General features: G+C 49.9%; 64 protein-coding genes, 1 tRNA gene and 3 pseudogenes (1 of these 68 cut by a window edge). 24 read left to right on the top strand and 44 right to left on the bottom strand.

Features of this window, described 5'->3' with window-relative positions; genetic code table 11:
• The 7 genes and pseudogenes from FDX14_RS12055 to FDX14_RS12025 all read right to left on the bottom strand — a co-directional run.
• Positions 1 to 60, bottom strand: the 5' end (the start) of a protein-coding gene (locus tag FDX14_RS12055; RefSeq protein ID WP_121528905.1) for a DUF1441 family protein. Its footprint begins 432 nt before the window's first position; 60 of the gene's 492 nt are visible here — the first part of the coding sequence; the start codon lies at positions 58 to 60; its stop codon lies off the left edge, out of view.
• 336 nt (positions 61 to 396) lie between these two features.
• On the bottom strand, positions 397 to 570 hold the full coding sequence (locus FDX14_RS12050; protein ID WP_079224595.1) for a GnsA/GnsB family addiction module toxin: 174 nt from the start codon (positions 568 to 570) through the stop codon (positions 397 to 399).
• 204 nt (positions 571 to 774) lie between these two features.
• Positions 775 to 1,005 (bottom strand): hypothetical protein, encoded by a 231-nt coding sequence (locus tag FDX14_RS12045; RefSeq protein WP_000756041.1) that lies wholly within the window; start codon positions 1,003 to 1,005, stop codon positions 775 to 777.
• 73 nt (positions 1,006 to 1,078) lie between these two features.
• A complete protein-coding gene (gene ymcF / locus FDX14_RS12040) occupies positions 1,079 to 1,267 on the bottom strand; it encodes a cold shock small protein YmcF (protein ID WP_079226178.1) in 189 nt (62 codons plus the stop codon).
• A 10-nt stretch (positions 1,268 to 1,277) separates the two neighbouring features.
• Positions 1,278 to 1,490, bottom strand: a complete 213-nt coding sequence (cspG, locus tag FDX14_RS12035) for a cold shock protein CspG (protein ID WP_079224597.1) — start codon at positions 1,488 to 1,490, stop codon at positions 1,278 to 1,280.
• A gap of 390 nt (positions 1,491 to 1,880) precedes the next feature.
• A pseudogene (locus FDX14_RS12030) lies at positions 1,881 to 2,033 on the bottom strand (DUF2514 family protein); the annotation flags it as partial.
• A gap of 28 nt (positions 2,034 to 2,061) precedes the next feature.
• Complete coding sequence (locus FDX14_RS12025; RefSeq protein ID WP_032943055.1) at positions 2,062 to 2,259, bottom strand: hypothetical protein; 198 nt, start codon at positions 2,257 to 2,259, stop codon at positions 2,062 to 2,064.
• Between the two features lie 141 nt (positions 2,260 to 2,400).
• On the opposite strand from FDX14_RS12025, the gene FDX14_RS25340 reads away from it, so the two are divergent.
• Complete coding sequence (locus FDX14_RS25340) at positions 2,401 to 2,574, top strand: YnfU family zinc-binding protein (RefSeq protein ID WP_213083834.1); 174 nt, start codon at positions 2,401 to 2,403, stop codon at positions 2,572 to 2,574.
• 75 nt (positions 2,575 to 2,649) lie between these two features.
• Here the strand turns inward: FDX14_RS25340 and FDX14_RS12020 are convergent, their stop codons facing one another.
• The 4 genes from FDX14_RS12020 to FDX14_RS12005 are packed head-to-tail and all read right to left on the bottom strand — an operon-like array spanning position 2,650 to position 4,227.
• On the bottom strand, positions 2,650 to 2,880 hold the full coding sequence (locus FDX14_RS12020; RefSeq protein ID WP_121528904.1) for a hypothetical protein: 231 nt from the start codon (positions 2,878 to 2,880) through the stop codon (positions 2,650 to 2,652).
• On the bottom strand, positions 2,877 to 3,392 hold the full coding sequence (locus FDX14_RS12015) for a DUF2514 domain-containing protein (protein ID WP_161959056.1): 516 nt from the start codon (positions 3,390 to 3,392) through the stop codon (positions 2,877 to 2,879). The genes FDX14_RS12020 and FDX14_RS12015 overlap by 4 nt, the downstream gene beginning before the upstream one ends.
• On the bottom strand, positions 3,389 to 3,925 hold the full coding sequence (locus tag FDX14_RS12010; RefSeq protein ID WP_121528902.1) for a lysozyme: 537 nt from the start codon (positions 3,923 to 3,925) through the stop codon (positions 3,389 to 3,391). The genes FDX14_RS12015 and FDX14_RS12010 overlap by 4 nt, the downstream gene beginning before the upstream one ends.
• Positions 3,925 to 4,227 (bottom strand): hypothetical protein, encoded by a 303-nt coding sequence (locus tag FDX14_RS12005; RefSeq protein WP_137349606.1) that lies wholly within the window; start codon positions 4,225 to 4,227, stop codon positions 3,925 to 3,927. Before FDX14_RS12005 ends, FDX14_RS12010 begins: the two co-directional genes overlap by 1 nt.
• Positions 4,228 to 4,453: 226 nt before the next feature.
• On the opposite strand from FDX14_RS12005, the gene FDX14_RS12000 reads away from it, so the two are divergent.
• Both FDX14_RS12000 and FDX14_RS11995 read left to right on the top strand, forming a co-directional pair.
• On the top strand, positions 4,454 to 5,488 hold the full coding sequence (locus FDX14_RS12000; protein ID WP_121528900.1) for a nucleoid-associated protein: 1,035 nt from the start codon (positions 4,454 to 4,456) through the stop codon (positions 5,486 to 5,488).
• Positions 5,478 to 6,656 (top strand): hypothetical protein, encoded by a 1,179-nt coding sequence (locus FDX14_RS11995; protein ID WP_121528899.1) that lies wholly within the window; start codon positions 5,478 to 5,480, stop codon positions 6,654 to 6,656. The genes FDX14_RS12000 and FDX14_RS11995 overlap by 11 nt, the downstream gene beginning before the upstream one ends.
• Positions 6,657 to 6,680: 24 nt before the next feature.
• On the opposite strand, the gene FDX14_RS11990 is transcribed toward FDX14_RS11995, so the two are convergent.
• From FDX14_RS11990 to FDX14_RS11960, 7 genes are all read right to left on the bottom strand, one after another.
• Positions 6,681 to 7,028 (bottom strand): antiterminator Q family protein, encoded by a 348-nt coding sequence (locus FDX14_RS11990; RefSeq protein WP_121528898.1) that lies wholly within the window; start codon positions 7,026 to 7,028, stop codon positions 6,681 to 6,683.
• A gap of 11 nt (positions 7,029 to 7,039) precedes the next feature.
• The gene (locus tag FDX14_RS11985; protein WP_121528897.1) at positions 7,040 to 8,080 is read right to left on the bottom strand and encodes a DUF968 domain-containing protein; all 1,041 of its coding nucleotides are present in this window, start codon (positions 8,078 to 8,080) and stop codon (positions 7,040 to 7,042) included.
• The gene (locus FDX14_RS11980; protein ID WP_121528896.1) at positions 8,077 to 8,436 is read right to left on the bottom strand and encodes a RusA family crossover junction endodeoxyribonuclease; all 360 of its coding nucleotides are present in this window, start codon (positions 8,434 to 8,436) and stop codon (positions 8,077 to 8,079) included. Before FDX14_RS11980 ends, FDX14_RS11985 begins: the two co-directional genes overlap by 4 nt.
• A 2-nt stretch (positions 8,437 to 8,438) precedes the next feature.
• Entirely contained in the window at positions 8,439 to 8,639 is a 201-nt protein-coding gene (locus tag FDX14_RS11975; RefSeq protein WP_121528895.1) for a hypothetical protein, read from the bottom strand.
• 129 nt (positions 8,640 to 8,768) lie between these two features.
• The gene (locus FDX14_RS11970; protein ID WP_071681812.1) at positions 8,769 to 9,014 is read right to left on the bottom strand and encodes a hypothetical protein; all 246 of its coding nucleotides are present in this window, start codon (positions 9,012 to 9,014) and stop codon (positions 8,769 to 8,771) included.
• A gap of 45 nt (positions 9,015 to 9,059) precedes the next feature.
• Positions 9,060 to 9,293: a DinI family protein gene (locus FDX14_RS11965; protein WP_038641360.1), complete on the bottom strand. Its 234-nt coding sequence runs from the start codon at positions 9,291 to 9,293 to the stop codon at positions 9,060 to 9,062.
• Between the two features lie 286 nt (positions 9,294 to 9,579).
• Positions 9,580 to 10,671, bottom strand: coding sequence for a permease (locus tag FDX14_RS11960; RefSeq protein WP_044700597.1), 1,092 nt, complete (start codon positions 10,669 to 10,671; stop codon positions 9,580 to 9,582).
• 99 nt (positions 10,672 to 10,770) lie between these two features.
• Here FDX14_RS11960 and FDX14_RS11955 point away from each other — a divergent pair, with 99 nt between their 5' ends.
• Positions 10,771 to 11,067 carry an ArsR/SmtB family transcription factor gene (locus FDX14_RS11955; RefSeq protein WP_038641364.1) on the top strand — a complete coding sequence of 99 codons (297 nt, stop codon included), beginning with the start codon at positions 10,771 to 10,773 and terminating at the stop codon, positions 11,065 to 11,067.
• A 67-nt stretch (positions 11,068 to 11,134) separates the two neighbouring features.
• Here the strand turns inward: FDX14_RS11955 and arsC are convergent, their stop codons facing one another.
• The 9 genes from arsC to FDX14_RS11910 form a co-directional block, all read right to left on the bottom strand.
• Entirely contained in the window at positions 11,135 to 11,560 is a 426-nt protein-coding gene (gene arsC / locus FDX14_RS11950; protein ID WP_038641366.1) for a glutaredoxin-dependent arsenate reductase, read from the bottom strand.
• A 12-nt stretch (positions 11,561 to 11,572) separates the two neighbouring features.
• A complete protein-coding gene (arsB, locus tag FDX14_RS11945; RefSeq protein ID WP_038641369.1) occupies positions 11,573 to 12,862 on the bottom strand; it encodes an arsenite efflux transporter membrane subunit ArsB in 1,290 nt (429 codons plus the stop codon).
• Positions 12,863 to 12,908: 46 nt separating this feature from the next.
• Entirely contained in the window at positions 12,909 to 14,660 is a 1,752-nt protein-coding gene (arsA, locus tag FDX14_RS11940) for an arsenite efflux transporter ATPase subunit ArsA (RefSeq protein ID WP_038641371.1), read from the bottom strand.
• Positions 14,661 to 14,677: 17 nt separating this feature from the next.
• Complete coding sequence (gene arsD, locus FDX14_RS11935; RefSeq protein WP_038641374.1) at positions 14,678 to 15,040, bottom strand: arsenite efflux transporter metallochaperone ArsD; 363 nt, start codon at positions 15,038 to 15,040, stop codon at positions 14,678 to 14,680.
• 47 nt (positions 15,041 to 15,087) lie between these two features.
• A complete protein-coding gene (gene arsR / locus FDX14_RS11930; RefSeq protein ID WP_038641375.1) occupies positions 15,088 to 15,441 on the bottom strand; it encodes an As(III)-sensing metalloregulatory transcriptional repressor ArsR in 354 nt (117 codons plus the stop codon).
• Positions 15,442 to 15,564: 123 nt separating this feature from the next.
• Positions 15,565 to 16,110 (bottom strand): replication protein P, encoded by a 546-nt coding sequence (locus FDX14_RS11925; protein ID WP_127785720.1) that lies wholly within the window; start codon positions 16,108 to 16,110, stop codon positions 15,565 to 15,567.
• Entirely contained in the window at positions 16,022 to 16,933 is a 912-nt protein-coding gene (locus tag FDX14_RS25410; protein ID WP_038643236.1) for a DnaT-like ssDNA-binding domain-containing protein, read from the bottom strand. The genes FDX14_RS11925 and FDX14_RS25410 overlap by 89 nt, the downstream gene beginning before the upstream one ends.
• A 252-nt stretch (positions 16,934 to 17,185) precedes the next feature.
• Complete coding sequence (locus tag FDX14_RS11915) at positions 17,186 to 17,740, bottom strand: toxin YdaT family protein (RefSeq protein WP_038643237.1); 555 nt, start codon at positions 17,738 to 17,740, stop codon at positions 17,186 to 17,188.
• Positions 17,741 to 17,743: 3 nt separating this feature from the next.
• Positions 17,744 to 17,956, bottom strand: a complete 213-nt coding sequence (locus tag FDX14_RS11910) for a helix-turn-helix domain-containing protein (RefSeq protein ID WP_003832309.1) — start codon at positions 17,954 to 17,956, stop codon at positions 17,744 to 17,746.
• A 105-nt stretch (positions 17,957 to 18,061) separates the two neighbouring features.
• Here FDX14_RS11910 and FDX14_RS11905 point away from each other — a divergent pair, with 105 nt between their 5' ends.
• Positions 18,062 to 18,442, top strand: a complete 381-nt coding sequence (locus tag FDX14_RS11905; RefSeq protein ID WP_003832307.1) for a helix-turn-helix domain-containing protein — start codon at positions 18,062 to 18,064, stop codon at positions 18,440 to 18,442.
• Positions 18,443 to 18,817: 375 nt separating this feature from the next.
• Here the strand turns inward: FDX14_RS11905 and FDX14_RS11900 are convergent, their stop codons facing one another.
• Complete coding sequence (locus tag FDX14_RS11900) at positions 18,818 to 19,132, bottom strand: hypothetical protein (RefSeq protein WP_071681809.1); 315 nt, start codon at positions 19,130 to 19,132, stop codon at positions 18,818 to 18,820.
• A gap of 84 nt (positions 19,133 to 19,216) precedes the next feature.
• On the opposite strand from FDX14_RS11900, the pseudogene FDX14_RS25405 reads away from it, so the two are divergent.
• From FDX14_RS25405 to roxA, 8 genes and pseudogenes are all read left to right on the top strand, one after another.
• A pseudogene (locus FDX14_RS25405) lies at positions 19,217 to 19,360 on the top strand (hypothetical protein); the annotation flags it as partial.
• Positions 19,361 to 19,405: 45 nt separating this feature from the next.
• A complete protein-coding gene (locus FDX14_RS11895) occupies positions 19,406 to 19,744 on the top strand; it encodes an RrF2 family transcriptional regulator (RefSeq protein WP_225624057.1) in 339 nt (112 codons plus the stop codon).
• Positions 19,745 to 19,885: 141 nt separating this feature from the next.
• Positions 19,886 to 22,357: a 3'-5' exonuclease gene (locus FDX14_RS11890; RefSeq protein ID WP_137349605.1), complete on the top strand. Its 2,472-nt coding sequence runs from the start codon at positions 19,886 to 19,888 to the stop codon at positions 22,355 to 22,357.
• Positions 22,358 to 22,423: 66 nt separating this feature from the next.
• On the top strand, positions 22,424 to 22,639 hold the full coding sequence (gene xisR, locus FDX14_RS11885) for an excisionase family protein (protein ID WP_003832298.1): 216 nt from the start codon (positions 22,424 to 22,426) through the stop codon (positions 22,637 to 22,639).
• Positions 22,639 to 23,925, top strand: a complete 1,287-nt coding sequence (locus FDX14_RS11880; protein WP_048235615.1) for a site-specific integrase — start codon at positions 22,639 to 22,641, stop codon at positions 23,923 to 23,925. Before xisR ends, FDX14_RS11880 begins: the two co-directional genes overlap by 1 nt.
• A 73-nt stretch (positions 23,926 to 23,998) precedes the next feature.
• Positions 23,999 to 24,670: a two-component system response regulator PhoP gene (gene phoP, locus FDX14_RS11875; RefSeq protein WP_042309337.1), complete on the top strand. Its 672-nt coding sequence runs from the start codon at positions 23,999 to 24,001 to the stop codon at positions 24,668 to 24,670.
• Positions 24,670 to 26,133: a two-component system sensor histidine kinase PhoQ gene (gene phoQ, locus FDX14_RS11870; RefSeq protein ID WP_042309080.1), complete on the top strand. Its 1,464-nt coding sequence runs from the start codon at positions 24,670 to 24,672 to the stop codon at positions 26,131 to 26,133. Before phoP ends, phoQ begins: the two co-directional genes overlap by 1 nt.
• A gap of 92 nt (positions 26,134 to 26,225) precedes the next feature.
• Positions 26,226 to 27,347 carry a [50S ribosomal protein L16]-arginine 3-hydroxylase gene (gene roxA / locus FDX14_RS11865; protein ID WP_038639870.1) on the top strand — a complete coding sequence of 374 codons (1,122 nt, stop codon included), beginning with the start codon at positions 26,226 to 26,228 and terminating at the stop codon, positions 27,345 to 27,347.
• Positions 27,348 to 27,451: 104 nt separating this feature from the next.
• Here roxA and pepT read toward each other — a convergent pair whose 3' ends face one another.
• Positions 27,452 to 28,678 carry a peptidase T gene (gene pepT, locus FDX14_RS11860; protein ID WP_137349604.1) on the bottom strand — a complete coding sequence of 409 codons (1,227 nt, stop codon included), beginning with the start codon at positions 28,676 to 28,678 and terminating at the stop codon, positions 27,452 to 27,454.
• A gap of 250 nt (positions 28,679 to 28,928) precedes the next feature.
• Between pepT and potA the strand changes: the two genes are divergently transcribed.
• The 4 genes from potA to potD are packed head-to-tail and all read left to right on the top strand — an operon-like array spanning position 28,929 to position 32,756.
• Entirely contained in the window at positions 28,929 to 30,065 is a 1,137-nt protein-coding gene (potA, locus tag FDX14_RS11855) for a spermidine/putrescine ABC transporter ATP-binding protein PotA (protein ID WP_038639864.1), read from the top strand.
• A complete protein-coding gene (gene potB, locus FDX14_RS11850) occupies positions 30,049 to 30,906 on the top strand; it encodes a spermidine/putrescine ABC transporter permease PotB (RefSeq protein WP_061381743.1) in 858 nt (285 codons plus the stop codon). Before potA ends, potB begins: the two co-directional genes overlap by 17 nt.
• Positions 30,903 to 31,682, top strand: coding sequence for a spermidine/putrescine ABC transporter permease PotC (gene potC / locus FDX14_RS11845; protein ID WP_006684943.1), 780 nt, complete (start codon positions 30,903 to 30,905; stop codon positions 31,680 to 31,682). The genes potB and potC overlap by 4 nt, the downstream gene beginning before the upstream one ends.
• Before the next feature lie 27 nt (positions 31,683 to 31,709).
• On the top strand, positions 31,710 to 32,756 hold the full coding sequence (gene potD, locus FDX14_RS11840; RefSeq protein ID WP_042309338.1) for a spermidine/putrescine ABC transporter substrate-binding protein PotD: 1,047 nt from the start codon (positions 31,710 to 31,712) through the stop codon (positions 32,754 to 32,756).
• A 102-nt stretch (positions 32,757 to 32,858) separates the two neighbouring features.
• Here the strand turns inward: potD and cobB are convergent, their stop codons facing one another.
• From cobB to lolC, 5 genes are read right to left on the bottom strand one after another with little or no spacing between them, the layout of a single operon-like run.
• A complete protein-coding gene (gene cobB, locus FDX14_RS11835; RefSeq protein WP_042309089.1) occupies positions 32,859 to 33,680 on the bottom strand; it encodes a Sir2 family NAD+-dependent deacetylase in 822 nt (273 codons plus the stop codon).
• A 15-nt stretch (positions 33,681 to 33,695) separates the two neighbouring features.
• On the bottom strand, positions 33,696 to 34,607 hold the full coding sequence (nagK, locus tag FDX14_RS11830) for an N-acetylglucosamine kinase (protein ID WP_137349603.1): 912 nt from the start codon (positions 34,605 to 34,607) through the stop codon (positions 33,696 to 33,698).
• An 18-nt stretch (positions 34,608 to 34,625) separates the two neighbouring features.
• Complete coding sequence (gene lolE, locus FDX14_RS11825; RefSeq protein WP_042309093.1) at positions 34,626 to 35,870, bottom strand: lipoprotein-releasing ABC transporter permease subunit LolE; 1,245 nt, start codon at positions 35,868 to 35,870, stop codon at positions 34,626 to 34,628.
• Positions 35,870 to 36,571 carry a lipoprotein-releasing ABC transporter ATP-binding protein LolD gene (gene lolD / locus FDX14_RS11820; protein WP_042309095.1) on the bottom strand — a complete coding sequence of 234 codons (702 nt, stop codon included), beginning with the start codon at positions 36,569 to 36,571 and terminating at the stop codon, positions 35,870 to 35,872. Before lolD ends, lolE begins: the two co-directional genes overlap by 1 nt.
• The gene (gene lolC, locus FDX14_RS11815) at positions 36,564 to 37,763 is read right to left on the bottom strand and encodes a lipoprotein-releasing ABC transporter permease subunit LolC (RefSeq protein ID WP_061381745.1); all 1,200 of its coding nucleotides are present in this window, start codon (positions 37,761 to 37,763) and stop codon (positions 36,564 to 36,566) included. The genes lolD and lolC overlap by 8 nt, the downstream gene beginning before the upstream one ends.
• 261 nt (positions 37,764 to 38,024) lie before the next feature.
• Between lolC and FDX14_RS11810 the strand changes: the two genes are divergently transcribed.
• From FDX14_RS11810 to ldtC, 3 genes and pseudogenes are all read left to right on the top strand, one after another.
• Positions 38,025 to 39,089, top strand: a complete 1,065-nt coding sequence (locus tag FDX14_RS11810) for an acyltransferase family protein (protein ID WP_137349602.1) — start codon at positions 38,025 to 38,027, stop codon at positions 39,087 to 39,089.
• Between the two features lie 118 nt (positions 39,090 to 39,207).
• Complete coding sequence (gene mfd, locus FDX14_RS11805; protein WP_137349601.1) at positions 39,208 to 42,654, top strand: transcription-repair coupling factor; 3,447 nt, start codon at positions 39,208 to 39,210, stop codon at positions 42,652 to 42,654.
• A gap of 148 nt (positions 42,655 to 42,802) precedes the next feature.
• Positions 42,803 to 43,755 (top strand): annotated as a pseudogene (gene ldtC / locus FDX14_RS11800) (L,D-transpeptidase LdtC).
• Positions 43,756 to 43,840: 85 nt separating this feature from the next.
• Here the strand turns inward: ldtC and bhsA are convergent.
• On the bottom strand, positions 43,841 to 44,098 hold the full coding sequence (gene bhsA, locus FDX14_RS11795) for a multiple stress resistance protein BhsA (protein ID WP_029139491.1): 258 nt from the start codon (positions 44,096 to 44,098) through the stop codon (positions 43,841 to 43,843).
• Positions 44,099 to 44,341: 243 nt separating this feature from the next.
• Between bhsA and comR the strand changes: the two genes are divergently transcribed.
• Positions 44,342 to 44,977: a TetR family copper-responsive transcriptional repressor ComR gene (comR, locus tag FDX14_RS11790; protein ID WP_061381747.1), complete on the top strand. Its 636-nt coding sequence runs from the start codon at positions 44,342 to 44,344 to the stop codon at positions 44,975 to 44,977.
• Between the two features lie 248 nt (positions 44,978 to 45,225).
• The gene (locus FDX14_RS11785) at positions 45,226 to 47,406 is read left to right on the top strand and encodes a TonB-dependent siderophore receptor (protein ID WP_137349600.1); all 2,181 of its coding nucleotides are present in this window, start codon (positions 45,226 to 45,228) and stop codon (positions 47,404 to 47,406) included.
• Between the two features lie 57 nt (positions 47,407 to 47,463).
• Here the strand turns inward: FDX14_RS11785 and FDX14_RS11780 are convergent, their stop codons facing one another.
• The 8 genes from FDX14_RS11780 to hinT form a co-directional block, all read right to left on the bottom strand.
• A complete protein-coding gene (locus FDX14_RS11780) occupies positions 47,464 to 48,003 on the bottom strand; it encodes a glycine zipper 2TM domain-containing protein (protein ID WP_003030814.1) in 540 nt (179 codons plus the stop codon).
• Positions 48,004 to 48,171: 168 nt separating this feature from the next.
• Complete coding sequence (gene ndh, locus FDX14_RS11775; protein ID WP_061381749.1) at positions 48,172 to 49,476, bottom strand: NADH-quinone dehydrogenase; 1,305 nt, start codon at positions 49,474 to 49,476, stop codon at positions 48,172 to 48,174.
• A 235-nt stretch (positions 49,477 to 49,711) separates the two neighbouring features.
• A complete protein-coding gene (gene ycfP / locus FDX14_RS11770) occupies positions 49,712 to 50,254 on the bottom strand; it encodes an alpha/beta hydrolase YcfP (protein ID WP_003030817.1) in 543 nt (180 codons plus the stop codon).
• Positions 50,255 to 50,275: 21 nt separating this feature from the next.
• Entirely contained in the window at positions 50,276 to 51,301 is a 1,026-nt protein-coding gene (gene nagZ, locus FDX14_RS11765) for a beta-N-acetylhexosaminidase (RefSeq protein ID WP_137349599.1), read from the bottom strand.
• Between the two features lie 10 nt (positions 51,302 to 51,311).
• Positions 51,312 to 52,136, bottom strand: coding sequence for a thiamine kinase (gene thiK, locus FDX14_RS11760; RefSeq protein ID WP_137349598.1), 825 nt, complete (start codon positions 52,134 to 52,136; stop codon positions 51,312 to 51,314).
• Positions 52,117 to 52,758: a penicillin-binding protein activator LpoB gene (lpoB, locus tag FDX14_RS11755; protein ID WP_042309113.1), complete on the bottom strand. Its 642-nt coding sequence runs from the start codon at positions 52,756 to 52,758 to the stop codon at positions 52,117 to 52,119. Before lpoB ends, thiK begins: the two co-directional genes overlap by 20 nt.
• A 13-nt stretch (positions 52,759 to 52,771) precedes the next feature.
• Positions 52,772 to 53,146 (bottom strand): YcfL family putative periplasmic lipoprotein, encoded by a 375-nt coding sequence (locus tag FDX14_RS11750; protein ID WP_042309115.1) that lies wholly within the window; start codon positions 53,144 to 53,146, stop codon positions 52,772 to 52,774.
• Between the two features lie 2 nt (positions 53,147 to 53,148).
• Positions 53,149 to 53,508 (bottom strand): purine nucleoside phosphoramidase, encoded by a 360-nt coding sequence (gene hinT / locus FDX14_RS11745; RefSeq protein ID WP_061381942.1) that lies wholly within the window; start codon positions 53,506 to 53,508, stop codon positions 53,149 to 53,151.
• A 280-nt stretch (positions 53,509 to 53,788) separates the two neighbouring features.
• On the opposite strand from hinT, the gene FDX14_RS25620 reads away from it, so the two are divergent.
• Entirely contained in the window at positions 53,789 to 53,920 is a 132-nt protein-coding gene (locus FDX14_RS25620) for a hypothetical protein (protein WP_256372627.1), read from the top strand.
• A 25-nt stretch (positions 53,921 to 53,945) separates the two neighbouring features.
• On the opposite strand, the gene FDX14_RS11740 is transcribed toward FDX14_RS25620, so the two are convergent.
• A tRNA-Asn gene (locus FDX14_RS11740) sits at positions 53,946 to 54,021 on the bottom strand.
• A 160-nt stretch (positions 54,022 to 54,181) separates the two neighbouring features.
• Here FDX14_RS11740 and FDX14_RS11735 point away from each other — a divergent pair.
• Complete coding sequence (locus tag FDX14_RS11735; RefSeq protein ID WP_286364580.1) at positions 54,182 to 55,669, top strand: EmmdR/YeeO family multidrug/toxin efflux MATE transporter; 1,488 nt, start codon at positions 54,182 to 54,184, stop codon at positions 55,667 to 55,669.
• Positions 55,670 to 55,771 lie beyond the last annotated feature (102 nt).

Raw genomic sequence — 55,771 nt, 5'->3', positions numbered from 1 at the left:
CCCCGTAATAGCGGCAAGCTGACTGATATTGCATTTGAGGTTCTTCAGTTCGCCGTCCATTTTTTACCTCTGGGGCTGTTTCTTTGCGCGCCCTCCCCCGTAAAAGCCAAAGATGATGAACAAAAAACACACAAACCATCATCTTTTAAAAATAAACAACATTAAAACAATGAGTTACAACATGATGATGATGCATGAAAAATCGAAAATGCGCCAAATCCCGCGCCGCTCCCGCCCCGTGGCAGGCCGCCCCGCCGGGAGGACCCGTTAAAAGGTAACCAGAAAATCTATGATTAGAAGTGAAAGCTTTGACAATGTTCAAAGTTTTTTGACAGAAATAAAAAAGCATTACCTTTTAAGATAATGCTTTTTCACTCAAATTGGGTCTTTTAACAATTAGATTAATGTAATTTTAATATCATAGCTTTCAAGTCCAGTCATTTTTTCACGAGCAGAAAACTGGATGTCGGAAACTTCTTTCCCTGTCTTTTTTTTGAGTTCAATAATTTTTTTTGTGATGAATTCAGAAATATCCGCTTCAGTTTTTCTTTTTAAATCTTCGACGTTCATTGTTTACCTCTCTTGATCTCTAACGTATCAACGCCAAGCATGTTACATTCCCCGTAGCGCACTTGTATAAGCGCTGATATGTTTAAAAGATAGAATGGAAAGACTAAATTATCAATGGCTTGCAGTATAATCTTCATGCAAAAGAGCTCGCGACCACACAAACCACTGTACTAAAATCTGGGTCGGTCACGAAACAACCAGCTCTCATTTCAAAAGCTTCGATGCTGCCTCGAGGATCTCTTCTGAACTGACATCACGATCAGAGGCTACATAAACTATTTTATGGTCTCCTGTCAGAGATGGAAATCCCGCTGACATCACGGGTAGGTGTGCTTTTTCCCCATTGGGAAACTCACGCATTATCGTAGTAATACCTTTCATTACGGTTACAACAACTGCAGGTTCTGCATTAAAAAAAACGATGACTTTTTTCATAATTTTACCGTGATGTCTCTTACAGAGATTGTCGGTTCAGCATACAAAAAAGGCTCCATAAGGAGCCTGAAATTTATTTTCTGAAATCTAACGAAGACTGACCAGAACGAATGTACAGTGCAATATTATCAAATGTAATCATTGTTGATTTGCAAAAAATACATTTTGCTCCGAAAGGATTTTTTTCAGTAACATCAAAGTTTGACGTTCGGTACTGAGATCCGTGGCAACACGGACATCTGAAGTGAATATTATTAGTAATAACAGTTACCTTATACAGCCACGACATTAACTGCCGTAGGGCCTTTAGGTCCCTGTTCAACACTAAATTCAACTTCCTGATTCTCATTCAGCGTCTTGAAATCATTACTCTGGATCGCAGAGAAGTGAACAAACACATCTTTACTACCATCTTTTGGAGTGATAAAACCAAAACCTTTATCAGGATTAAACCATTTAACTAAACCAGTCATTTTATTAGACATAAACATTACCTTTATTGAGTAAGCCCTTGGGCAGAATGGTCCGAAAAAAAATTATCAGAGAGAAAAGCTAACAAGGAAATCTCAACAGGAACAAGGAATAAAATTATTACAGCGACTGCTTCAGATAAATTCGTTACAAACCAGACATTCATTAACGCATGATTAACCAAACATAGCAAGGTTTAGTTTTGTAAGTAAATCTCAGCGGGTTTTGACCAAAAAAATTAATTTAAATAGCTTAAATCGAAAATTATGTCATGCTGCGTAAGACCTTTATCTATCACCCTAAGTTGTCAGGGATTTTGACTCAAGGAAGAGTCGTATTTCCTTCATGGTAAAAATTCACAAATTTATCCACGAAAACCGTCAACATCTTAATTTATAGAGCTATTATTTTTCTCTACGGTTCATTGTTAGTATTTTTACGGACTCATAAATCCGCTCACATGTCATTCCTGCCCGGTAGTTTTCATCAGCGCGTTCAGCATGGTATCGAGCTTCTTCTGCCAGGCTTCCTGGCATGTCTACGAGCATTGTGGTGTCATGGCGGATGGAAAGTTTTGTTGATTCGCTAGTTATCGAGCTGTAGAACGCTATGCTCTAGCGACTCGGAATAGGCAATCAGCCCGGTGTACTCAGGGATAACTTCGCCATCATCCGCTTCGAACTCAGGGATTGTTCCGGTAGTGATGGTGTATCGTGGCTGGCCATCTTCTTTTGCGAAGGCCGCCAGATCTTCAATCTGCTTAGCTGTAAGAACTACTGTCATGCTCATTCCTCAGTTGTTAAAAAGCCCCGCTATTGCGAGGCTTGATTGATTATGGCTAACGATTACATCGTAACGGTTATAAAAGAAGCTATTAGCCAACATGTGGTGTATGGTTGTTAACCGCCCACCAGGACAATCAACATGTCGATACTCAAAGATATCAAGATGCGTACTTTACGCCATGTGAAAAGTACTTGTCCTCATTGCTCCCGCCAGTCAAAGCACAGTCTGTCGAGAATAAAAAACAATATAACGTTAATTTGCCCCTTCTGTGGAAACATCTATCTTCCATCGGAAAGCAAACCAATAAAGTAACTGATTGACTACCAAATAAAACTCATAATCTCAGAATGTGGCAAAGCAGACATAACCTTTTATTGTTGTTCTCATTTAAGAGAATGTAACACCCAGAGTGGAGAGGGATTTTTTCTTCTCCACAATACGGCGATCAAGTTCAGCCACTGCATGCGGGCGTATGGCATCAAGAAAGGCGTTATCCTGATAGGTAGACTGGATTGTCACACCAAGTCCGGCACCACTTTCCAGTATGCTTTTCTGACTCTGTAGTTCTTTTATATCGTTATTGAGGTAATACGCTTCACTTAGGTTTTCTGCGTTCATCTTCTAACCCTGTTGTTGTTTGACTGCCTCACTGAGTCGTAAATGCGCTCACACGTCATTCCTGCCCGGTAGCGTTCGTCAGATCGCTCAGCATAATATCGAGCTTCCTCTGCAAGGCGTCCGAGCATGTCGGCGAGCACTGCGGCGTCGGCTCCGGCTGTTTTGCTTCTGACGGCAGTGGCAAGATCTGAGGTGTGCTTTGCGGCGTCCAGACGGGTGGCAAGCTTTGTTGCTTCGGTACGCAGCTGGCTAACAGTGGCAGACAGACCAGCAGCAGTGGCAGCAGATTTAGCGGCTTTCGCTTGTGCATCTTTAACAGCCTCATCACGGGCAATAATGCGCCCTTGTTCAATCATGCGTGCTGCGGTCTGTGCGTTCGCTGTTTGCGATGATTCCACGCTGTCACGCTCGGCCCACTTCTTTTCCCAACCGCGGCTGTTCCATACACTACCCGCGATGAATGCGACTGCCACCAGCAGCGAAATAGCAATGAACTGATAGCGCAGGCTCACTGGTCTATCCCCCAGCACGCCAGCGCGCTTTCCTGATCCCGTCGTTCTACCTGCCCATAGCAGCCATTTTTCTGGCCTTTGGTCAGACGACAGTCGCGGCCACCGTCTTTAATCCACCAGCGGATCGCTTCACAGGCGCCTTCACGGTCGCCAGCATTTATTCGCTTATAGAACGTAGATGGGAAACATTTTCCGGGGCCGATGTTATATGGGCAGAAAGATGCGATCCCGGCTTTCTGTGGTTCGGTCAGTGGTACCTTGATATTTCGCTCAACCCACGCCAGCGCCTTGTTGCGTTCTATGGCGTTCACCTGGGCGCATTTCTCAGCAGACAGCTTCATACCCTGAACTACTGGCTTACCATCAACCATCGTGGCGCCACGACAAATGGTCCAGAGCCCGCCGCCATCTTTGTATGCAGTGAGCCCGTTCCCCTCTTTCTCATTCAGGAACTGATCGAGGATGATTGGTGCGGATGCGCCAGCCAATACCAACCCAAGAACAGTTGCACTCAACTTTGCCCGGTTATCCATTACTCACCTTCCTTTTGTAATGCTTCGACAACTACGATTGCCGCAGTCGGACGTTCATGAATAGGTTTATCACCGACCCCTTTCAGATAGTCATTGACCATTTTTGTGCGCTTCTCGTCTTCTCTACGCCGGCGATGTGCATCCACCCGCCCATTGATGTAAGAGGTAAGCGAGATAAGCAGACCGGCTGCGCCAAAAAACATGAACACCAAATCCTGAGTGGTAAATCCAATGGCAGACGCCAGAGCTGCTACCCACGCGAAGAACTGCGTGAAGATGTTCCCTGAATCATTCATTTTCATCGTCTCTCACCTCGCCGTATGCGGGTGCAGTGTGGAGGAAATAAAAAAAGCCGCCCGAAGGCAGCCTTAAAAAGACAACTCCCACCAAATTGGCAGGATTTCAATGATTAAGCGGTGTGACGTAGTAACCACTCTTAACAGATTACGATAGTTTTTGCGTACGCATTAGCATTTTTTTGAAGTATTATCAGAGAAAACTGATGGTAACCCTCAAAAGGATATTGGTATGACGGCAGTAGCAGGCCAAGAGATTACAACTCATAAATTCATCGTTCACATTATGAACAAAGAACAACAAGGAGCAGCCACTCTGATTCCTTGCCCAGCTGAAAAACCAGTGCAGCAAGCATCACGAGATCTTGTAAACGCCCTAACTAAAAGGTATTCCGGGCGAGCGGGTAAAGGTTATGGAAAATTTGAAGACGATCGCGATAGCTATCCTATGGGAAATATCGTTGATGATTACTTTGTGAACACAACTCATTCCTTCTATGACACAAGTGTTCGCATGCTTAATCATCTGAAAGCTCGAGCTGATGATGAAGTAATGTCTACAGGTGGCTATGTTATAATTGCCCATAATGAGGTTAACGGTAATCATTATTTAATGGTTGCTATACTTACTTCTGCTTTTGGCTCAACTGTACAAGACTTTGATATTCAAGAAAGTGAGTATTTAGACATAGCAAAACTTCGCGTTGCCGGACGAATTGACCTAACAGGTAAACAAGATGGTAAAGAACGTTATATCAGTTTTCTAAAAGGACAAAATTCTGTAGCAGGGTACTTTAAAAAATTTCTTGGTTGCAATGACATTTTAATTGCGAAGCAAGAAACGACAAAATTACGAAAAGCTCTTTTAGAATTTGCAACAGAAAGAGATTTTGAACCTGAGGCACGAGAAGAATTTCTCAATCGTGCTCATGAACAATTAAAAACTCTCAATCGCTCTGGAGAAACTTTCGATACCCAAATATTCGCAAACGAACTATGGCCTGCTGACCCCGAACTTCTCGTTGCAAAACTTACAAATGAAGAACTTGAATTCTCAGACGGTTTTGTTCCAGACGGAACTGTAATCAGGGGACTAATTAGTTTTAAAGGTAAATCACGTCACTGGTCCTTAAAATTCGAACGTGCAGCCCTACATGATGGAAGCGTTCAGTATGATTCAGAGAACGATAAATTGATACTTACTGAGATTCCAGATACCCTTAGGGATGAAATCATATCAGAATTGGGTGAAGAGGATGAGCAGTAATAATCAGAGAACCTTCAAAGACTTAGTTAGCATATACAAAGCTGCTACCTTTGTAGGTAACACATCTGAAGCCTCTATTATGCTCGATAATGAAGACCTGTGTGAGATTCTGCATGATATCACACAGTATCCTAATGACTTTGGGGTAACCATCGAGTCTGGCAATCTAGTGGTCGGAGAGACCCTAACTTTACATGTAGCACCACCGAAACTTCGAATGGGGCAACTTCATTTCTCATTTAATGATTATCTTAAAAATTCTAAAAATAGGATAAAAGAAGCTAATAATTTTTTTATTGTCGATCTTAACTTTCACAATAAAGAACGCGAGCCATTGCCAATTATATCTAGATACCGCAATGTGTTACGCTTAATTACTTTATTTAAAGAATGCTCTGCATATCTCGACGAGACTAATGCTGAACTTGTTTTTGTAGACAGTAATGTTCTTAAAATACCGGTAAACTATACTGCTGAAGATCTAGTCGATTCAAATGACAGTCTCATACAAAGCTTAATCGCAAATTTTGCGGAAGATACTCATAAAGAGCAAAAGCTAACCATACTTGCTAGCAGCATAAAATCATTATGTGAATCAAAAAGTAAAGATTCTTCTTTCTCATCTATGTTAAGAGATTTGCAGCAACTATCTGAAAGCTTTCATAAAGGGTATAAAGTATTTGTATCTGGATTCTCATATGAAAAAATACTTGATCAACTTCGTGTGGCTAAAATTGAAGAGATGGGTAAAATACATAAAGTCTTCAGTGACATACAGAACCAGATACTTGGTATACCTGTCGCAACAATTATAGTCGCAACACAAATGAAACAGGCAAATGGTTGGGATAGTCAGGCTCTAATAAATACAGCTGTTGTTCTGGGTGCATTTTTCTTTACGCTGATGATTCTATTCGTCCTTTTCAACCAATGGCAAACACTTACAGCAATAAGTGACGAACTAAAGCATAAAAAAGAACAAGCAGAAAGCAATTACAAAGCAATTTACGATGATATCAAAAACACATTTGATAGTCTAACGACAAGATTGCGCGTCCAAAAAATAATTTTTGTTACCCTAGGGTTCATTGTAGCCTGCGGGTTATACTTAACTTTTAAATTTTATTTCTTCCTTACTCCATATGCAACTCAGTATCTATTCAATTGACGGCCACACAGGCCGTCTTTAATTTTATTCACTCACCATACAAATAACCGCGCCAATAAAACCTAACGCAGTTTGCATCTGTTTTCTAACCGTTCCATCTGAACATTTCCTTTTTTTAGCAATAGTACGCAGCGAGATACCTATAACGAAATGAGCAATAATTAACTCATACACATCAGGTTTATACTTGCGTAAGCGGGCCACACATCCATCAATCATAATGCCTTCATCGTCGCTGCATTGAAGCCGTGATTTCTTACCATGAGGTAAAAGTCCCTTGAACCCAGCAGCTATTGGTTGCCAGTCCACACCGCTACTGTCAGCCGCAGCCCAGGCGCCCCAACGATCCATAACTTCATACATATCACGCATCAAATATCTCCTTACGCCAGAACGCCAAGCCCATAAGCCCGGTCCAGCACTCTGATTATCATTACCGGCTGAGGAACATGTTTTTGCTCAAACTTCACCGGGTCGTTATGTAGTTCTGTATGGCACTTACGACACAAAGGGATCGCGAAAATATCATGCGCTTTCGTGGCCATCCCTCCCTGCCCCCAGCCGATTAAATGGTGTGGGTCATCTGATGGTTTACCGCAGCATTCGCAGGGCTGTGTTTTAATCCATTCCAGATACCCGGAGGACGTCCAGCGGATCCGCTTTGGACGTTTCATAAAGGTTTGCGGGGACTCAGGATCGACCAGAACACCAACTACGGGCTTAACCGCAGGCACCTGCGCTGGCGGCATGTTCACGGTTACTGTGCTGGCTTTGGCTGTAATGATGCTGGTGGCGGTTACACGCGGTTCGATATCGCATTCACGCATGACTAACTGATGTTCTTCCGAAGGAATACGAAGCGCCCGACTGGCTACTGATTCGGGAATTGCATCGGTAACACCCATACGCACCGCCCACCAGCATAGCTCCGCCAGCGACAGTTCTCTGGAAGGATCCTGATTCAGTGCCACCATGATGCTGTTGATAATCCAGCTAATGACATTACGTCTCGCCAGCTCTGCAAGTTGTTCGCTGTAGTGGTCACGCAAATGGTTATCACAATGTCCACACAGAAGAACCGATCCGGGTTCATGGCGCAGGATGGTTAACTCGTGATAATGGTAATCGCTGTGTGGCCACTGACAGCAATGGCCACCATAACGCATAAGCCAGTAATCAAGGCCACTCAAACCACCAGCAGCCTTAATAACTTTTTCATCCAGGAAGAACGGCTTCAGGGAGTCGTCACTGGCAAGTGGCTGGCGAACGTCAGGAACACGACCAGCAGGCAACCTTTCCATGCTTGCCGGCTGGCTTTCCACCAGCACACGTTCACAACTGAATAATGACATCAGCTCACTGCCCGGTTTGAGCAGCACAATTCCAAGCTCACGCGCAACCACCGGCTTCAGCAGCGCCCTCATTCTGCTATCTCCCCGATAATTATTTGTCCCTTCTCTCCCCATAATTTAGTGACGCGTGAATCCCAGATGTGAGCGTCATCTTCGTAAATGGCATCCATCAGCGCTTTCATCATGTTGTCGAAATCGGGTTTAGCCTGGTGTGGTTTACCGTTTAACTCAGCCCGTTTCTTTTTGGTCCAGCTCGCTGGCATCGGAAGCATGAAGGTGACATGCGAACCGCTTTCCGGCAGCTCAACACCCTGCAGACGAACTTCATCACAGAAAGCCCGGTAACGCAGAACCTCAGGACGCTTTTTCCATTTGTCAGCGCGCGTCATTCGGGGCTTGCCCATTGGGGTGATATCGTAGACTTTCACATTCACCTCCAGATCCGCTGTTGCCAGGTTCTGTCCTGGCGAGGAGGCTTAGATGCTTCCGGCAAGAACGCGCTGATCGTCCAGTGAATAAAGTCATTATCCAGACTACGCTCGGTCTTAATCTGCTTTGCTTTATAGTTGGCTTCCAGTTCGTCAGCCTGCTCAGTGGTGAGATGTGTATGTTGAAACCAGCTTTTCTTCATAACGCACCTCTGGATGCGGCAAAAAGAAAATCGCTGGCGTTGGTTAACGTCAGTATGAGGGATTGCTTGAATTGATCTTGCGCCATGGGGCTTTTCTCCTGTGGCGCAGCAGGTATAGGTTGTTCAGACCTATGACGGGAGTGTAACAGATTTTTGGGTAACGCGATAACCAGCCCTTTCCAGCATCTGGGTAAACAACGTAGGTGTACCAATAATTTCATTATCCTGAAGAGGCATGAAAGACACCATGCTACCGCGACGGTACATCAGGGCGCGCTCACACTCAGGAAATGATTGCAGCCTGGCAACGATGACTCCATCGTGACATCTGATGACTGCGTAGCCTTTTTTGGGCAATCCTAATTTTTCTTTCACTTAAACTCCCCCATGCAAACGGGATAAAAGTAACACCCAAAATAATTAATAAAACCAGTCGTCAGCACTTTCCCAGGTTTCCTGGAGGATAGTCTCAATTTTCTTTTTATCTTCCTTGTCACCACCAAACACACTTAAACCATCGGAGCCTGCACGTCGTATGCTCAAGCTGCAATTCTCATAGTGGTTTCCCAACCTTTTAAGCAATTCTTTCTCCAGCGCCGGAACTGCTCCCTTTGGAAGTTCTTTAGTACGATCAATGGTTAGTTCAACTTTCATATTAGCCTCCACTGCATATACTGTATATTTGTACAGTACACCGATACATTGAAATGATCAATGACTTAAGAGCACAAATTGTTAACCTTAGCCTATAAATGAGATGCAAAAAAAACCCGCCGAAGCGGGTTCAATCCAATGAGGACTTGTTGTTTTGACACCATTGTAAGTATTGAGATATCAACGTCCTTAAATTTGGATAACTGCTTTGATTGGGATTGATTGCGCAACTTTCATATGCTCGTCTCCCCCTGCAACTTTTTCAGGTTCTGTCTAACATACCCAATCAAAATAACAACTGTGTCAGGTATCCCATAATAATCGCCATGCCCAAAATAACGGTCAGAAATGCAGCAATCAAGGGTGTTTTGAACATTGATTTAAGCAGTATTACTTCCGTCAGACTAGCTCCTGCGCTACCAATAATCAGAGCCATTACTGCTCCCGTTCCCATGCCTTTATCCATCAAGACTGATGCCAACGGAATTACTGCCTCAGCACGTATATACAACGGTATTCCAATAATTGCACTTAGTGGAATCGCAAACGGATTATCATTCCCAGCATGAGCAGCAATCCACTCTGCAGGTATAAAACCGTAGATAAACGACCCTATAACAATACCTAACATCAGATAAGGTAATACATCTTTAAATTGAGTCCAGGCATCCTGAAATGCCAGTCGTATCGCACCAGGCTCTCTTACTACACTTTTCGGGAAGAATTGTTTATTTGTTTGGCCCGTCTCGCAGCTCAATTCACAATTTGTGCCCCGAAATGCTGAGAAACTCTTAAACGTTTCTTGTGGTTTAGAACAACTATTAGCCCCTATGTCCTGTTGATTTGATACAGAGCAGCAAGCTGAAACACTCTGTAGTTTAGTTTCAGGAGTTTTTCCACTGCTAACACCACAACAGCTAGCCAGCGGTTTTGATGTTTCGACAATATGTCGGTCAAAACCAAGCACATCTAACAAAATACTTGCCAGTACGGAAACTGTTGCAGCTATAACAGCGTATAGCAGGGTAACTTTCCAACCAAAAGTAACCCACATCAGACCAATGATTATCGGGTTAAGCAGAGGTGAAACAAACAAGAATGTAAGTGTTGGACCGAAGCCTGCTTTTGCTGATAACAGTCCGCGTAACATGGGAATTGTAGAGCAGCTGCAAAACGGTGTTACAGCTCCTAACAGCGATGCAAGTATGTAACCTCTCCCCTTTCTCGCCCCTAACATTCTTTGAATCTTTTGGTCCGGAATTTTTTGCCTGATAAGGCTAACACCCGCACTAATCAGAAAAAAAAGCGCAGACAACTCGACAGCAAGAAACAAGAACATCTCTGCCGCGTTAGTAAACATAGAAATCCAGCTATTCATGACCCCCCCATAAACCATATTTCTAGAATAATCGAATTATTGAGGTTAGATCAACATATTTCTGGTATTATCGAAATATCAATAGATGAGGAAGGTACCATGCAACTAGAAGAAGTAGCTAAAGCTATGAAAGAATTAGGACATCCAACACGTTTGTTTATTTTCAAACACCTTGTTAAAGCCGGTGAACAAGGTTTACCTGTAGGTGATCTACAAAAACAACTTGCGATTCCATCTTCAACACTGAGTCATCATATATCCGCTCTTGTTTCCGTAGGTCTGGTCAAACAAAATCGCGAAAGCCGCTCCTTAATCTGCGTTTCTCAATATGACAAGTTAGAGTCGATTATTGATTTTCTACGCGAAGAATGTTGCATCAACAGTCCAAAGATTTAAATCGAGGCAATCCATTGTTTTTATTTGATAAAGGAGCCGCCTAAATAACAGGCGGCTCTCCTGTCGCTTATTTCAATTTTTTGCCTGCATCATCAACGACTTTCTCGCCATCTTCCTTGGCGAAAGCCCCTTTCTGAGCATCAGGAAGGATATCCAGAACAACTTCAGAAGGACGGCACAGTTTGGTTCCCAGCGGTGTTACCACGATGGGGCGATTAATCAGGATCGGATGCTGCAACATAAAGTTAATTAACTGGTCGTCAGTAAATTTATCTTCGGCAAGACCCAGTTCCTCATATGGCTCGACGTTCTTACGTAGTAACGCCCGGACGGAAATGCCCATATCAGCAATGAGTTTGACCAGCTCATCGCGTGAAGGTGGAGTCTCAAGGTAAAGAATAACGGTCGGCTCATTACCGCTGTTGCGGATCATCTCAAGCGTGTTACGCGACGTGCCGCAGGCAGGATTGTGATAAATGGTGATGTTGCTCATATCAGTATCTCATTACAAAGTGAAAGAGAGACGTAGCGCCAGCGCTGCCAGCGTTACAAACAGCACAGGCAGAGTCATGATAATCCCGGTGCGGAAATAGTATCCCCACGTGATGGTCATATTCTTCTGTGAAAGTACATGTAGCCAGAGCAGCGTTGCCAGGCTACCAATAGGTGTGATTTTCGGCCCCAGATCGCAGCCAATCACGTTGGCATAAATCATCGCCTCTTTGATGACGCCGGTTGCGGTACTGCCATCAATAGAAAGAGCGCCAACCAGCACGGTAGGCATGTTGTTCATGATGGAAGACAGGAAAGCCGTCAGGAAGCCAGTACCCAGCGTCGCGGCCCAGAGTCCTTTATCAGCCAGCACGTTCAGAACACCTGAAAGATATTCGGTTAGCCCTGCGTTGCGCAGACCGTAAACTACCAGGTACATCCCCAATGAGAAGATGACGATCTGCCAGGGTGCACCATGTAGCACTTTACCAGTGTTAATGGCATGGCCTCGTTTCGCCACTGCAAACAGAATTATCGCCCCAACCGCTGCAATCGCACTAACGGGAATACCGAGCGGCTCGAGGACGAAGAAACCAACAAGCAGGAGAATCAGAACTATCCAGCCAGTGCGGAATGTAGCCGTATCTTTTATTGCCTCTGTTGGTTTCTTTAGGAGGGCCAGATCGTAAGTTGGCGGGATGTCCTTGCGGAAAAACAGATGCAGCATAATTAGTGTGGCAATAATGGCGGCGATATCGACCGGTACCATCACCGATGCATATTCGGTGAATCCCAGACCAAAGAAGTCCGCCGAAACAATATTCACCAGGTTCGACACGATAAGCGGCAGGCTGGCAGTATCGGCAATAAACCCGGCTGCCATGACGAATGCCAGCGTGGTACCTTTGCTGAATCCTAATGCCAGCAGCATAGCAATAACGATTGGTGTCAAAATAAGTGCCGCACCATCGTTGGCAAACAGTGCCGCCACCGCTGCGCCGAGCAGGACGATATAGGTAAAGAGCAAACGGCCACGACCGTTACCCCAGCGTGAAACATGCAATGCCGCCCATTCGAAAAAGCCTGATTCATCGAGCAGCAGGCTGATGATAATCACCGCAATAAAGGTCGCTGTCGCGTTCCAGACGATATTCCACACCACCGGAATATCGCCTATATGCACAACGCCAGAAATCAAAGCCAGGCCCGCGCCCAGCGTTGCACTCCAGCCGATCCCTAATCCTTTCGGTTGACAGATAACCAAGACAATGGTCAGGACAAAAATAGCGCCTGCCAGTAACATACACCCTCCTGACAGGGCGGATCTGCCGCCCTGTATAAACAAAAAATTAACTCGCCAACTCTCTGAGTTTTTCAATACCTGTTGGCTCAGAAGCCAGTACCGGAACGAGCGCTATATGGTCAGCGTGCTGATTCTTAACAGCCTCAATCTGAGGCTGTTCCTGCTGAGCGCGCTGGCAAAGCAACGGAGAACGCGTATCCGCGATGGAAAGGCTGTTATTGATAATCCAGCCCCATGGATGAATCCCCGCTCTTTCAAGGTCAGCCTGTAGGCTTGCCGCTTCCAGTACCGGTGTGGTTTCAGGCAGAGTGACCAGCAGAACTTTGGTTCGTTCCGGGTCCTGAAGCTGCATCATTGGGGTAGTAAAATGACCTTTCTCCCCCATTTTTTTGGCAATCTCTCGGTGGTAAGCCCCGGTAGCATCCAGCAACAACAGCGTGTGCCCAGTGGGAGCTGTATCCATGACAACAAACCGCTTACCTGCTTCACGAATCACTCGGGAAAAAGCCTGGAACACGGCAATTTCTTCAGTACAGGGAGAACGTAAATCTTCTTCCAATAGCCGTTTCCCTGCTTCGTCCAGATCTTTTCCCTTCGTCTCAAGAACATGCTGGCGATAGCGTTCGGTTTCATCGTGAGGGTTGATGCGGCTGACCTGCAGGTTTTTGAGGCTGCCGTTCAGCGTTGTACTCAGGTGCGCAGCGGGATCAGAGGTGGTGAGATGCACGTCATATCCCATGTCTGCCAGCCTTACGGCGATGGCAGCAGCCATCGTGGTTTTCCCTACACCACCTTTGCCCATCAACATAATCAGGCCATGTTCACTGCGGGCGATATCATCGACCAGGTCAGAGAGCGATAAGTTTTCAGGCGTGTACAGGACGTTCGGTACCGGGAGCGGTAATGCATCAAAACGGGTATCCAGCAACCCCTTCAACGCAGACACACCAACCATATTTACTGGCTGGAGTAATAAGGTATCTCTCGGTAGCTCAGATAAACCAGCAGGAAGATTTGCCAGTGCTTCCTGCTCCCGTTGCCATATCGCAGCAGCCAGCGCGTCATGTTCAGCTTCGGCTTTAGGCAGCACACCATTAATAACCAGGTACTGGTTTTTCAGGCCAATTGCGGCCAGTTCTTCATGGGTGCGGGCTACTTCCTGCAGCGTAGATTTTTGCAGTCGTGCAACCAGAACCAGGCGAGTACGTTCAGGATCGGACAACGCCTCTACCGCATGAGCATACTGCTCACGCTGCTTTTCCAGCCCGGCCATTGGGCCAAGACAGGAAGCACCATCCGGATTACTTTCAATGAAACTACTCCAGGCACCGGGAAGCTGGAGAAGGCGAATCGTGTGGCCCGTCGGCGCTGTATCAAAAATGATGTGATCGAAGCGGGTCAGCAGGGAAGCGTCTGTCAATAAGCCGGTGAACTCATCAAACGCCGCAATCTCAGTCGTACAGGCTCCTGAAAGCTGCTCGCTGATACTGTTAACAACGTCTTCAGGCAGAAGACCTTTGATAGGATCAACGATTCTGGAGCGGTATTGTTGGGCAGCTTCCTGAGGGTCAATCTCCAGAGCGGAAAGTCCAGTAACTGCTGTCACAGAGCGAATGGTGTTACCGATAGCCTGGTCGAATACCTGACCGACATTGGAGGCTGGATCTGTACTGACCAGCAAAACCCGCTTACCTTGTTCGGCAAGGCGGATAGCCGTCGCGCAGGAAATGGACGTTTTTCCTACGCCACCCTTGCCAGTAAAAAACAGGTAAGGCGGGATATTCTCTAAGAATTTCATATGTCCTCCTGACATATTCAGCAACAGGAAGTATTACCACCACAGCAGCTGGTGGGAGCTAACCCTACCTTCTCCAGCGGAATACCGAACCAGCGAGCCAGCTCAGCGCGTTTTGGGTATCGCCCAGCCATCACCGTTTCACCGTCCAACAGCAGTAGCGGAAGCCCTTCTGCTCCAGATGCTTCGAGGAATACTTTCGCTTTCTCATTATGAACAAAGCTCATGGGCTGCTGCGCCAGGTTATAACGTTCAACCTGTACGCCACGTCCTTTCAGCCACTGCACATCAGCAGAGAAATCAACCAGAACCTGATCGACATCTGAGCCACATACGCCGGTACTGCAGCACATTGCCGGGTCAAACACCGTTAACGTCTTCATTCTGAATACCTCACATTCGAAAAATCATATATGTTCAGGCAAATTTTTTAGATGCAAACAGCCTTACCGCTACCAAAGCAGTTTGCCGATGCCAGCTTACGGGCGATGGCCTGTACGTCGTCCTGTTGGCTTAACCAAGCCTGCTCAATTACCTGAGCAGCCCATGACGGAATATGCGGAGATAAGCGGTAGTGAACCCACTTGCCCTGCTTGCGATCCAGTAATAATCCACTTTCCCGGAGCATTGCCAGATGACGGGAGATCTTGGGCTGCGACTGATCCAGCGCCGTACAGAGATCGCACACGCATAGCTCTCCCATTTCTCTAAGCAGCAACACGATGCCCAGCCGAGTTTCATCGGAAAGGTTTTTGAAGAGTTGTAGAGAAGTTAGTTCAGCCATTTTAGTCTCCTGAATTCTCTCCGTAGTTTCCTGCAATAGTTGAGTGTCGTCAACCATCACATTCGAAAATTCGAATGCGATGGCTATGTGGTTTTAATATCAGATTTACTGATTGTTCATTATTCAATTTGTTAATCCTGCCGCTTTTCGACGCCTGTATTCATCTATCAGTAATTGTGCTGGCGTTGGTCCTGCCGGATGGCGCGGCGCTTCCAGTTGACGTCGAATTGGTGGGACACTTAGTCCATTACCAACATGCTTCGACCACTTCGTGAGTAACTTTTCTGCCAGTCGTTTCAGCTCCCCCTCTGTCATTTGTCGTTCTACGCCCGTTCTGCGCATTTCAATGCAGATGTGATACAGCACGGGCTGAGGCCATGGATATTTATCGCTTCCTGAATACCGATATGACTCATTGCGCCAGCGCCGGTATTCCGTCATAACCTGCTCCGATTTCAGTCCGAATGGATTCGCCCCACTCTCTGAAACCAGAGAAACAAACTCAGCCAGGTCAGGCGGCCATGTATTTCCCATCGCGCAGCGCTCCATGCATTGCTGACAGACCAGCCGAATTTGAGGTTCAGTCATCGAACCTATCTGGGCTATCCAGATAGGCGAAGGCTCCGCCCCGTTCTTCTGGGTCCATCGGTTCGAATACACCTCCCCCATGACCTGCCACAGTCGCCAGGCTGTTTCCGTCGCCATCAAGTCCATTCCTGCGGCGCCACTCTGCGTGTGCTGACTGAATTTGCTGAACTGCCCGGGATGCTGTTGGTTCTGATCCTGCTCCCACATGACTGTTACCTCCGGTTTCTGGTTTTACCTGCGTTCTCACCCGGGCTACATGTCGGGCAAATTTTTGTTCCCACTGGATTTGAGTAAAAACTTTCCCTTCCGACTCCCAATACGCGGTGAATTCTGCGAGTTCAGTCAGAAGGTAATCTGGTTCAGGCAGGGGGATACCCCACGATGCAGCGCGCTGTCGGAAGTCTCTGGAGGGAAGCCAGCTATCTGTCATGCTGAATTTCCCGATCGGTTCATCAACACCGTCCAGGTATCGGGGCATGACCGGGGATGGCGGTTCATCCCCATTCGGATTTTTCATCGCGCCCGCGTTAAGAGAGGGGTTTAAGATCTGTTTACTGCTAACTGCTTTCTGGATACCTGATGGCAAAGGTTTAGCCAAAGACTTAGCCTTATCCTTAGGCAAAGCGAAAGCCTTATCAAAAGCCGTCCCCATAGCGTCAGAAACCCCGTAGCAGGCGGCTTTGAGAGCTTCATATGCTTTATCTTTCAGTGAACATTCAGGCAGTAATTCAAACGATCTTGCCCATGATTTGATCACGTTCACTGATGCTGGAGGGTTATGTTTCACCGCGTTAGGCAACCAAAAAACTCTGGCTTTAAGGTCGGCTTCCACCATACCTAACGCTATGGCTTCGCCTAAGGCTAAGTCGAAGGCTTCGACATCCCAGTTTAATTCTTCGGCCATAGCCGCCCTTCCCGCCTTATACAGCCCGGGTATAATCCCCGTGAATGGGCCTGTAAGCAGGTAAATAAACAGACTCTGCCCACTTGGCGGGAGTGGTGATAAGGCTCGAAATTTAGGATCATCCCACATGGTGATCTTCACCTTACGGTAAGGCTCGTTACTAGCCTTACTCTTAGGCATGGCCTTAGCCAAAGGATTAGGCATACTTCACCCCGCGAGTTGCAGTAATAATGGTCATTGGTCAAAACTCGATTAAAACAATTGCGGCGCTACGGCGCTTATACTCGCCAGTAGTGGTCCCGCCGCGTCAGCAGGTAACATGTTGAACAATGCGATTGCCGCCTCACGAATTTCCTTCTCGAGCTTTTGTAATGGCGCGCCGATTAATTTCGCATGGTGTGCCTCACTGCACTCTTTGATTGCGTTCGCCACCAGCTCTGCTTCTGTGCTCGCATTACTTAACCCGTGCTTTCTGGCGATCTGAACTGGCATAGCAGCAATAATTGAACCTGACAGCTGCATAACGTAAGCCGTGTACTTTTCCGAACCGCCCTCGTTTTTCAGGTATCGGAATAAATTCTGTTTATTAACAGCAATTCCCCGTCCATCTGCTTTGGCCCACTCTTCAGCCACCAGCTGAGTGATCCGTTCCTGTGCCTGTCCTGGTAATGTCGATTCCCATTCACGAACGGCGGCCAATATGGCACGGTGCTGAATGCCGTCACGGCGCTGGGGTTTAAATTGATTTTGCGATTTCACCGGAGCGGCTACTCGTGGTTTATTATGGGTATAAGCTACTGATTGCATCATTCAGACCTCGCTTTGTGGCGGAAATACACTATCAAGAGAGCAGGTGCGCCCTAACTCGTTAAGCTTCTCCACAATCAATCTGCATTCCGGTAGGCCTGGTTGGCGTGTTCCGTTCTCATAATTTGAGAGCCTTGACTGACGCCACCCGAATAATTTGGCTAATTGCTCTTGAGTTAAACCGAGCGCTTGCCGTTCTTTGGCGATGTTGTTCATCTTGTCCTCACATATAGTGTTTAGCTGAATTAAACACACAATGTGTTAGATAGTCAAGACGAAACGTTCTTTGAGCGTTAACACGTAACGTGGTAAAAATCAGTAATGAATATAAACACTGCAATTGCCGCCAGACTGAAGCAACTACGCGAACAGAAAAATATGTCGCAATCTAAACTCGCAGAGTTATGTGGGTGGGCTCAGTCACGCATCGGGAACTATGAAGCAGGTCGCCGCAATGTTGGCGTTGACGACGCTATAACGATATCTAAAGCTCTCGGCATTAGCCCGGCTGAGCTAATGTTTGGTGATGATCACGCCGAATCATGGTTAACGCCAAAACATCGTAAGTTGATTACTCTTTTTGACCAGTTGCCGGAGTCTGAACAAGACAGAATGATCGATACCTTTCAATTACGGCTGAAAGAAATTGATGAGTATGTTGAGAAATACCTTCGGGGACGATTAAAGCCAACTGACGACTAAGCTACAATTTTCAGCACTCTAACCAGCCTCCTTGGCTGGTTTTTTTATGCCTTTCCCACTCCCTTTTCCCATATCGTTATCATCAACACCACCTTAAACACATGCTGTGTTGACTTTTAAACACATTTAGAGTTTAAATATAAACACATTTTGAAAAACGTCATCGAGGCAGGACGCCCACGAAGTAGTTGCCGGCGGCATACGAATCACCGGATGAGATGGCGAACATTAATGCGCAGCAGTCAGTACCGTTCCGCTTGCCAGCGATAAGGCTAAATGAAGAACCCCCTGTATCACTGTTACTGGACACAGGGACAGAATGTTGAGGGAAACATTATGAGGATCGAAATAACTAAAGTTGGAGGCAAGGTTTGCTTAGTCATATCCCCTATCAAGTTCTCTGTCGCGGATCGCATAGCTACTGCCATGGAAAACAGCGAAATCGTTGCAGCTCTTGGTGCTTATTTCACAGCCATTGGAGAGGCACCAAACGGAGAACTCGTTGGGCTCTATCTCTATTTTAATAACTTGGATACCGCTACGTTCGTAACGCTCAATCATTTGATTGAAACGGATGAGCCAGTCCCGATAGTCATCAGGTAATACCCACGAATCGGTCAGAACTTCTTTACAGGAATCATACTGTGCGCGGTTCTTGAACCAAAAAACACTTATTGGTCGAGCGGCCATTTTTATGTCCTTGCTGGCTAGATGGGAAATACCAGCTTACCACCGAGCCTGAAATGGAGAAATGACCGGTAAAACAAGGAAACCAAAATGATTGATTTTGCGCGTAAACCAGTGCGGTGTCAGGCCGTACATCTAAATCGCATTGAAGTAATCATTCGACTGATTTGCTACATGCTCGCCCAGAAGGGCGACCCGTCTGCCGACCAACAGACTGCAGTTCGTTCATAACGAGTTTGACCAATGGCTGTTGCCAGCATCAGTAAGGAAGTGACTATGGAATTTGGAATGAAACGTGTGGTGGCATCTGTTCAGGTGGTTGCCATCCTCAACAGGATTTACAACGGCAGCCCTGTTTCCGTCGCATCTATCAGTAAAGAATCAAAGCTGTCTGTGTCTTACCTCGAGCAGATTTTCTCGAAGCTGCGCAGAAGTGAAATCGTCACCAGCCAGCGTGGCGCTGGTGGCGGGTACCACCTTAGCAAAGCAAACCCCAGCGTGGCTGACGTCGTTCGCGCCGTTACTCACACGCCTGATTCATTTGAGCCCGTGCTGAATGCTCTGGAGTGGGTCCCCGTCGCACAGCTGGCGCAGGGAAAATCCCCTACCCCATAAAGCACAAAACCCGCGCAAGGCGGGTTAAGTACCCGGTCAGCCGACCAAAGCTTTCCGGAACGAGTTTTGACCAATAACCACTACCTTAGGCGGAGATCATCAGCTGCCGGGTATCTTACAACCCTATGGAGCCCGAACGCAATGTTAACGTATGCGTATCTTATTAAAGCCAAAGCGAAAGCAACTGAGGCAAAAAACCTGTTTTGCTGGTTCTCTGCGAAATCAGATTCCCGTGCAGAACGCGAAATACTCAATATTCTCGAAGACAACGATATTGCCGTCGGTCGTGGCGCCGACTATCAATTACCTGTCCGCACCAACTGGTTTGTTGTTGACGATCTTCCTGAGGAAAGCACACTTGATGACACATGGTGCGATCGTTACGAACTGGCAGAAGACCAGCAAACGTGGCAACTGAAACAGAAGCCGGATAATGAAAATCTGGAGGCTTCCAGCCAGCAAAAACCTGAAACCTCCAGTGCCAATGTACCCACCAGCGATGCGCCAGCATTGCTCCGCCCCATATCTCGCCTGCGCCTGTCTCAGCGGCTGATTGCGCACCTGTTAAATGACGGTGAAGAGAAGGAAATCAGTGAAGCACGGCACGTCCAGATCGGGCAAATGGTACTGGACGAAAATGATCTCTATGTACAAAACCTGTTACTGGCCATTGCGAATGTGCGGTCGGTGAAAGAACTTTCTGCTCATGTTGAGTGGAAGCTGGCAAATGCAATAAAAGAAGTCTTTGACCGTGAGCAGGTCTATACCGTTGCTTCATTTGAGCAATTTATTTCCGAATGGATTGAAGAACCAGAAAAGCGGGCTCTTACCGTTCAGGAGTGGGTTAATGATAAGAAAGCACGAGTTGCGGGTGATGAACATGCCACTCCACCTGTAACGCCAGAGCTTATTACCGTTGCGACTCTGCCGCTACGCCAGCGCCTCTTAGCTCAGTTTATTTCTGAAGAATATGCTTACCATATTGATACTGAGCAGAAGAAAACCATTCAGGAACTCGAGCTGGATGTAGATAACAGCTATGTGCAGAACCTGCTGCTTGCCGCCGAGAATGTAGAACCATTCAGGAAAGCGCCAGAGATCGATATCTGGAAGATCGTCAGCGCGCTGAAAACCGTTTTTCCGGTTGATGGAAAACGAGTTGATCTGGTCACCGTTATTCAGTTCTTTAAGGCCTGGTTCAACACTGAACACATTGACCGTGGGCTGCTGGTTAAAGAGTGGTGTAAAGGCAATCGCGTGTCGCAGATTCAGCGCACTGACTCCGGAACCAACGCTGGCGGCAGCAATGGGACCGATCGCAACCCGGAACTTGTCCACACGCTGGACACTCTGGACATTGATATTGCGCTGGCCACACTTCCAATGGATTTCAACATCTACGATATTCCTGGTGGCGTTTTCCGTCGTGCAAAAGAGATCATTTCTAAAAACGAAAGCCCGTTCAAAGAGTGGTCCGCCGCCCTGCGCAAACGCGCTGGCATTCTGGATTATTCCCGCGCCGCTATTTTCGCGCTTATTCGTAGTGCAGAAGAAAACACTCACCATTTCCCGGAACTGCTGAGCCGTTACATCAACAAAAACCTGACTGAAACCGACCACCAGCACCCAACTGAAGAAACCCTGGCGGCAGCCGGTCACGTACCAGAAAAAAGCTGGGAAAACGAGATTAAAGAGAAGTCCACAGCTGAACAGAAGGCAATAACCGAGCAACCAGAAATCGCCAACATGGGCAACGGTGTTTTCTCCATTGATGGCCTGATGGGTAACCAGCCGGCGCCAGCGCTTTCTGTCGTAGACCAGGTACGCCAGCGCGCCGTCGAAGAAAAATTACATCAAGCCAATACCGAGGAAACCACCAGCGATGTGCAGATGGAAAAAACTGACAACAGCAAAATCAAAGCCAATCCTGATGTGCCTCAGGGCGAAGCAACAGCTTTGCCAGTTGAAAGCACTGATGCAACTGGTGAGCCTCCAGCTTCCCTGAATAATGACCCCGTTCACCATATAGATACGGATCACCTGAACGCTTTTTATACTCACCTGATGGTTGATTTGGAAACTATGGGCAGCGGTCCTGATGCACCAATAGTCTCTATCGGCGCCGTATATTTTGATCCTTCAACTGGTAACACTGGTGCCGAATTTTACCAGGTTGTCAGTCTTGAATCATCGATGTCGTTTGGCATGAAACCGGATGCGTCAACAATTCAGTGGTGGTTGAAACAATCATCTGAAGCCCGCTCTGCAATTCTGGTTGATGAGGCCATGGGGCTGCGTGAAACCCTTGAACTACTGGCTGACTTTATTGCTGAAAATGCTGCTAACGGCAGTCACACTGTTCAGCTGTGGGGTAATGGATGCTCGTTTGATAACGTCATTCTCCGCCGCGCATATACATTAACAGAAACTCCTTTTGCTGTTCCGTTCTGGAATGACAGGGACGTAAGGACCATGGTTGAACTGGGTAAACCTGTCGGTATCAACCCGCGTTTCGACATCCCCTTTGAAGGCGACATGCACAATGCGCTTTCTGACGCCCGGCATCAGGTCAAATACGTATCTGTAATCTGGCAGCGCCTAACAAAAAACTGATTTTAGGTTTTCACTTACAGCCAGCTGCAGCATGTACTGTTGTGGCTGGCGGCATCGGAGTTATGTATGTCGCAACTCATTTTCAGCGAAGAGTGGATGGTTGAAGCGCGACTAACAGAAAAGACCGGCTTGTCGGAAAGACAAATTAAAAGTTATCGGTTGAATTTGTGGATCGAAGGCGTGCATTTCAAACATCTGACAGCTCTCGGGGAAACTGACAATTCTAAAGGTCTGCTTTGGTACAACTATCCAAAGATTAACCAATTAGTACAGGAAGCATGATGGACTTTCCAACCGGCGTTGAGCTGCATAATGGAAAAATACGGATCACATTTACCTATCGCGGCAAACGTTGCCGCGAAGTCCTTCGCGGATGGACGGTGAACAGCAGCAACATCAAAAAAGCTGGAAATCTTCGCGCGCTCATAACAAGCGAAATACAGCTCGGTAAGTTCGACTATGCGGAACGTTTCCCGGAATCCAAAGCGCTTAAGAAGTTCATCACAACCAAAAAAATCACCACGTTTAAAGAACTGAGTGATTTTTTTACAGACACCAAAGCCTTAGAGGTATCTGGCGCAACACTGCTATCGCTTACTTCGGTCGTAAATACGTTACTGCGTGTAATCGGAGAAAATACCCGTCTGGTAGATATTGAGCATGCCGATATTTTGCATTACCGAAAGGAGTTATTGACCGGGACAATTATTAACCCGGCAATGCCGAATCTGACCAGGCAGGGCCGCGCGCCCTCAACAGTCAATAAACAGATGGCAGTTTTATCAGAAATGCTTAAGCTCGCAAACCGAAGCCAGTTTATATTGCATGCTCCTTATGAAGGAGTGTCGCGACTCAAGTTATCTAAAAATGATCCCGACCCACTTTTACTTCATGAGTACCAGGCTCTGATAGCCGCCCTTCCCCGTAGCCAGGCATTAATCATTATTGTTGCCGTACATACGGGGATGAGGCCGGGCGAGATATGCGCCCTGGCATGGGAAGACATTGATTTGGTAAAAGGTGAAATCCACGTATCCAGAAGTTTGACGAATAAGCGAGTATTTGTCCCCCCTAAGACAGATGCCGGAATAAGGACGATAACGTTGCTTAAACCTGCGCTGGATGCACTAAAGGAACAATACGAAATCACCGGCGCTAATCCGAAGCAAGAAATTCGATTTCACCATCGGGAGATCGGAAAAACTGAGCAACAATCTCTTCGCTTCGTTTTTTCACCGACAGCATATTCGTCCAGGAAAGGCAGTTACTTCTCCAAGAACTCGATTGCCTATGGCTGGAAGCGAGGCACTAAACTTGCCAATATCCGCGAAAGGAATCCTTATCAGTCACGGCATACCTACGCATGCTGGACTTTGATGGCCGGAGCGAACCCGTCATTCATAGCGAGTCAGATGGGACATGAAGATGCGCGCATGGTGTACGAGGTTTACTCCAAGTGGATTGGCGATATGAACCAGGATCAGGTCAACATGCTGAACAATCAGATGCCAACGGCATTGCCCCCAGGACGCCCCCACGGGCAAGGGAGCATGAGAAAAGTTATTTAATTTCATAGCGCTGCTTTCAATCCACATAATCAGCGTTAAACTATTCATACCGTTCGTATAGGGAGTAATAATGATGCGCGTACTGGTTGTCGAGGATAATGCTTTATTACGCCACCACCTCAAGGTTCAGTTACAGGATTTAGGGCATCAGGTGGACGATGCAGAGGACGCTAAGGAGGCGGACTACTATCTGAATGAACATCTGCCGGATATCGCGATCGTTGATTTAGGGCTCCCTGATGAAGATGGCTTGTCGCTGATCCGCCGCTGGCGCAGCAATGACGTTTCGCTCCCGATTCTGGTATTAACCGCCCGTGAAGGCTGGCAGGACAAAGTGGAAGTGCTCAGCGCCGGCGCCGACGATTACGTCACCAAACCGTTTCACATTGAAGAAGTGGCTGCGCGCATGCAGGCGTTGATGCGTCGCAACAGCGGTCTGGCATCGCAGATTATCTCCCTTCCACCTTTTCAGGTGGACCTCTCTCGCCGTGAGTTATCCGTCAATGATGAGGTGATCAAGCTCACGGCGTTCGAATACACCATTATGGAAACACTCATCCGTAATAACGGCAAAGTGGTCAGTAAAGATTCGCTCATGCTGCAGCTTTATCCGGATGCCGAGCTGCGTGAAAGTCATACTATTGATGTTCTGATGGGACGTTTGCGCAAAAAAATACAGGCGCAGTATCCTGACGACGTCATCACCACCGTGCGTGGCCAGGGATATCTTTTTGAATTGCGCTAATGAATAAACTATTGCGTCATTTTTTCCCGTTATCACTTCGGCTACGTTTTTTACTGGCAACCGCTGGCGTGGTATTGGTGCTCTCACTGGCCTACGGCATCGTTGCCCTGGTGGGTTATAGCGTCAGCTTTGATAAGACAACGTTTCGCCTGTTGCGCGGCGAAAGCAATCTGTTCTATACCCTGGCGAAATGGGATAACGGTAAAATTAATGTCGAGTTACCCGAGAATCTCGATATGCAAAGCCCAACAATGTCGCTGATTTATGATGAAAACGGCAAATTGCTGTGGGCACAGCGCAACGTCCCCTGGCTGACCCAGAGTATTCAACCTGACTGGCTTAAGACGAACGGTTTTCATGAAATTGAAGCCAATGTCGACGCCACCAGCACGTTGCTGGGCGCAGATCACTCCGCACAGCAGCAGTTAAAAGAAGTCAGAGAAGATGACGACGACGCTGAAATGACCCACTCGGTTGCGGTGAATGTCTATCCTGCCACCGCCAGAATGCCCCAACTGACCATTGTGGTTGTCGATACCATTCCTATTGAGTTAAAGCGCTCGTATATGGTCTGGAGCTGGTTCATTTATGTGCTGGTCGCCAACCTGTTGTTGGTCATTCCACTGTTATGGGTGGCCGCCTGGTGGAGCCTGCGACCTATTGAATCGCTGGCGCGTGAAGTTCGTGAGCTTGAAGAACATCATCGTGAAATGCTGAATCCCGCGACCACGCGTGAACTGACCAGTCTGGTCCGCAACCTCAACCGGCTTTTGAAAAGCGAACGTGAGCGCTACGACAAATACCGCACCACGTTAACCGATCTTACCCATAGCCTGAAGACCCCGCTGGCCGTATTGCAAAGCACGCTCCGCTCGATGCGTAACGAAAAAATGAACGTAAGCGACGCGGAACCGATCATGCTCGAGCAAATCAGCCGTATTTCCCAGCAGATTGGCTATTACCTGCATCGCGCTAGCATGCGTGGCAGTAGCGCCCTGCTCAGCCGGGAACTGCATCCTGTCGCGCCGTTGCTGGATAAACTTACCTCGGCGCTGAATAAGGTGTATCAGCGTAAAGGCGTTAACATTAATCTCGACATCTCACCTGAAATCAGCTTTGTAGGCGAGCAGAACGATTTTGTCGAAGTGATGGGAAACGTGCTGGACAACGCCTGTAAATATTGTCTGGAGTTCGTCGAGATTTCAGCGCGACTATCAGAGGATCAACTGCATATTCTGGTTGAAGATGATGGTCCCGGCATTCCGCACAGCAAACGAGAAGTAGTGTTTGACCGTGGACAACGAGTCGATACGCTACGACCAGGACAAGGTGTCGGACTGGCGGTAGCGCGTGAAATCACCGAACAGTACGACGGGCAAATTATTGCAGGTGACAGCCTGCTGGGCGGCGCACGCATGGAAGTCATTTTTGGCCGCCAGCAGCCGGGTCAGAAAGACGAGTAATCGCCGCATGTAATAAATATGTACTGACTTCACGCTTGAGGTTAAGTATCCGTTATAATCGGTTGCAGATACCAGCCTGCGGGATGCTCATTATGGAATACCAACTCACACTTAACTGGCCCGATTTTCTGGAACGCCACTGGCAAAAACGTCCTGTGGTCTTAAAACGCGGGTTTAACAACTTTATTGATCCACTCTCTCCTGACGAACTGGCTGGACTGGCAATGGAAAGCGAAGTCGACAGCCGACTCGTCAGCCATCAGGACGGTAAATGGCAGGTTAGCCACGGTCCGTTCGAAAGCTATGACCATCTTGGCGAAAACAACTGGTCGCTGCTGGTACAGGCGGTCAATCACTGGCATGAGCCAACCGCGGCGCTGATGCGTCCGTTTCGCGAGCTGCCGGACTGGCGTATCGATGATCTGATGATCTCCTTCTCCGTACCCGGAGGCGGCGTTGGCCCGCATTTGGATCAGTACGATGTGTTTATTATTCAGGGAACCGGACGCCGCCGCTGGCGCGTGGGCGAAAAACTACAGTTGAAGCAGCACTGCCCTCACCCGGATCTGCTGCAGGTCGACCCGTTTGAAGCCATCATTGATGAAGAGCTGGAACCCGGCGATATTCTGTATATTCCGCCAGGGTTCCCACACGAAGGCTACGCGCTGGAAAACGCCATGAACTATTCGGTGGGCTTCCGTGCGCCAAACACTCGCGAGCTAATCAGCGGATTTGCCGATTACGTTTTACAGCGTGAACTGGGCAGCACATATTACAGCGATCCGGATCTGCCGCCCCGCGATCATCCGGCTGACGTTCTACCGCAGGAGATGGACAAGCTGCGCGAAATGATGCTGGGGCTGATTAATCAACCTGAACATTTCCAACAATGGTTTGGTGAGTTTATTTCTCAGTCTCGTCATGAACTGGATATTGCCCCGCCAGAGCCACCGTATCAGCCTGACGAAATCTACGACGCCCTGAAGCAAGGGGATGTATTAGTGCGTCTGGGTGGATTGCGTGTATTGCGCATCGGCGATGATATCTACGCCAATGGTGAGAAAATTGACTCGCCGCATCGTCCTGCCCTTGAAGCCCTTGCCAGCCATATCGTACTGACGGCCGAGAATTTTGAGGATGCGCTGGAAGATCCATCCTTCCTTGCCATGCTGGCCGCATTGGTTAATAGCGGGTATTGGTTCTTCGAAGGATAATGTGTAATTGTGCCTGATGCGACGCTAACGCGTCTTATCAGGCCTACCCGAATGAAATATTCCAGGCCGGATGGCGAAGCGCCATCCGGCATCTACCGAGAAATTTACTGCTGCTTCGCGGTTAACTGCGCAATACGTACAATTACCTGCACCGCTTTTTCCATCCCTTCCAGGGTCACAAATTCATGTTTGCCATGATAGTTGTAGCCGCCGGTGAACAGATTAGGACACGGTAACCCCATAAACGACAGCTGCGCGCCGTCGGTTCCGCCACGAATAGGCTTCAGCACAGGTTCAATATCGCAATCACGCATCGCCTTCTGGGCAATATCCAGCACGTGCGGATGCTCAACCACTTTTTCGCGCATATTGTAGTAGCTGTCTTCGATCACCAGTTCGATATAGCAGTCCGGGTGTAACCCTTTGCCAACCTTCTTGGCGATATCCATGATCTTGCGTTTACGCGCCTCAAACTGCTTGCGGTCAAAATCCCGGATGATGTAGTGCATATCCGCCCGATCAACCGTCCCTTTCATGCTCGCGAGGTGATAAAAGCCTTCATAGCCTTCCGTCGTTTCCGGGCTTTCATCTGCCGGAACCTCAGCGTGAATACGCGCCGCCAGCGACAGCGCATTCACCATCACCCCTTTTGCGGTACCGGGATGCACATTGTTGCCCACGATCTTGATATTAACCGACGCAGCGTTAAAGTTTTCAAACTCCAGCTCCCCTACGCCACCGCCATCAACGGTATAGGCCCACTGCGCATCGAATGCAGCAACGTCAAAATGCTTCGCCCCTTTACCGACCTCTTCGTCCGGCGTAAAGGCCACGCGAATATCACCGTGCGGAATCTCTTTTTGGATTAGCACAGCCAGCGCGGTCATGATTTCTGCGATGCCCGCTTTATCATCGGCGCCCAGCAATGTTTTGCCGTCTGTAGTGATTAGCGTCTGACCCAAAAGCTGATGCAGTACCGGGAACATCACCGGCGACAGAACTTCATCGCCAATACCTAACGCGATATCGCCCCCGCGGTAGTTTTCAACAATTTGCGGATTAACGTTTTTACCGCTGCAATCCGGTGAGGTATCCACATGGGAAATAAAACCGATAGCGGGAATATTGCCAGCAACGTTAGCAGGCAACGTTGCCATCAGCGTCCCCTTTTCGCTGAGTGAAATATTGACCAGCCCCATCTCTTCGAGCTGTTGTTTGAGCAGTTGTAATAACTTCCACTGTCCTTCGGTGCTGGGTACTTGCCGCACGCCCGATTTTGATTGGGTGTCCAGCGACACGTAGTGTAAAAAACGCTCAAGTAGTTTATCCATGCAGTCACCCTCACTTTTTGTGACAACATTATCAATAAGCAACAAAAGACAAATATTGCGTCAGGTCACTTTTATCCCCGCAAGTAAGAATATTTCGCCATGACATCCCCTCTGACTATAGGGCTAAGTCAGTAATTCGCAACAAGGATTGGCGATTACCATGGTTTGCCGTAGAATAACGGCCCTCATTAAGAGTCATCAAGGTGGTTAACCACAAACCCCGCATCGGTCAGCCATCCGTTGCGTTTACATGGGACAGAGTAAAAAATTGAATAAACAACCGCGTTCGCTTTCTCCACTGGTGCAATTAGCGGGAATTCGCAAAAGTTTCGATGGCAAAGAGGTGATTTCCAGCCTGGATTTGACCATTAAAAACGGCGAGTTTCTCACGCTGCTCGGCCCCTCTGGCTGCGGTAAAACAACCGTTCTTCGCCTGATTGCCGGTCTGGAAACGGTTGATTCCGGTCATATCATATTGGACAACCAGGACATCACTCACGTTCCGGCGGAAAATCGCTACGTGAACACCGTCTTCCAAAGCTATGCGTTATTTCCCCACATGACCGTGTTTGAAAATGTGGCCTTCGGTTTACGCATGCAGAAAACACCCGCTGCTGATATCCCTCCTCGCGTTACCGAAGCTCTGCGCATGGTACAACTGGAAGAATTCGCCCAACGAAAGCCGCATCAACTTTCTGGTGGGCAGCAACAGCGCGTGGCGATTGCCCGTGCGGTGGTCAACAAACCTCGTTTGCTCCTGTTGGATGAATCCCTCTCTGCGCTGGACTACAAACTGCGCAAACAGATGCAGAACGAACTGAAAGCGCTGCAACGTAAGCTTGGTATCACTTTTGTTTTTGTCACGCACGACCAGGAAGAAGCGCTGACCATGTCAGACCGTATCGTGGTGATGCGCGATGGCAAGATTGAGCAAGATGGTACGCCGCGCGAAATCTACGAAGAGCCGAAAAATCTGTTTGTCGCCGGGTTTATCGGCGAGATTAATATGTTTAACGCGACGGTCATTGAGCGTCTGGACGATCAGCGCGTTCGTGCTAATGTGGAAGGTCGCGAGTGCAACATTTATGTCAACTTCGCGGTGGTGCCTGGACAAAAACTGCACGTATTATTGCGCCCGGAAGATCTGCGCGTTGATGAGATCAACGACGATAATCATATTGAAGGTCTTATCGGCTATGTGCGTGAACGCAACTACAAAGGCATGACGCTGGAGTCGGTTGTGGAACTGGAAAATGGCAAGATGGTGATGGTCAGTGAATTCTTCAATGAAGACGATCCTGACTTCGACCACTCGCTCGACCAGAAAATGGCGATTAACTGGGTAGAAAGCTGGGAGGTCGTACTGGCTGATGAAGAACACAAGTAAATTCCAGAGTGTGGTGATCGTCACCATTGTCGGTTGGCTTGTGTTATTTGTCTTTCTGCCCAACCTGATGATCATCGGCACCAGCTTTTTGACCCGTGACGACGCTAATTTCGTCAAAATGGTCTTTACGCTGGAAAACTATACTCGCCTGCTGGATCCGCTCTATTTTGAGGTACTGGTTCACTCCCTCAATATGGCGTTGATTGCCACGCTCGCCTGTCTGGTACTGGGCTATCCGTTTGCCTGGTTTTTGGTAAAGCTGCCGGAAAAAGTGCGCCCGCTGCTGCTGTTCCTGCTGATTGTTCCGTTCTGGACCAACTCGCTTATTCGCATTTACGGACTCAAAATTTTCCTCAGCACCAAGGGCTATCTCAACGAATTTCTGTTGTGGATCGGCATTATTGATACCCCCATTCGCATCATGTTTACCCCCAGCGCGGTGATCATCGGCCTGGTGTACATCCTGCTACCGTTTATGGTGATGCCGCTCTACTCCAGCATTGAGAAACTCGACAAACCGCTGCTGGAAGCCGCACGCGATTTAGGCGCCAGCAAACTTCAGACCTTTACCCGCATCATTATTCCGCTGACGATGCCGGGAATTATCGCTGGATGTCTGCTGGTTATGCTGCCGGCAATGGGGCTGTTTTACGTTTCCGATTTAATGGGTGGGGCGAAAAACCTGTTAATTGGTAACGTGATTAAAGTGCAGTTCCTGAACATTCGCGACTGGCCGTTTGGCGCAGCTACCAGCATAACGCTGACTATCGTGATGGGGCTGATGCTGCTGGTCTACTGGCGCGCCTCCCGCTTGCTGAACAAGAAGGTAGAACTCGAATGATCGGTCGACTGCTTCGTGGCGGTTTTATGACCGCTATCTACGCATATCTGTACATTCCAATCATTATTTTGATTGTGAACTCCTTTAACAGCTCGCGCTTTGGCATCAACTGGCAAGGTTTTACTACCAAGTGGTACGGTCTGCTGGTGAACAACGACAGCCTGCTGCAGGCGGCGCAACACTCCCTGACGATGGCAGTGCTCTCCGCAACGTTTGCCACGCTGATCGGTTCACTCACCGCGGTCGCGCTTTATCGCTACCGTTTTCGCGGGAAACCCTTTGTCAGCGGCATGCTGTTTGTGGTGATGATGTCGCCCGATATCGTAATGGCGATTTCGCTGCTGGTTCTGTTTATGTTAATTGGCATTCAGCTCGGCTTCTGGTCGCTGCTGTTTTCGCATATTACCTTCTGTCTGCCTTTTGTGGTGGTGACGGTCTATTCACGTCTGAAAGGTTTTGATGTGCGAATGCTGGAAGCGGCAAAAGATTTGGGTGCCAGCGAAGTGACTATCCTGCGCAAGATCATTCTACCGCTGGCAATGCCTGCGGTAGCCGCAGGCTGGTTGCTAAGCTTTACGCTGTCGATGGATGACGTCGTCGTTTCATCCTTCGTCACCGGACCGGGTTACGAAATTTTGCCCTTAAAAATCTACTCAATGGTAAAAGTCGGCGTATCACCCGAGGTGAACGCGCTGGCGACCATTTTGTTGGTTCTGTCGCTGGTTATGGTGATCGCCAGCCAGCTTATTGCACGTGATAAAACCAAGGGCCGCTAAGGCCCTTAATTCAGGGGACGTTAAATGATGAAAAAATGGTCACGCCACCTGCTCGCGGCGGGTGCTCTGGCACTGGGCATGAGCGCCGCTCACGCGAATGACAACAACACGCTCTATTTCTATAACTGGACTGAGTACGTGCCGCCAGGACTGCTGGAGCAGTTCACCAAAGAGACCGGCATTAAGGTTATCTATTCGACCTACGAGTCGAATGAAACCATGTACGCCAAGCTCAAAACCTATAAAGACGGTGCGTACGATCTGGTGGTTCCGTCTACCTATTACGTCGATAAAATGCGTAAAGAAGGCATGATCCAGAAGATCGACAAGTCGACGTTGACCAATTTCCACAACCTCGATCCGGAAATGCTCAACAAGCCGTTTGACCCCAACAATGACTACTCCATTCCGTATATCTGGGGTGCGACGGCCATTGGCGTCAACAGCGATGCCATCGACCCGAAAAGCGTAACCAGTTGGGCAGACCTGTGGAAACCGGAGTACAAAGGTAGCCTGTTGTTAACCGATGACGCGCGCGAAGTCTTCCAGATGGCGCTGCGCAAGCTGGGATATTCCGGCAATACCACCGATCCGAAAGAGATTGAAGCCGCCTATAACGAACTGAAGAAGCTGATGCCTAACGTCGCTGCATTTAACTCTGACAACCCGGCCAACCCGTATATGGAAGGCGAAGTCAATCTGGGGATGGTGTGGAACGGCTCCGCGTATGTTGCGCGCCAGGCGGGTACGCCGCTGGAAGTGGTGTGGCCGAAGGAAGGAGGTATTTTCTGGATGGACAGCCTGTCTATTCCGGCTAATGCGAAAAACAAAGAAGGTGCGCTGAAGCTAATTAACTTCCTGCTGCGCCCGGACGTGGCGAAAGAAGTCGCAGAAACCATCGGTTATCCAACGCCAAACCTGGCGGCACGTAAGCTGTTAAGCCCGGAAGTCGCGAACGATAAAACGCTCTACCCTGATGCTGAAACCATCAACAAAGGGGAATGGCAAAACGACGTCGGTTCCGCCAGCGCTATCTATGAAGAGTACTATCAGAAGCTGAAAGCAGGACGCTAATTCAGCATTGTAAGGAATGCCCGATGGCGCTACGCTTATCGGGCCTACATCAATGCGAACCGTAGGCCGGATAAGGCATTTGCCGCCATCCGGCAAAAAAAATCACAGTCCTTTCAATAACCTCTCAACAAACTCGGGCACCACCTGGCTTGCCGGACCGTAATGCTTCTCTTCGAACTCGCTTCCCACCTGGCTCGGTTCGAGATTTAACTCTACCGTATGCGCCCCATGCAGCCGCGCCTCATGCACAAAACCCGCGGCCGGGTAAACATGGCCTGATGTGCCAATGGCAATAAACACATCCGCCATTGCCAGCGCCATATAAATTTCATCCATTCCCAGCGGCATTTCACCAAACCACACGACGTGCGGTCGCAGCGGAGCCGGGAACTGGCAGCAATGGCATTTGTCTTCCGCAGTCACATCGCCCGTCCACTCCAGAATCTGTCCGCTTTGCGAACAGCGAACCTTGAGCAGTTCGCCGTGCATATGGATGACATTCTGGCTGCCCGCGCGTTCATGCAGGTTATCAATATTCTGCGTCACCAGTAAAAAACGGTCACCCAGCTCGGCTTCAAGTTTTGCCAGCGCGATATGCGCCGCGTTGGGCTGGATTTCTGGTTGCTGCAATTGATGACGACGGGCGTTATAAAATGACTGAACCAGTTCCGGGTTACGACTAAACCCTTCCGGGGTCGCAACGTCTTCGACCCGATGTTCTTCCCAAAGTCCATCCGTCGCACGGAAGGTTCGAATACCTGACTCGGCAGAAATCCCCGCTCCCGTCAGTACCAACACTCTTGGTTTTTCCATCAATTCAGGCACCACTCTGTCTCTGAAAAAGATTCGTTGACGCAGGCGATCGCGCAAATGGCGTTTATTTTTACGAAAGCGGCTTAACCGATGACTCCGACGCGACAGCATAACAACCTCTTTGTATTAATCGGTAAGATGTAAAAAAGCGGCCCCGCGCATTCCGCCCGCATCACCGTGCCGTGCCTGCTCAATACGCGGCACTCGGGCAACCGGCAGCAGATGGCGTGGCAATCTGTCCGCCAGTTGCGTCGTAATAGCGGAAAAATTCGACAAACCACCACCAATCACCACTAAATCAGGATCAACGATGGTCAGGATATTCCCCAAACAGACTGCCAGTAAATCCAGATAACGTTCAACATGGGCGCGCGCTTGCTCATCTCCCTGCTCCCACAGCGCGATAATTTCACGGGCATCCAGCGGTTGATGGTAGTAATGCTGATACAACCACGCAAATCCACCGCCGGAGAGATAGCTTTCAATACAGCCTAATTGACCGCATCCGCAGCGGCGCAGTGGGAAATCAAATCCCATTAGCGTCAGCGCATCGACAGGCAAACGAATATGACCAAACTCACCGGTGATATAGCTGCGTCCGGTGATGGATTTACCGTTAAGCACGAGTCCACCGCCGACACCGGTGCCGAGGATTAACCCCATAACCAGCGGATACTGAGTGAACTCGTCGTCCCAGGCTTCAGAGAGGGCAAAACAGTTGGCATCGTTGTCCAGGCGGACATCGCGGTCAAGGCGGGCGCTGAGATCGGCGCGGAGCGGTTTACCACTGGCGGCAGGCACGTTGGCCGCATATAGCGTACCGTCTTCTGTTTCTGGCATGCCAGGGATACCGATACCCACCGAACCTTTGACGCCGAAGCGCTGGTCCGCTTCCGTTACCAGATTGCAGACCGCATCAAGGAAAGCGTCATAGCTGTCGCGAGGTGTAGGGACGCGTGTTTCCCATTGTAAACGGCGTTGGTTATCAAATACCCCCAGCGCAATTTTGGTCCCGCCGATGTCAAATCCGTAATACATCACCGCTCCTTCTTATTGTTATTGGCCGCTAAGTACTCTCGCAGGATCAATATTGCTGGCGCGACGCGCCGGATACCAACTCGCCAAAAGACTCAGCACTAATGCTGTCACCAGCACGTAGATCACATCCAGCCAGTGTAATTCCGATGGCAGGAAGTCAATGAAATAGATATCGCCAGACAGGAACTGATGGCCGATAAGCGCTTCGATTCCGTTGATGATCGGCGTCAATTGCAGCGAGACAACCACCCCGATGACCACACCTATCAGACTGCCGAACAGACCCGCCAGCAGGCCGTACCAGACAAAAATGGCACGGATCAAACCATCTTTAGCTCCCAGGGTTCTTAATACCGCAATATCACCGCTTTTGTCTTTTACCGCCATCACTAACGTGGAAACGATATTAAAACAGGCCACGCCAATCACCAGCACCATCGCCAGATACATAATGGCGCGGATCATCTGAATATCGCGATACATATAGCCGTAGGTGCCAATCCAACTCTTAATATAAACATAGTTGTTGGTCACTTCACCCGCGTCTCGCACCAGTTTATTAGCGTTAAACACGTCGTTAACTTTCAGCGCGATCCCGGAAACGCTGGATCCCATATCCAGGTATTGCTGCGCGTCTTTCATAGGGATCATGGCAAAGCTGTGATCGAGCTGACCGCTCAGTTGCAAAATGCCCGTCACATGCAAACGCACGCGTTTAGGCTGCTGTAACTTATGGTCCGCACTGGCGTTAGGGATCATAATCGACACCCAGTCGCCTTGCTTCACCTTCAGCGCATCGGCAATCCCTTTACCAATGATGATTTGCTGCTCACCGGCTTTGAAATTATCCCAGGCGTGGTTCTGCACGAACGATGGCAGCGCGCTTAAACGCTGTTCCTGTTTCGGGTCAACGCCCTTCACCTGCACCGCGCGTAGATTCGCCCCACTCTCCACCAGCCCGGTAAAGTTGATATAAGGCGCCGCGGCAGCAATACCTGGCACTTTCTGCACTTTATCGAGCGCTTCCTGCCAGTTGTTCCACGGCTGGTTAACGGCCTCAATTTCACCGTGCGGGACCACGGCCAGAATACGGTTGTTCAACTCACGCTCAAAGCCGTTCATGGCGCTTAATCCGACGATCAACACCGCCACACCCAACGCGATACCAACGGTAGAAATCACAGAAATCAGCGAGACCATGCCACCGCGCCGCCGACCACGGCTAAAGCGCAGGCCAATCAATAACGATAAAGGCGACGCCATTACTCTGCTCCCATCAGGCTCAGTTCAGCCGTCAGGCGACCATCGCGCATTTCAAGTTGGCGGCTCATCCGCTTCGCCAACTGCAGATCGTGCGTAACCACCAGAAATGCTGTGCCCTGAGAGCGGTTAAGTTCACCCAGAAGCTCGAAAATGCTGTCCGCATTGCGCGCATCCAGGTTACCCGTGGGTTCATCCGCCAGCACCAGACGAGGGTTGTTCACCAGCGCACGGGCAATCGCCACACGCTGACGCTCGCCGCCCGACAGTTCAGACGGCCGATGGCTGGCACGATGATCCAGCCCTACCGCTTTCAGCATATCGCGCGCGCGCGCAGTGATTTCAGCCGGTTTTTTCTTGCCGATCAGCAGCGGCATCGCCACGTTTTCCAGTGCGGTAAAATCCGGCAGCAGATGGTGGAACTGGTAAATAAAGCCCAGCTTCTGATTGCGCAGCTCCGCCTTCGCCGCAGACGAGAGTTTGCTCATCGGCTGACCGCTAAAAATGACGTCGCCGGAGGTCGGCGTATCCAGCCCACCTAACAGATGCAGCAGCGTACTCTTACCGGAGCCGGAGCTGCCGACAATCGCCATCATCTCGCCTTCGCCAACGCAAAAACTGACATCGTGCAGTACATCGGTCTGCACTGTGCCTTCCTGATAGCGTTTGCACAGGTTGTCGCATTGCAACAGGATCTTATTCATAACGTAAAGCCTCAGCGGGTTGAGTGGCGGCAGCGCGCCAGGAAGGATAAAGCGTAGACAGCAGCGCGATGGCCATCGCCACCAGCGCAATGACGATAACCTGCAACGGCTCGATGGCGACCGGCAGCGCAGCGCCATCCAGAAGCACGCCGATAATGGGCATCAGGTTGTTCAGTTGACTGGCGAGCAATGCGCCCAGCCCTGCGCCCAGCAGCGCGCCGATAATTCCGGCACTGGCCCCCTGGACCATAAACACCATCATTATCTGCCGCGGCGTTAGCCCCTGCGTTTGTAGAATCGCCACTTCCCCTTGCTTCTCCATTACCATCAAACCCAGCGAGGTAATAATATTAAAAGCCGCTACCGCCACGATCAGACTTAGCAGCAGCCCCATCATGTTTTTCTCCATGCGCACAGCCTGGAATAATTCCCCTTTACGCTCGCGCCAGTCCTGCCATTTGGTGCCCTGCGGCAGCGTTTGCTGGCTCAACGTGTCAACCTTTAACGGCTCGTTCAACCACAAACGCCAGCCGGTGATATTACCCACCGGGTAGCGCATCAGGCGTGACGCATCCTGAATGTTGGTCAGCATCTGGTAGCCGTCGACTTCGCTGTTAGCAGCAAAGGTGCCAATCACCGTAAACAAACGCTGGCTCGGCAGACGCCCCATCGGCGTAAACTGACTGGCGGACGGCACCATCACGCGAATTTGATCGCCACGGTTTACGCCCAACTGCCCGGCAAGCTGCTCACCGAGGATGACATTATACTTACCCGGTTGCAGATCTGTTTGCTTCACATTGACCAGATACGGCGTGAGCGGATCTTTTTGCGCCGGGTCGATCCCCAGCATTACGCCAACCGCCACGCTACGTGCACTTTGCAGCACCACATCTCCCGTAGTTATGGGTGCAACGCGGTTGACGCCGTTCAACACCACCGCTTTTTCCGGCAGTTGCTGCGGGTTTAAGGAACCCTGTTGAGACGAGAGAACGGCCTGAGGCATCAGGCCAAGGATATTGTTTTGCAGCTCGCGCTCGAAACCGTTCATCACTGACAACACTGTGACCAGCGCCATTACCCCGAGAGTAATGCCGATGGTGGAGAGCCAGGAAACGAAGCGACCGAAGCGATCTGCTGCACGCCCACGCATATAACGCAGGCCGATGAATAGAGCGACAGGTTGGTACATGAAATCCGTCTGGTTGCTGTTAGCAAAGTCACGAGTATATAAGCGAAAGCGGAATGGGTAAATGACTGAACCGTAAGTGTTCGTCAGCACTATTCCTAAAAGTATAAACAAATCAATCCGCTGTAGTTGTCCCTCGTCCCTTCAGTACCGGTCCCTGATCTTTATCCTAAAAAAACAAAATGCAGACAGTTACGCATTACAGCGTACCGCGGGTTGCGCAGGATGGCAGGCTATAGCCAACAATATGGATACGCTGTCTCGATGAATAAAAAAGAACTATGGATTAATAAAATCAAAGGGTTATGCATTTGTCTGGTGGTTATATACCACTCAGTCATTACGTTTTACCCGCATCTCACCACCTTTCAGCATCCGCTTTCAGAGATGCTGAGCAAATGCTGGATTTACCTCAATCTGTACCTGGCGCCGTTTCGTATGCCGGTATTTTTCTTTATTTCGGGCTATTTGATTCGCCGCTACATCGATAGCGTTTCCTGGACAACCTGTGTGGATAAACGGATCTGGAGTATCGCCTGGGTGCTGGTGCTATGGGGAGTCGTGCAATGGCTGGCGTTAGTCTCGCTCAATAACTGGTTGGCTCCGCAACGCGATCTGAGTCATGCCGCCAACGCCGCGTATGCCGGATCAATCGCTGGCTTTACCCACGGGATGCTGACCGCCAGCACCAGCTTGTGGTATCTGTATGCACTGATTGTCTATTTTGTGCTGTGTAAGATTTTCAACCGCTGGGCGTTACCGCTGTTGACGCTGTTTGTCGTGCTGAGTGTGGCGATCAATTTTTTCCCCACGCCGTGGTGGGGAGTGAACAGCGTGATTCGCAATCTGCCCTGGTACAGTCTCGGCGCCTGGTTTGGCGCAACGCTGATGGTATGGATCAAAGAGGTGCCCCTGCGCCGTCATACGCTCATCGTTATGGTTAGCGTAGTCGCCGCCGTGGGCGCGTGGCTGGCAAATATTTCGCTACTGCTTTCCCTCCTGTCTATTGTACTGATCATGAAGCTGTTTTATCAGTTCGAGCAGCGCTTTGGTATGCGCGCATCCAGCCCTTTAAGCGTAATTGGATCCAATACCATCGCCATCTACACCACCCACCGTATTTTGGTTGAGCTGTTCAGCTTAACGCTCATCCCCAAAATCAATCATGCCGCCTGGCCTGCGTACGCCGAGTTGCTCCTGCTGCTGGTTTATCCCTTCGCCTGCCTGCTGTTGTGCACCCTGTTTGGCTTGCTGGTGCGTAAAATTTCGCAAAAAACCGTTGCCGACTTGCTCTTTTCCCCACCGTCTTTATCGACATCCTCGCGCTAATTTCAACGCGCTTTTTGCCCCCATCAGGGGGCGAATCAATTTGCTTATGAGAAACGATCACGGATAATAAAGAACATTGCTTATCAGATGTATATCTAAACGAGATCCTGACAACCGAATGCCTGAACAACATCGTTACACGCTCCCGGCCGGCGCTTCCGACCAGCGCCAGTTAGGTGAACTGACCGGCGCAGCTTGCGCGACGCTGGTCGCCGAAATCGCTGAACGTCATGCGGCTCCTGTAGTACTGATCGCGCCGGACATGCAAAATGCCCTGCGACTGCATGATGAAATTCGTCAGTTTACCGACCAGATGGTAATGAACCTGGCGGACTGGGAAACGCTGCCCTACGATAGCTTTTCCCCTCATCAGGAGATTATCTCCTCGCGACTGTCCACCCTGTATCAGCTCCCTGCCATGCAGCGCGGTGTGCTGATTGTGCCGGTGAACACGCTGATGCAGCGCGTCTGTCCGCACAGCTATCTGCACGGTCATGCGCTGGTGATGAAAAAAGGTCAGCGGCTTTCGCGCGACGCCCTGCGCGAACAACTGGACAGCGCGGGCTACCGCCATGTTGATCAGGTGATGGAGCACGGCGAATACGCCACGCGCGGCGCGTTGTTGGATCTGTTCCCCATGGGCAGTGAATTGCCTTATCGCCTGGACTTCTTTGATGACGAAATCGACAGCCTGCGTCTGTTTGATACCGACACCCAGCGCACGCTGGAAGAAGTCGATGCCATTAATTTGCTGCCCGCGCACGAATTCCCGACCGATAAAACGGCGATCGAGTTGTTCCGCAGCCAGTGGCGCGATACCTTTGAAGTTAAACGCGACGCCGAACATATTTACCAGCAGGTCAGCAAAGGCACGTTACCTGCGGGTATCGAATACTGGCAGCCGCTGTTTTTCAGCGAGCCGCTGCCCCCCCTGTTCAGCTATTTCCCCGCCAATACGTTATTGGTCAATACGGGTGATATAGAGACCAGTGCAGAACGCTTCCAGGCCGATACCCTGTCGCGTTTTGAGAATCGGGGTGTTGATCCGATGCGCCCGCTTCTGCCGCCGCACTCGCTGTGGCTGCGCGTTGATGAGCTGTTCTCCGAACTAAAACGCTGGCCGCGCGTTCAACTGAAAACCGAGACACTGGCGAACAAAGCCGCGAATACTAACCTCGGCTTCCAGAAGTTGCCAGATATCGCGGTTCAGGCGCAGCAAAAAGCACCGTTAGATGCGTTACGTAAATTTCTTGAAGCCTTCACCGGTCCGGTGATTTTCTCGGTTGAAAGTGAAGGTCGTCGCGAAGCGCTCGGCGAACTGCTCGCCCGTATCAAAATCGCGCCGAAGCGCATACTGCGTCTCGACGAAGCCATCGACAATGGCCGCTATCTGATGATTGGCGCAGCCGAACACGGCTTCATTGATAGCAAACGCAACCTGGCGCTGATTTGTGAAAGCGATCTGCTCGGGGAGCGGGTGGCGCGCCGCCGCCAGGATTCTCGTCGCACCATCAATCCGGATACGTTAATTCGTAACCTCGCCGAACTGCATCCAGGTCAACCGGTGGTGCACCTGGAGCACGGCGTTGGCCGTTATGCCGGGATGACCACGCTGGAAGCGGGCGGTATCACCGGCGAGTACCTGATGCTCACCTATGCCAACGACGCCAAACTGTACGTGCCTGTGTCATCGTTGCACCTGATCAGCCGTTACGCTGGCGGCGCGGAAGAAAATGCGCCGCTACATAAACTGGGCGGCGATGCCTGGTCTCGTGCCCGCCAGAAAGCCGCTGAGAAGGTGCGCGATGTCGCGGCAGAACTGTTGGATATCTATGCTCAGCGGGCGGCGAAAGAAGGCTTTGCCTTTAAGCATGACCGTGAGCAGTACCAGCTGTTTTGCGACAGCTTCCCGTTTGAAACTACGCCCGATCAGGCGCAGGCGATCAACGCGGTCCTCAGCGATATGTGCCAGCCGCTGGCCATGGATCGTCTGGTGTGCGGCGACGTCGGCTTTGGTAAAACCGAAGTCGCGATGCGCGCCGCCTTCCTCGCCGTAGAGAACCACAAGCAGGTTGCCGTACTGGTTCCGACCACCCTGCTCGCGCAGCAGCACTTCGACAACTTCCGCGACCGCTTTGCCAACTGGCCGGTACGCATTGAGATGCTGTCCCGTTTTCGTAGCGCCAAAGAGCAAGCGCAAATTCTGGAGCAGGTTGCCGAGGGTAAAATCGATATTCTTATCGGCACCCACAAACTGCTGCAAGCGGACGTGAAGCTAAAAGATCTGGGTCTGTTGATTGTCGATGAAGAGCACCGTTTTGGCGTTCGCCATAAAGAGCGCATCAAAGCAATGCGCGCGGATGTCGATATCCTGACGCTGACGGCAACGCCTATTCCGCGTACGCTCAATATGGCGATGAGCGGCATGCGCGATCTGTCGATCATTGCCACGCCTCCTGCCCGTCGTCTGGCGGTGAAAACCTTTGTGCGTGAATATGACAATCTGGTGGTTCGCGAGGCTATCCTGCGTGAAGTTCTGCGCGGGGGGCAAGTTTATTATCTGTTTAACGACGTTGAAAATATCCAGAAAACCGCTGACAGATTAGCGGAACTGGTGCCGGAAGCGCGTATTGGTATCGGCCACGGTCAAATGCGCGAGCGCGAACTGGAACGCGTGATGAACGATTTCCACCATCAGCGCTTTAACGTGCTGGTGTGTACCACCATTATCGAAACCGGCATCGACATTCCGACCGCCAACACCATTATCATCGAACGCGCCGACCACTTTGGTTTAGCGCAATTGCACCAGTTGCGCGGTCGTGTGGGACGCTCACACCATCAGGCGTACGCCTGGCTGCTGACGCCGCATCCAAAAGCGATGACCACCGACGCGCAAAAGCGCCTGGAAGCCATCGCCTCGCTGGAAGATTTGGGCGCTGGCTTTGCGCTGGCGACCCACGACCTTGAAATTCGCGGCGCCGGGGAACTGCTGGGTGAAGATCAAAGTGGTTCCATGGAAAGCATCGGCTTCTCGCTGTATATGGAGCTGCTGGAAAATGCTGTCGATGCGCTCAAAGAGGGACGCGAACCGTCGCTGGAAGATCTCACCAGTCAGCAAACCGAAGTTGAACTGCGCATGCCGTCACTGCTGCCGGATGACTATATTCCCGATGTCAACACGCGACTGTCGTTCTACAAGCGTATTGCCAGTGCGAAAGGCGAAAACGAGCTGGAAGAAATTAAGGTCGAGCTGATAGACCGTTTTGGTCTGCTGCCCGATCCGGCCCGTACGCTGCTGGATATTGCCCGGTTACGCCAACAGGCGCAGAAACTGGGTATCAGAAAGCTTGAAGGCAATGAAAAAGGCGGCACAATTGAGTTTGCAGAGAAAAACCACGTCAATCCGGTCTGGCTGATTGGTTTACTGCAAAAACAGCCGCAGCACTTCCGTCTGGACGGCCCAACCCGGCTGAAATTTATGCAGGATCTGGGCGAACGCAAAACGCGAATCGACTGGGTACGCCAGTTTATGCGCCAGCTTGAAGAAAATGCCGTAGCATAGTGAACAGGCCGGGAGCGCGCACAGCTCTCCCGGCCTGTGAATTTACAAACTCTTTGCACTTCCCTGCACTTCCCGACACAGCAAACGGCCATAATTCCTGTTTACTTTTACATAATAAAAACCACGTAAAAACAATGGATTTATGGTGATGTTAAACAATAAACGACTCTCTCGCTGGTTAGCGTTTTTTACGCTTGCAGCGACCTTCGCGTTAACACTTCCGGCTCAGGCAAACACCTGGCCGCTGCCGCCGCCGGGAAGCCGCCTGGTGGGACAGAATGCCGTTCACGTTGTCGAAGACAATGGCGGTTCTCTCGAAGCGATTGCGAAAAAATACAACGTCGGCTTTTTAGCGCTGTTGCAGGCTAACCCCGGCGTTGATCCTTTCGTACCTCGCCCCGGCAGCGTTTTGACGATCCCATTGCAAACCCTGTTACCGGATGCACCGCGCGAAGGCATTGTCATCAACCTCGCCGAACTGCGTCTTTATTATTACCAGCCGGGAACAAATTCGGTGACCGTATATCCTATCGGCATTGGCCAGTTAGGCGGTGATACGCTGACCCCCACCATGGTAACCACCATTTCCGATAAACGCGCCAACCCCACCTGGACGCCTACAGCAAATATCCGTGCGCGCTATAAAGCCAACGGCATCGATCTTCCTGCCGTTGTCCCTGCCGGGCCAGATAACCCGATGGGCCATCACGCGATTCGCTTAGCCGCATACGGCGGCGTTTATCTGCTGCACGGCACCAATGCTGACTTTGGCATCGGCATGCGCGTCAGTTCTGGCTGTATTCGTCTGCGCGACGGTGATATCGAAACCCTGTTCCGTCAAGTGAAGCCAGGAACCAAGGTCAATATCATTAATACACCGATCAAAGCCTCAGTCGAACCTAACGGCAAGTGCACCAGCCGCTGTCAGAAAAGATCAATGACGACCCGCAACTGTTGCCAATCGTTTTGAATGCCGCAATGCAGACCTTTAAGAACGCGGCGCAAACGGACCCAGCCGTCATGGAACATGCGATGGAGATCCGCTCAGGCATGCCGGTCGATGTCACCCGTCATCACGACGTGGTTCAACAACCGATGTAAACGTTACGCATAAAAAAACCCCCGCTGGATTTTTTTCCGCGGGGGTTTTTATTTAACTCGCAGTGGCATTGCGATGGGTTAAATCTTATTTGTAGATAACTGCAGTCCCGTGAAGGGTGTTAGGACCGGTAACGGAAGTTATACGGAAAGACTTCGCGCCCATCTCATCCGCTTTCTGCGCCAGTTGATCTTCCAGAGAACCTAAGTTCGTCCCCGCATTTGCAGAGATAGTACCAACTTTCTGTTGCCCTGCAGGCGTGGCCTGAACTTCAACAGCGGCGAAGCTGGCAAATGACAGTGAGCTAAGAACAGCAGCAACAAACAGAGTTTTTACGTTTTTCATAATAGTGACCTTTTGCAGATGAATGGGTGTCGTAAGGATTAACTTAACGATCGATAGGTAAATCATAGATGTGATCCAGGTCACACGTCAACATTTTTTTATAATGATCGTTATATAAAACATAAAGACCTTATTTTTCATGCTAATAGCTATAAATTATTTTTATCGCTAATCCGCTGGAGTGTGGGGGGGAATATTTTTATAATGGTTATTCAATAAACCCAACTAAGGTACATCGGCGCCATGACAACTGAAACGACAGGTTGTGCAAAAAAAAGCCGTGGCCGACCAAAAGTGTTCGACAGGGAAGCCGCGCTTGATAAGGCCATGACACTCTTCTGGCAGCACGGATATGAAGCGACATCGCTCGCCGATCTCGTTGAAGCAACCGGTGCAAAAGCGCCCACGCTGTATGCGGAGTTTACCAACAAGGAAGGGTTGTTTCGTGCCGTGCTGGACCGCTATATAACTCGCTTCGCGGCGAAACACGAAGCCCAGCTGTTTTGTGAGGAAAAAAGCCTGGAGTCCGCACTGGAAGACTATTTCACCGCCATAGCGACCTGCTTTACCAGTAAAGATACTCCAGCAGGATGTTTTATGATTAATACGTCCGCGACGCTGGCGGCTTCTTCTCGCGAGATCGCCCACACGGTGAAATCACGCCATGCGATGCAGGAACAGACGCTTACCCAGTTCCTTCGTCAGCGCCAACAGCGGGACGAAATTCCGGCCCACTGCGACGTGCAAAAGCTGGCCGAATATCTGAACTGCATTTTACAGGGTATGTCGATTAGCGCCCGTGAAGGCGCGTCATTTGAGAAACTGATGCAGATCGCACACACCACCCTGCGACTGTGGCCCGAACTCATCAAAGCTTAATCCTTTCCTCTCTCTTCCATGAACAGATGACACCGCCGGGGGCCAAAAGCCCTCGGTTTTTTGTACCAATACCCCTTAATTTCCCATGGTTTTCATCGCATTAGCAGATCTTTTTTTAAAAAAGGTATTGATAACGACAATTATTATCAGCAATATTCGCATTTGTTTTAACACCTGTTTCCCAATGTAACTATCGGTTTCTCTACCGCAATAACAAAAACAGACCGACTTTTTTAAAAGGAATACAAATGCATAAGCGTCTCTGGGTGCTCAATCCGCTCTTACTATCTTTAACCCTACCGGCCATTGCGGCAGAGGAAGAGAATCTCATCGTCAGCGCTAACCGTAGCCAACGCACCGTGGCAGAAATGGCGCAAACGACCTGGGTTATTGAAGGAAGCGAAATTGAACAGCAAATTCAGGGTGGTAAAGAGTTCAAGGATGTTCTTGCTCAGTTAATCCCCGGAATTGATGTCAGCAGTCAGGGACGAACCAACTACGGCATGAACATGCGCGGTCGCGCCATCGTAGTATTGATAGATGGTGTCCGTCTGAATTCTTCCCGCACCGACAGCCGTCAACTTGACTCCATTGACCCGTTTAACATTGCTCATATTGAAGTCATCTCAGGCGCAACATCCCTATATGGCGGGGGAAGTACCGGCGGTTTGATCAACATCGTCACCAAAAAAGGTCAACCTGAGCGTGAAGTTGAACTCGAACTGGGCAGTAAAAGCGGGTTTAATAACAGTAACGATCATGACGAACGCGTCGCCGCCGCGGTGAGCGGAGGAACCGATCGTGCATCCGGTCGTATGTCCGTAGCATATCAACGGTTTGGCGGTTGGTATGATGGAAACCACGATGCTCTGCTGCTGGATAACACCCAAACCGGCCTGCAGCATTCCGATCGTCTGGACGTGATGGGCACCGGGACGATTGAGCTGGATGATAACCGTCAATTGCAACTGGTTACCCAGTACTACAAGAGCCAGGGGGATGAAGATTACGGGCTGGATCTCGGCGAGAACATGTCCGCCGTGACCGGAAATGGTAAAGCTTATACCAGCAGCGGACTGAACTCCGATCGTATTCCCGGCACCGAACGTCACCTGATCAGCCTGCAATATTCAGATGCAGATTTCTTTGGTCAGAACCTGGTCAGCCAAATCTATTACCGCGACGAATCGCTGAAATTCTATCCTTTCCCGACGCTCAGCAAAGGTAAGGTCACCAGTTTCTCCGCCTCACAGCAGGATACCGACCAGTTCGGTGCCAAAATCACCCTCAACAGCCAGGTGATGGATGACTGGGAACTGACGTGGGGTATCGATGCGGATCATGAAACCTTCGACTCCAATCAGAAATTCTTCGATCTGGCTTACTCTCTGCCCTCCGGCGGCATGGACAACCGTACCGCCTATACTACCGGGCGTTATCCTGGTTACAGCATCACCAACTTCGCACCTTTCCTGCAAAACAGCTATGACATAAACGACATCTTTACCCTCAGTGGCGGCGTACGCTATCAATGGACCGAAAACAGGGTTGATGATTTCGTTGGCTATGCGCAACAGCAGGGCATCGCGACGGGCCTTGCAAACTCCGCGGATACCATTCCGGGCGGCAAAACCGATTACGATAACTTCCTGTTTAACGCCGGGATCCTCGCCCACCTGACTGAGCGCCAGCAAACCTGGTTTAATTTCTCTCAGGGCGTGGAGCTTCCGGACCCGGGGAAATATTACGGTAATGGTACCTATTCTCTGGTTGGCGATCATTACCAACTCCAACGCAGCGTCAACGTTGCGGATTCACGACTGGAAGGGATTAAAGTTAACTCGTACGAGCTGGGATGGCGTTACACGGGCGATAGCCTGCGCACGCAACTCGCCGCTTATTACTCCACTTCGGATAAATCGATCGTTATCAACCGCAGTGATATGACCATAAACGTACAGCCCGACGATCGTCGGATTTATGGTCTGGAAGGTGCGGTAGATTATTTCATCGCCGATACCGACTGGAGTCTGGGCGGCAACTTCAACGTCATTAAATCCGAAGTGAAACAAAACGGTAAATGGCAGAAATGGGATGTCACTCTGGCTTCGCCATCTAAAGCAACCGCATGGGTCGGCTGGGCGCCTGAACCGTGGTCGCTGCGAGTACAGAGCCAGCAAACATTTGATCTGAGTGACGCCAGCGGCAATAAACTGGACGGCTATAACACCATGGACTTTATCGGCAGCTACCAGCTCCCGTTAGGCAAGCTGACCTTCAGTGTGGAAAACCTGCTGAATGAAGAGTACACCACGCTATGGGGACAACGTGCGCCACTGCTGTACAGCCCAACTTATGGTAGCCCGTCACTGTATGAATACAAGGGCCGGGGTCGTACCTTTGGTCTGAACTACGCCTTAACCTTCTGATAAAAAAAGCCCCCCAGCCTGAGCGAATGGGGGGCTAATGCTCAGGATAATGCTATTTTACGCTTTGTTATTCAGTACCAACTGTCCGTTGTTATCCAACGGAATTTGCGCGCCGGGGTCCTTATCCATACGAATTTTCCCCTGCTGATCGCCAATTTTGTACGTCACGTCGTAGCCCAGCATTTTTTCTGATTTGTCATACACCGTTTTACAGCGCTGCTGCGTGGTGGTGTACGTATCGTTTTCTTGCATCGAACCCTGGATCTGGTTACCGGCATAGCCGCCGCCTAACGCCCCCGCCACGGTGGCAATATCTTTACCGCGTCCGCCACCAAACTGATGGCCGATAACACCGCCGGCTACGGCACCCAGCACAGAACCCGCGATACGGTTTTCATCTTGCACCGGCTTGCGGTGCGTGACCGTCACGTTCCGACACTCCTGACGTGGCGTTTTTACCGACTCTTTAATCGGTGTTGCAGAGACAACTTGCGCATACTGTGGGCCACGCTCGAAAACGTTAAGACTGGCCACCGCTGCAACACCCAGCGCAGCAGCTACGCCAATCCCTATACCCGCCAACATTGATTTATTCACGGGACTTCCTCCTTTTTTGCTATTAGCAACAACTTTGCAACAGAAGGTAAGGAATGCCAATCAGATTACGGATGAAAATAGCGGAAGGAAGGGATAAAGCGAGATGATTCAGAGAACTCTGAAGGAAGGCGTCGGATGCGTGAAAGCGTCCGACACCTGAGGTCAATATTAATGCAGCTTCAGACGCGGGCGAATCACCCGGTTAATACTGCCGACCAGCATCATCAGGCCGGTTTTGAAGTAACCATGCAGCGCAATCTGATGCATACGATACAGTGAGATGTAGACAAAGCGCGCAATACGGCCTTCTACCATCATTGAACCGCGCGTCAGGTTGCCCATCAGGCTACCGACGGTAGAGAAGTTAGAAAGCGAGACCAGAGAACCGTGATCTTTGTACTGATACGCTTTCAACGGCTTGCCGTTCATCTGCGCCAGAATATTGTTCATCGCGCAGGTCGCCATCTGGTGCGCAGCCTGAGCGCGCGGCGGCACAAAACCACCTTCCGGACGCGCGCAGGAAGCGCAGTCGCCAATCGCATACACGTCAGGATCGCGAGTGCTTTGCAGCGTCGGCTCAACCACCAGTTGGTTAATGCGGTTCGTTTCCAGACCGCCAATATCCTTCATAAAGTCTGGCGCTTTGATCCCTGCGGCCCACACCATCAGGTCGGCCTCAATGTATTCGCCATCTTTGGTATGCAACCCGCCTTCGTCAGCGCTGGTAACCATCGTCTGCGTCAGTACACGTACGCCCAGTTTGGTTAACTCATTGTGCGCGGCGCTGGAAATCCGCGGCGGCAATGCCGGCAGGATACGCTCACCAGCTTCAACCAATGTGACGTTCAGCGCGTCATTGGTCAGTCCTTTATAGCCATAGCTGTGCAGCTGTTTGACCGCATTGTGCAGTTCCGCGGAGAGTTCAACCCCCGTTGCGCCGCCGCCGACAATGGCAATATTCACTTTACCGTTAGCGCCCAGATTCGCGGAATACTTGAGGAACAGATTCAGCATCTCCTGGTGGAAACGACGCGCCTGATGCGGGTTATCAAGGAAAATACAGTTCTCTTTGACGCCCGGCGTGTTGAAATCGTTGGACGTACTGCCCAGCGCCATCACCAGCGTGTCATACGGCACTTTACGCTCAGGAACCAGCAGATCGCCCTTCTCATCGCGCAGCTCAGCGATAGTAATGGTTTTCGCTTCGCGATCGATATCAACCACCGAGCCCAACTGGAACTGGAAGCCATGGTTACGGGCATGCGCCAGATAGCTCAGCGCATCCACACCTTCATCCAGAGAACCGGTCGCCACTTCATGCAGTAACGGTTTCCATAAATGGCTGTGGTTTCTGTCCACCAGCGTAATTTTGGCCTTTTTCTTACGCCCCAGCTTTTTACCCAGTTGCGTCGCCATTTCCAGTCCGCCAGCACCGCCGCCGACAATCACGATCCTTTTCAATGGTGTAGTCAACGTGACCCCCTCAAATTTATTAACCAATTGTTAATTAAAAGTTATTGGCATAGCCTTTAATTAACAACAAGTTACGATAATGAAAATGTCCTTCGAGAGTGAGAATAACACGAACGGTGCATTGGTCATACCAAAATTGATGTGCATCAAGTTTTGATGCTGAAAAGATAGACAACCCGAAGGTTAAAGACAAAAAAACCAGCCCGAAAGCTGGTTTTTTAGACACTCATCAGGCTTAACCTAACGTCTTGAACGCCTTAATGCGCTGCAAATGCGGAGAGATATTTTTAAACTTATGCGTCTGCTCTTCGTCCCAGACGATCTCATAAAAGTGATGCAGCTCTTCTGACGAGCGCTGACTGTTCAGTGCTTCATCATGGCGAGAGAGGATCACCAGGCAGCGATCGCGGTTCTTTTCACGAAAATTGGTCACGCATTTTGTCGCAATGTCAGCATACTCTTCAGGTCTGTCGATTTTCCCTTCCATATTCTCATACGGGAACAGGTTAGGATTAAATACCACCTGACGAATATCACACAGGAAACCAATGCGTTCTGCCCAGTATCCCCCCAGACCGACGCCACAAATCAGCGGACGGTCGTCCACATTAAGCTGCAGCATTTTGTCCACTTCTTTCAGCAGATGCTGCATATCATGTTTAGGATGCCGCGTACTGTAGCTAATCAGCCTGACATCCGGGTCGATAAATTGCAGCTGCAACACCTTCTCGTGGTTGCCCGGACTATTAGAGTCAAAACCGTGTAAATAGATAATCATCGCATCCTCGCCAAACGTGCGTTAATGACCTGCTTTCTCTTCCTGCCAGCGCTCATGAAGCTGGTTGAGCTGGGCGCTAACCGTCTTCCAGCGTGTCGAGTCCATTAGTTCCTGACGTGAAAATGAACCTTTATGATACAAACGTGTAACACGTTCTGCATTGATCGGCGACAGATTATCTAACACACTGACCGCTCCCTTACGATTATTGCAGACCAGGATCATATCGCAACCAGCATCCAGCGATGCCTGCCCACGCTCGGCGTAGCTTCCCATAATCGCCGCACCTTCCATCGACAGATCGTCAGAGAAAATAACGCCGTCGAAGCCAAGCTCCTGACGCAGTACCGTCTTCAACCAGTGAGGCGAACCACTCGCCGGACGCGGATCCACGTCGCTGTAGATAACGTGCGCAGGCATAATGGCATCGAGTTTGTTTTCCGTAATTAACGTCCGGAACACGGACATATCTTTCGCACGAATCTCAGCTTCTGCGCGTGGATCGGTTGGCGTTTCTTTGTGCGAATCCGCCGTCACCGCCCCATGCCCGGGGAAGTGTTTACCGGTGGTCTTCATGCCAGCGGCATGCATACCGTCAATAAAACGGGTCGCCATCGCCAATGCTTTCAGCGGCTCGGCATGGTAAGAGCGCTCGCCAATCGCTGCGCTGATATGACCCACGTCCAGAACCGGTGCAAAGCTAATATCAATATCCATGGCGATCATTTCGCTGGCCATCAGCCACCCGGCGTCCTGAGCCAGTTTGCCGCCCTCTTCCAGACCGTGTAGCGCGGCAAAAGATTGGGCCGCAGGCAGGCGGGTAAAACCTTCGCGAAAACGCTGTACGCGTCCGCCTTCCTGATCAACCGCCACGACCAAATGATTACGTGACGCGCTACGGATCTGACGCACTAACTCACGCAACTGTTCCGGGTCATGATAATTTCGGGTAAAGAGAATCAACCCACCTACCAGCGGATGCGCCAGAATCTCACGCTCTTCAGCGTCCAGCTCATACCCTTCGACATCCAACATTACTGGGCCCACACTACTCTCCTCATCCTTTCATTGTTAGCTGCCGCCAGGTTTCATCGGCCAGCCTGATAAATTGTTGATCGCCGGTTTGTCGCCAGCGATACTCAAACCACCCTGCTTTTAGCATGATTACCCAGGGTCGCCATCGCCTGACCTGTCGCCACAAAACGGTTGGCTCAATGCACGCTCGTCGGGCATAGGCGCTGACTAGCTGTTGGTGCTGGAGCTCATCACTGACCCACACCGCCGCCAGCTCGAGGGCGATATCGCCGTCTCCGGCATATTCCCAGTCAATCAGCCGCAACCCTGACGGTGCGCGTACGATGTTGTCACCGTGGACATCCATATGTAGCGGCCCCAGCCGCAAAGGGCGGGGCTCGCCGCTTTTTCTTAGCCGCTTTAACGCTCGTAACCAATGTGGTGTACGACGCGCCGGATCACCACACTGCCAGTACTGTTCAAGTAACGGCAGCAGGCTGATTCGCCAGCCCAGCCGAGGTTGCTGATGCAGATAATACAATAAGTCAGCAAGTTCGTCGGCGTCCGGTAATCTGGATTCTACCTTACCGTGAAAAAAGTCGACTGCCATCCACCCACGCGTATAAAAACGAGGTCGGGGCGCAAGATTTTCCGGTAGGTGTTTTAACGCATGATATTGGCGCAGAAAATGCGATTCCGGCGCGTCGGGGTCGTGATGACAGCGCAGCACTAAGCGGTGGGTCTGATGTTCGATTATGCAGCTCCCGCCGCTCAAGCCATGGTGGCTGGCTACGACGGGATGATACTGCGGAAAGTAGCGCGACATAACTTCATCGCGCGTCAATCTGTTATTGTTGCTGAACGGCACCTTTACCTGACCAGATTATCTCGCCAGTTTGTACCAGCATTAATTGCATTTGCAGCGCCGGCGAATTGACGTTGCCAGATGCGCTGGAATAGAGCACATACTGCGCACCAACGTTACGGGCAATACCAATCGCTTTGCTGCGCGTTCCCAGGCTATCGTTCGGCGACAGACCTAACTGCTGCTTGGCGACAGCCAGTTGCTGGGCGGAAACCAGGGTAAATTTGCCGTTATTCGCCAGCGCGTTACGTAAGGTTTCAGTCGCTTCGCCAGCGTTCAATGAACCGTTAGTACGGTTATTCACACTATCAACCAGCAGAACACCACCCGCTTTGACGCCATCGGCCTGCAGCATTTTACCCACCATCGGCTGCATTGCGCTATTCCAGTCGTAGTGACGTTGACGCGGTGTTGGCTGCGCCGTTTGATCCTCGTGTTCGATCGGACCCGGCTGCTGCGGTATACCTGGCACCGTTGGTACCACCGGTACCGGCTGTTGCGGCTGCGCGGGCTGTTCCGGTACCGGCTTCACTTCCTCTACCGGCGCAGGTTCACGTTGAGCCACACAACCAGAGAGAAACATCGCCAGCGCGGCAAGCAATGCGTAGCGATTCATTTTGATCATCAAGATTCACCCCTTACAAATATAGATAAAGTCTAACCTTGTGCGCACCCAGATAATTGGCGCTGCCGTACAGTGTTACCGACGAATGAGCCGGGATAGTCACGCTGCGTGGCGCTTCCAGAGGGTGCATCTCCAACCCTCTGGCGTCATACCAATAAAACCGATAATGCACGGTGACGGATTCTTGTCTTTCGTTATAGAGTCGCGAGGATGCTGAAGCCTGAATATCAGATGTTGTTAACACGGGCTGTTCTGCGGTTATGCCCGCCGCCAGAATAGCTGATTCCATCACCAGAGACTGTTCATCACTAACCGGAATTTCAGGGTGTGAGCGACAGCCTGCCAGCAACAGCAAACCCAGTGAAAGTGCAATGCATCCTCTGGTCATGCTTAAAGACCTTTATGTGCGAGCATCGGACCAAGCGCACGTCCCCCCAACAGGTGCATATGAATGTGATACACCTCCTGGCCACCGTGACGGTTGGTATTCATGATTAAACGGTATCCATCCGCAGCAATGCCTTCCTGCTCCGCGATTTTCGCCGCAACGGTAATCATTCGGCCCAGCGCCTGCTCATGTTCTGCCGTCACATCGTTGACGGTGGGGATCAGGATATTAGGGATGATCAGAATATGCGTAGGTGCCTGAGGGGAAATATCACGAAACGCAGTGACCAGGTCATCCTGGTACACGATATCCGACGGAATTTCACGACGGATAATTTTGCTGAATATAGTTTCTTCTGCCACGACGTTTTCCTTTTTCATTAACAGCCCAAGCGTTATGTCATGCTACGCCGGGTAACACTGCGAGTATAGAGTATGAGCGAGTTACTCACGCTCTTTCAACTTTAACCCTCGATTTTTTAAGCAAAAACCCTGGTCAGCGCCGCTCTTATAACCATTTCCCTACGCTATTGCTTAAGCATAGTACTGAAACAACATTTCATATGTGCTGTATCATCTGTATGCGTATGGAATGTTAGTGGTTATAGAGAATCTCGATGATACTCCCATAGAGGAGGATTACATGGAGCAATCAACTGGCGTGCTAATCACCGGTACTCAGTGTGGAAAAACAACACTGTATAGCTCAACTCAAAAAGCAGCTTGCCAGGTAACTGCGCCTGGCAGCAAAAACAAAAGCAAAAAACCCGCTTAAGTTTCCTTAAGCGGGTTTTTAAATTTGGCTCCTCTGACTGGACTCGAACCAGTGACATACGGATTAACAGTCCGCCGTTCTACCGACTGAACTACAGAGGAATCGTTGTGGAGGCTAATCTTAGCGGCGAAATTTTTTTTGTCAAACCCCATTTTCCTGAATAACGCTCAATTGATGCTTCTCTCGACAGTTTGTTGCATTTGCAGACATTTTAAATGGAAAAAACTTTGCAGCTTTTTGGATTCTCCCTCATCATTTGAAATGAGGTTTCAACTTTCTTCTTTAAGGTCCACTTTGAACGTCTCCGCAGCCTTACGCCAGGTCGCATCTCGCACGCCCTGGTATGCCAAACGCAAGAGTTATAAGGTTCTCTTCTGGCGCGAAATCACTCCGCTTGCCGTGCCTATTTTTCTGGAAAACACCTGCGTGCTATTGATGGGTGTCCTGAGTACTTTCCTGGTAAGCTGGTTGGGAAAAGAGGCGATGGCAGGTGTTGGACTCGCCGACAGTTTCAACATGGTCATCATGGCATTTTTCGCCGCTATCGATCTGGGTACCACGGTGGTTGTGGCTTTTAGCCTGGGAAAACGAGATCGTCGCCGGGCCAGAGCTGCTGCCCGGCAATCGCTGGTGATTATGACGATTTTTGCTACCGTGCTGGCAGCGGTCATTCACTATTTTGGTGAACAAATTATTGACGTTGTCGCAGGTGAAGCGACGCCCGATGTAAAAGCTCTGGCACTCACCTACCTGGAGCTGACGGCGCTCAGCTACCCGGCAGCAGCCATTGCGTTAATCGGTAGTGGTGCCCTACGCGGTGCGGGTAATACAAAAATACCGCTGTTGATCAACGGTGGTATGAACATTTTGAATATCATTATCAGTAGCATCCTGATCTACGGCGTATTTTCCTGGCAAGGACTGGGATTCGTGGGGGCCGGACTCGGACTAACCATTTCACGCTACATAGGTGCGATCGCAATTATTTGGGTACTGATGATTGGTTTTAATCCGGCGTTACGTATCACTTTCAAAAGTTATTTTAAGCCACTCAACCTCGCCATTATCTGGGAGGTGATGGGGATCGGTATTCCAGCCAGCATCGAGTCAGTGCTGTTTAATGGCGGTAAACTGTTAACGCAGATGTTTGTCTCAGGCATGGGCACCAGTGTGATTGCCGGGAACTTCATTGCCTTTTCTATTGCCGCACTCATTAACCTGCCGGGGAACGCTTTAGGCTCTGCGTCGACAATTATTACCGGCAGACGTTTAGGAAATGGTCAGATTGCCCAGGCCGAAATCCAGTTACGGCATGTATTCTGGCTGTCGACCATCGGTTTAACTGCCATTGCCTGGCTTACCGCCCCTTTTGCTGGCGTAATGGCCTCGTTTTATACCCAGGATCAGGACGTAAAAGAGGTCATAGTCATTCTGATTTGGCTCAATGCGGCATTTATGCCGATATGGGCAGCCTCCTGGGTATTACCTGCTGGGTTTAAAGGCGCACGCGATGCCCGTTTTGCAATGTGGGTATCTATGCTGGGCATGTGGGGCTGTCGCGTTGTGGTAGGTTACGCCCTGGGGATCGTTTTAGGATGGGGCGTAGTCGGCGTCTGGTTAGGGATGTTCTTCGACTGGGCCGTACGCGCCGTATTATTTTACTGGCGCATGGTGACAGGCCGCTGGCTATGGAAATACCCGCGTCCCGAACAGGAAAAGTTCATAAAACAACCTGTTGCGCCTGAATAATCGGCGAAATGGGGAATATTTCGGCAAACGATTGAATTTATCGATTCAGGCTTTGACATCACTGAGTGGTGTCGCTAATATGCGCCTCGTTCACACGATTCC

The sequence above is a fragment of the Citrobacter sp. wls710 genome, from assembly GCF_005281115.1.
Taxonomy (GTDB): domain Bacteria; phylum Pseudomonadota; class Gammaproteobacteria; order Enterobacterales; family Enterobacteriaceae; genus Citrobacter; species Citrobacter werkmanii.
Note: the sequence above shows the minus strand (reverse complement) of the source record. Positions and strands in the feature narration are given on the sequence as shown.

Coding starts and splice junctions, on each gene's coding strand:
- FDX14_RS12050 (WP_079224595.1), bottom strand. CDS start 570: ATGAACGTCGAAGATTTAAAAAGAAAAACTGAAGCGGATATTTCTGAA.
- FDX14_RS12045 (WP_000756041.1), bottom strand. CDS start 1,005: ATGAAAAAAGTCATCGTTTTTTTTAATGCAGAACCTGCAGTTGTTGTA.
- cspG (WP_079224597.1), bottom strand. CDS start 1,490: ATGTCTAATAAAATGACTGGTTTAGTTAAATGGTTTAATCCTGATAAA.
- FDX14_RS12025 (WP_032943055.1), bottom strand. CDS start 2,259: ATGACAGTAGTTCTTACAGCTAAGCAGATTGAAGATCTGGCGGCCTTC.
- FDX14_RS25340 (WP_213083834.1), top strand. CDS start 2,401: ATGTCGATACTCAAAGATATCAAGATGCGTACTTTACGCCATGTGAAA.
- FDX14_RS12020 (WP_121528904.1), bottom strand. CDS start 2,880: ATGAACGCAGAAAACCTAAGTGAAGCGTATTACCTCAATAACGATATA.
- FDX14_RS12010 (WP_121528902.1), bottom strand. CDS start 3,925: ATGGATAACCGGGCAAAGTTGAGTGCAACTGTTCTTGGGTTGGTATTG.
- FDX14_RS12005 (WP_137349606.1), bottom strand. CDS start 4,227: ATGAAAATGAATGATTCAGGGAACATCTTCACGCAGTTCTTCGCGTGG.
- FDX14_RS12000 (WP_121528900.1), top strand. CDS start 4,454: ATGACGGCAGTAGCAGGCCAAGAGATTACAACTCATAAATTCATCGTT.
- FDX14_RS11995 (WP_121528899.1), top strand. CDS start 5,478: ATGAGCAGTAATAATCAGAGAACCTTCAAAGACTTAGTTAGCATATAC.
- FDX14_RS11990 (WP_121528898.1), bottom strand. CDS start 7,028: ATGCGTGATATGTATGAAGTTATGGATCGTTGGGGCGCCTGGGCTGCG.
- FDX14_RS11985 (WP_121528897.1), bottom strand. CDS start 8,080: ATGAGGGCGCTGCTGAAGCCGGTGGTTGCGCGTGAGCTTGGAATTGTG.
- FDX14_RS11975 (WP_121528895.1), bottom strand. CDS start 8,639: ATGAAGAAAAGCTGGTTTCAACATACACATCTCACCACTGAGCAGGCT.
- FDX14_RS11965 (WP_038641360.1), bottom strand. CDS start 9,293: ATGAAAGTTGAACTAACCATTGATCGTACTAAAGAACTTCCAAAGGGA.
- FDX14_RS11960 (WP_044700597.1), bottom strand. CDS start 10,671: ATGAATAGCTGGATTTCTATGTTTACTAACGCGGCAGAGATGTTCTTG.
- FDX14_RS11955 (WP_038641364.1), top strand. CDS start 10,771: ATGCAACTAGAAGAAGTAGCTAAAGCTATGAAAGAATTAGGACATCCA.
- arsC (WP_038641366.1), bottom strand. CDS start 11,560: ATGAGCAACATCACCATTTATCACAATCCTGCCTGCGGCACGTCGCGT.
- arsB (WP_038641369.1), bottom strand. CDS start 12,862: ATGTTACTGGCAGGCGCTATTTTTGTCCTGACCATTGTCTTGGTTATC.
- arsA (WP_038641371.1), bottom strand. CDS start 14,660: ATGAAATTCTTAGAGAATATCCCGCCTTACCTGTTTTTTACTGGCAAG.
- arsD (WP_038641374.1), bottom strand. CDS start 15,040: ATGAAGACGTTAACGGTGTTTGACCCGGCAATGTGCTGCAGTACCGGC.
- arsR (WP_038641375.1), bottom strand. CDS start 15,441: ATGGCTGAACTAACTTCTCTACAACTCTTCAAAAACCTTTCCGATGAA.
- FDX14_RS11925 (WP_127785720.1), bottom strand. CDS start 16,110: ATGGGGGAGGTGTATTCGAACCGATGGACCCAGAAGAACGGGGCGGAG.
- FDX14_RS25410 (WP_038643236.1), bottom strand. CDS start 16,933: ATGGCCGAAGAATTAAACTGGGATGTCGAAGCCTTCGACTTAGCCTTA.
- FDX14_RS11915 (WP_038643237.1), bottom strand. CDS start 17,740: ATGCAATCAGTAGCTTATACCCATAATAAACCACGAGTAGCCGCTCCG.
- FDX14_RS11910 (WP_003832309.1), bottom strand. CDS start 17,956: ATGAACAACATCGCCAAAGAACGGCAAGCGCTCGGTTTAACTCAAGAG.
- FDX14_RS11905 (WP_003832307.1), top strand. CDS start 18,062: ATGAATATAAACACTGCAATTGCCGCCAGACTGAAGCAACTACGCGAA.
- FDX14_RS11900 (WP_071681809.1), bottom strand. CDS start 19,132: ATGGCCGCTCGACCAATAAGTGTTTTTTGGTTCAAGAACCGCGCACAG.
- FDX14_RS11895 (WP_225624057.1), top strand. CDS start 19,406: ATGGAATTTGGAATGAAACGTGTGGTGGCATCTGTTCAGGTGGTTGCC.
- FDX14_RS11890 (WP_137349605.1), top strand. CDS start 19,886: ATGTTAACGTATGCGTATCTTATTAAAGCCAAAGCGAAAGCAACTGAG.
- xisR (WP_003832298.1), top strand. CDS start 22,424: ATGTCGCAACTCATTTTCAGCGAAGAGTGGATGGTTGAAGCGCGACTA.
- FDX14_RS11880 (WP_048235615.1), top strand. CDS start 22,639: ATGGACTTTCCAACCGGCGTTGAGCTGCATAATGGAAAAATACGGATC.
- phoP (WP_042309337.1), top strand. CDS start 23,999: ATGCGCGTACTGGTTGTCGAGGATAATGCTTTATTACGCCACCACCTC.
- phoQ (WP_042309080.1), top strand. CDS start 24,670: ATGAATAAACTATTGCGTCATTTTTTCCCGTTATCACTTCGGCTACGT.
- roxA (WP_038639870.1), top strand. CDS start 26,226: ATGGAATACCAACTCACACTTAACTGGCCCGATTTTCTGGAACGCCAC.
- pepT (WP_137349604.1), bottom strand. CDS start 28,678: ATGGATAAACTACTTGAGCGTTTTTTACACTACGTGTCGCTGGACACC.
- potA (WP_038639864.1), top strand. CDS start 28,929: ATGGGACAGAGTAAAAAATTGAATAAACAACCGCGTTCGCTTTCTCCA.
- potB (WP_061381743.1), top strand. CDS start 30,049: ATGAAGAACACAAGTAAATTCCAGAGTGTGGTGATCGTCACCATTGTC.
- potC (WP_006684943.1), top strand. CDS start 30,903: ATGATCGGTCGACTGCTTCGTGGCGGTTTTATGACCGCTATCTACGCA.
- potD (WP_042309338.1), top strand. CDS start 31,710: ATGAAAAAATGGTCACGCCACCTGCTCGCGGCGGGTGCTCTGGCACTG.
- cobB (WP_042309089.1), bottom strand. CDS start 33,680: ATGCTGTCGCGTCGGAGTCATCGGTTAAGCCGCTTTCGTAAAAATAAA.
- nagK (WP_137349603.1), bottom strand. CDS start 34,607: ATGTATTACGGATTTGACATCGGCGGGACCAAAATTGCGCTGGGGGTA.
- lolE (WP_042309093.1), bottom strand. CDS start 35,870: ATGGCGTCGCCTTTATCGTTATTGATTGGCCTGCGCTTTAGCCGTGGT.
- lolD (WP_042309095.1), bottom strand. CDS start 36,571: ATGAATAAGATCCTGTTGCAATGCGACAACCTGTGCAAACGCTATCAG.
- lolC (WP_061381745.1), bottom strand. CDS start 37,763: ATGTACCAACCTGTCGCTCTATTCATCGGCCTGCGTTATATGCGTGGG.
- FDX14_RS11810 (WP_137349602.1), top strand. CDS start 38,025: ATGAATAAAAAAGAACTATGGATTAATAAAATCAAAGGGTTATGCATT.
- mfd (WP_137349601.1), top strand. CDS start 39,208: ATGCCTGAACAACATCGTTACACGCTCCCGGCCGGCGCTTCCGACCAG.
- bhsA (WP_029139491.1), bottom strand. CDS start 44,098: ATGAAAAACGTAAAAACTCTGTTTGTTGCTGCTGTTCTTAGCTCACTG.
- comR (WP_061381747.1), top strand. CDS start 44,342: ATGACAACTGAAACGACAGGTTGTGCAAAAAAAAGCCGTGGCCGACCA.
- FDX14_RS11785 (WP_137349600.1), top strand. CDS start 45,226: ATGCATAAGCGTCTCTGGGTGCTCAATCCGCTCTTACTATCTTTAACC.
- ycfP (WP_003030817.1), bottom strand. CDS start 50,254: ATGATTATCTATTTACACGGTTTTGACTCTAATAGTCCGGGCAACCAC.
- lpoB (WP_042309113.1), bottom strand. CDS start 52,758: ATGATCAAAATGAATCGCTACGCATTGCTTGCCGCGCTGGCGATGTTT.
- FDX14_RS11750 (WP_042309115.1), bottom strand. CDS start 53,146: ATGACCAGAGGATGCATTGCACTTTCACTGGGTTTGCTGTTGCTGGCA.
- FDX14_RS25620 (WP_256372627.1), top strand. CDS start 53,789: ATGGAGCAATCAACTGGCGTGCTAATCACCGGTACTCAGTGTGGAAAA.
- FDX14_RS11735 (WP_286364580.1), top strand. CDS start 54,182: ATGAGGTTTCAACTTTCTTCTTTAAGGTCCACTTTGAACGTCTCCGCA.